Source organism: Bacteroidota bacterium (assembly GCA_023957335.1).
In the GTDB taxonomy this organism is placed as follows: domain Bacteria; phylum Bacteroidota; class Bacteroidia; order NS11-12g; family UBA955; genus JALOAG01.
This window is the reverse complement of the sequence record JAMLHC010000003.1, coordinates 57,672-115,342: the sequence shown is the minus strand read 5'-3', so window position 1 is coordinate 115,342 and position 57,671 is coordinate 57,672. Positions and strand designations below refer to the sequence as shown.

The following is a 57,671-nucleotide window of genomic DNA, read 5'->3' as shown; positions in this document are numbered from 1 at the left end:
GTGGGGAGGTGTAGGGGTGATTCCGCACAGTAATACACGTTCCAATAAAAAACCATCGGCTGTGCGAAATATAGCACCTACATTGTAAGCACTGCGGATGTTATCCAACACCACAACACATGGGATTTTGTCTGATTGCTTGAACTCATCCACCGACAATCGGTTCAGCTCTACAGTCTTGAGTTTTCTTGTCATTAAATTCGGTCTGCAAATCTACATAAACTATGGATGTAAGAGCAGTACTGCATGTATTTGGATGCCTTGTTTGGTGCGCTTGGTTTTGACAGACAGTCCTGCTATGTTGTATTCAGATAAATCTATGTTGGAATTTGTAATCAGTTGTGTCCACAGTTCTTCAATCACGGTCGATGCATCAAAGTCATCTTCGTTCATTTCAATCAAAGCGATTGTTTCGCTTATGTTTTTTAATTTTGGATGAAGAAATTTCCACCCTCCATAATTTGCCTTGGCTATGCGTTGTGCGGGAGTAGCACCATAAAAAGATTTGTTGCCCTTGATTTCAGTACTCGACAAGGAATTATTTGCTTGCAAATAAGCTATGTGTTTTTGTGCAGCTTCTTCAAAAGGTTTTGCAAGAGCAATCTGTTTATTTGTATTTTTCATCTTGGCGATAATGCCGTTCTTCAACTCTTTGTTGGACTTGCCGGGGCTGAATTTGTGTATAGGTTCAGTGATGATTGGAGTCGAATTGCTGTTGGGCGTGCTATTGGTTTGTTTATTGTCAAAATCTGATGTGGTGTTATCATCGTAAAAGCCGTATCCGAACAAGTCAGTTGCATAGATTGTGTTGTCATCAAAAGTAAATGCTGCGCCATGTTTCCTGTGATTTAATCGTAGCATATTGGCATTGTGCCCCGGTGAGCTTTTCCAAATATCCAAACATTCCAATGCATTGGCTTTGGCATATTCTTGCATACTTTTTTTGTTGACATACATGACGTATGTAGTTGCTGAAGTGTAAAGACAATTTTCACCGGACCAATCCATTCTGCCTTTATCTCCTTGTACGTAGTTTAGCCGGTCGCCCGGTTTTTCACCCGTAAAGTATGGTTTGTTCTTTTCTTCATTATGCGTAAGCTCGTCATTGGCAATCATATAGGCGTTGTGATTGCGTGATGTAAGCCACAAAATATCACTCCAAGCTAAGGTGTCGAGTTTGTTGTCTTTGCGGTATTGGTTGAGTATTTTGTGAAACTCTATTGCAATCAATCTCTCGAGTAGTTGTATTGAATCTTTGTTAGCTGTCTTGATAACATCAGGCAAATCAGCCGCTTTCACTAATTTGTATTGAGCAAATGTGCCTATGGAGCTGAGCAGCAGTGTGAGAAGTACAATCAGCTTTCTCATATTTATTTCAAAGATTATTATACCCTTAACGCAAATTTGCGAGGATAAGTACAGCTATGAATTGTCCTTCTCCAAAATCAGGATGATATATGTTTCAAGCTTACTTTTTTTGCGTTTTACTTTGACCGTAAAGCCCATAGACCGATACTCATCCAGCGATATTTCATTGCCGTTAATCAGTTGTTCGAACAAATTGTTTGCAACATCCTCGGTTTTAAAATTTGCTTCTTCCTGTGAAACAAAAACAAACATTTCCACTTGTGTCGTTTTACGCTTTTTCTTTGTGTTGATTGCAGAAAAAGATTCATGCTCCATGTTGTCGCCTCTGCCATCAATCCTCGCCTGCACGTATTCTTTGGAAGTTTCTGTTAGTTCTTTGTCTTTTTTGAGTTCAGCATTTACAGCCAGAAATTTCTTCTCAAGTATGTCGGCAATTTCTTTTCCGGCTTTGATAACATTGAGCTTTTCAGGTTCTTCTTGAGTGATGCCATAACTTGAATTCATGTTTTTTTCTTTGGTATTATTGGACTTGACTATTGTTCCAAACAAATCAGTTCCATAAAAGTTGCTCCCGCTGATGATAAACGCAACACCGTGATAACCTCTTGCATTTAACATATTGGCATTGTGTCCCGGAGACTTTTTCCATTGATTGAATCCATCTTTTGCCATCTGTTTTGCAATTTGCTCAACAGATGTGAGCGTGTAGTCTATATTGTTTTGTAAAATATTTTCATTTGTCCAAAAGCGGGTGTTTTTGTTTCCATCGACATAACTTAATCTATTGCCGGGGTCTATACCTGAGAAATAAGGTCTGTTTTTGACTTGATCATGAGAGAAGTAAGAATAGTCAGCATTCTTGGCTAAATATAGGCTGTGATTTCGGCTTGTCAACCAGAATGTTTCATCCCATGCCAATGAGTCAATATTTTGGGATTTTCTATACTGATTAATCAATTTGTGAAACTCCAATGCAGCTTGTCGCTCTATCTGCTGGTTTCGGTCAGTTTGCGCCTCTTGCAAGAGAGTCGGCAGATCTGATAACGTAACAAGCTTGTAATTTTGTCCGATTGCGGATGTGAGCGAGAATGCAAAAATGAGGGTGATGAATGTTTTCATACTAATGTGAGGTTGTAATATTCTAAATTTAATGTGCAAAACTCGGAAAAATATGCTAAATATATGCCAAATTAATGATTGATTTGTCATAGTTAAATGCACAAAGAATAAATTGCAGGAATATTTTAGTGTTGTAACCAACAATTTTCGGGTAATTATATCGAACCCAATTTGCCGAGCGAGTTACATTATCAACAAATCCGTGTCCTTCCAACTCAAAATAGTTTCATTGCTTCTTTTTTGTGTTTGGTCTTGGGTGTTTATTAAATAATGTTCAAGGTCAAATTGTGGTGCGATTTTATCCAAATAGTGGAGCGATTTCAGGTATTCAGGTTTTACTGTTTGAGATGATTTCAATTCAATACATTGAACATTTTTACCCTTTTCAATAATTAAATCAATTTCGTTGCCATTGCTATCTCGCCAGAAATAAAAATTTCTTGACGCACCTTGATTATAATGGTCTTTCAGGATATTTGTGATTATTGTATTTTCAAATAAAACTCCTTTATGAGAAGATACAATCCAGTCTTCTTTATTTTCTTTTCCCAATAAATGCGAGAGTAAACCCGAATCATAAAAATAGAGTTTAGGAGTTTTTACAACTCTTTTTGAAAAATTATTATGCCAAGGTTTTAGCTGAAAAACAATGAAACTTGTTTCCAGAATAGAAATCCAGTTTTGGACAGTTTTTACACTCAGTCCCAAAGCATTTGAAATTGCACTTGCATTAAAAAGTTGTCCGGCATGAACGGCACACAGTTGTATAAACTTTTGAAAAGTCGAAATATCTTGAACGTTCAAAATGGTTCTGACATCGCGTTCTACATAGGTTTGTATATAAGATGGGAAGAAATCTTGCGGTGCTATTTTCTTGTCATAAATACGGGGATATCCACCTTCGAAAATAACAGAATCAAGGTCGAAATTCTTTTCTGATTTTAATTCATCAAAAGACAAAGGCAAAAGATTCATTAAGTAAACTCTGCCAGCCAGACTTTGACTAATTTTTTCCATCATCAAATAGTTTTGAGAACCAGTCAGAATGTATTGCCCCGTATGATTGGATGTGTCAACAATTTGTTGCAAATAAGAAAATAGTTCAGGAACATTTTGGGCTTCGTCTATGATAACTTTTTTATCATAAAAACTCAAAAAACCTTTTGGGTCGGAGAGGGCAAAATTCAAATCGTCCGGATTTTCCAATGACACATACCTATAGTCTGGAAAGCTTTGTTTGCTTATCGTAGTTTTTCCGGATTGCCTTGGACCAGTAAGGACAATAATCGGAAATTTCTTTGCCATTTCCAGAATTTTCTTCTTTGCAATGCGATTAATCACATCGCAAAAGTAATCCATTTTAGGCAATTTTGGAATTTTCCCTATGCAAATTTGGAATTTTCTCTATGTAATTTTGGAATTTTTAGCCGTGCTTGGTGTTGTCACCGACCACACAGCAAGACAACACTTCAATTTTTATAATAGTCATGTAGCTTGCTCAAAGAGAGCTCATAAAGTCTGCCTATGGTTGCAATTATCAGCCTATCTCCCGCAATACACATAAAAACCACTTTTTCATTTAACGATGTAACGAGAGGATTAAATGAAAGCGTTTCGGTGTCTAAAACATAAAGACCGGTCTTTTCTCCTGCATGAATGCCAATAATGTGATCGTTTGCATTTTCTAAAAACGAAGCGGTAAAAGGGATAGGACTTGTTTCCCATGTTTTTCCCTGATCGGATGAATAATATGTGCCTTTTGTGTGAACCGATGCATAGATGTTGTTGGCGTGAACAGACATGGCTAATACCCCAAAACCAATTGTCTCGCCATTGTAATTGTCCGGTTTGAATAACTGTGCTATTTTAACAGTTTGTCTGTTTTGTATATTATAGCGATAGATACTGTTGCCGTTAGTTCCCATTAACAATACATTGTTGTTGCAGGCGCAACTGACTATGCCACGGACAGTACCTTCAATAGTTTCCCATTTATCTTCTTTGCTGTTCCATTCAAATAATTTACTGTCATACCCTGCTGCAAATAGTTTCCCGTTGCAAACTGACATTGAGAAAATAACAGAATCGCTTAAGCCTTTCTTGACCGGCAACCACGTTTTGTTGTCTTTCCCGAGTTTATAAATACCGTTGAATTGGAACGAAGCATACAGTGTGTTTTCAAATATAACTAAATGTGTAGCAGCTTTGTTTCCTGTTATTCCATTGCTAAAAGATTCAATTTGTGATTTTTTACTTATTTTATAAATACCTGCGCGAGTAGCAAAAATCAACTGTGAGTTGTACTCCACAAGGCTTTCAACTTGTGTGGTATTACCCATTATATTTTTTGGGAAATCGGCTATTTTCTTGAAATGCAAACTATCTGATGCTACTGTCGTAAGGCATGAGAATAACCACAATGCGGAAATAAATATGGCTCTCTTCATAGTGAGAATTAATTAAGTGAGAAATTGATTGATTTTTAACAGCAAATATACCCCCCCCTCTCTCTTATAAACAAATTTTTTACAAATAAAGTTATCACAGTTTAGTAAACGAATTCCGGTCATGCTTCGATACACTTTTGTTCGGAGCAGTCAAGCCACATAGCATACAAAGGCGCATTGTCATCCTGAGTGCTCGCGGCAGGGTATGCGCAGAGGGCGAGTGTATCGAAGGATGAGCAGGGCATGCTTCGATACACTTTTGTTCGGAGCAACAAAAGCACTCAGCATGACATCAGGAGAGGTGTATTGTTAGGAGCAGCCAAGCCACTCAGCATACAGAGGCGCATTGTCATCCTGAGTGCTCGCGGCAGGGTATGTGCAGAGGGCGAGTGTATCGAAGGATGAGCAGCGCATGCTTCGATACACTTTTGTTCGGAGCAACAAAAGCACTCAGCATGACAATAGGGGGTGTGGTGTTAGGAGTAGCCAATCCACTCAGCATGACAGCAGGGAAAGTCAGTTGTTCCGGGTAATTATTGAATGTTTGTTTTTAACTTAGAATGCTTTTAGTTGATGTTCATTGTCTATGGAAGTTTTATCTTTGCCGCACACAAACATACGACTTTTATGGCAGATGTATTAATAGTAATGGGCTCAGACAGCGATTTGCCGGTGATGCAAGGCGCGGCTGAAATTTTGCAAAAACTCAAAATCTCATTTGAGCTATCCATTGTTTCCGCACACAGAACACCCCAAAGGCTTGCCGAATATGGCACAACAGCAGCCAAAAAGGGTTTCAAAGTAATCATTGCCGGAGCCGGAGGAGCAGCTCATTTGCCCGGAATGTTGGCTTCGTTTTCGTCCTTACCCGTGGTGGGTGTGCCGGTCAAATCTTCCAATCTTTCCGGTGTGGACAGCCTGTACAGTATAGTACAAATGCCTCCCGGTGTACCGGTGGGAACTATGGCTATCAATGGGGCTGCGAATGCCGGTTTGTTTGCTGCGCAAATCATTGGAGCTTCTGATGCCAAAGTCCGTGCAAGGATAGACAAATACAAAAAAGACCTCGAAAAATCCGTGTTGGAAAAAGCGGATAAAATCGAAAAAATAGGTTTTGAAAAATATCTCAAAGGTATGAAACCATGATTCTGATTGGAGATAAACTGATTTCAGATGAATTGTTTGATGTAAAATTTGTTTGCAATTTAGATAAATGTCTGGGCGCATGTTGTGTAGAAGGGGATGCAGGCGCACCGCTGGATACAGAGGAATTAGAACCCATCCGTAAAAATATCAAAAACGTAGAATCTTATTTACCCGAAAAACAAAAAGAACTGTTAGCTCAATCAGGGTTTTATGAGAAGGATTATGTAGGAGAATTGGTTACCACTTGTTTGCCTACCGGAGAGTGTGTGTTTTCATTCAGGGACGAACGTGGCATTCTCGGTTGTGCACTTGAAAAAGCATTTCGAGACGGCAAGTCAGATTTTAAGAAACCCATATCTTGTCATCTCTATCCCATCAGAGTGTCAAAAGTAGGGGAATACACAGCCTTAAACTATCACGAATGGGATATTTGCAAACCTGCATTGAAGTTGGGAGATAAACTTGGAATACCTGTTTTTAAATTTCTGCAAGACCCCATCATCAGAGCGTTTGGCAAAGAATTTTACAATGAGATGGAGGCAGTGTATGAAGCCCGCAAAAGTTATTAATACCCTTCGTTAATGACAAAAGACCAAATCATATCAGGTTTTAAAAAGTATGTACCCCAAGAATTTGCTTCATTCTGTGCAGATTTATTGGTGCAATACAAGGTAGATTTAAAAGTAAAGCGCCCGCGCAATACGAAATCGGGTGATTACCGTCCTCCTGTGCAAGGCAGAAAAAAGCATGAAGTTACGGTTAACTCAGACCTGAATCCGTACTATTTTCTATTGGTTTATATTCACGAAATGGCACACGTCAAAACATGGGAAGACTTTGGACGCAAAGCTGAGCCGCATGGAGAGGAATGGAAAAGGATTTTTAAGGAAATGGCACAGCCTGTTTTGATGTCCGGATTGTTGCCCCCCGATATACAGTCAGCTTTGACTAAATTTTTTATCAAAACACCCGCTACTTTTCTTTCAGACACTCATTTGATATCAGTACTCAGGAAATATGACAAAGGCGATGCAATCATCACTTTGGATGCAATACCGCCCGGAGCAACATTTAAACTCAATAATGGTTTATGCTTAGTCAAAGAAACCCGTCTTCGTACATGGTATTTGTGCAAAGAAGTCAGCACCGGACGAAAGTTCAGAGTAAAAGGCAATGCAGAAGTGAGTGCAGTTTGAATTATATGGCTGAATGTGAATGATTTTGCTCATGTTTTTCTCTTTAAGCCCATGAATTTGAAAGCAGATATCATTCTTTTTTGGTTTCAAAATATGTATTTAATTTAAAAAAGAGAAGTGCAGCCTGAGGTTTGTCCTCCTTTTGATAAAATCTGACAGCATTGATGTCGTTCCAATTTAGCTGTTTAGAAGGGTCGGTTTCTAAAAAGAATTGAATAGCAGTATCAACATAGTCCTGTGTAGCAGGCCAAAACACGACTAATCCGTCTTTATCCATATTTGTCAGTTGACCAATATCCATCATAAAATGAAAGTTAGTGGGAGTGATTTTTCTATTTTTATTCTTTTCATTTGGATAACAAAGATTTGAAGTAATTGCAGTTACTTTGTTGGATTTGATCTTGCATAGCACCAAGAAAGTTTTATTGATTGTTGAATCTACTTTGGTTCTACTGAGATACTTTGGGTTAGTAAAGCCAATATCCCACAAAACTGCAAATACTGAATCTGTAGGGTCGCCAATTGCGCAAAAGTTTCTTATTCTAGATTTTGAAAACCCCCATTTATCAATGTAATTATTTCTTTCATTATTGGTGAAATATGCAGACAAGCCTTGATTAATATAATTTATTGAATCTTTTTCTAATGGAAACCAGTATGGGTGGTCTTTTAGACATTCTATTTCAAATGAATCTTTTGTTTTAAACTCAGGGTCAATCATATATAAACGTGCAGAGTATCCATCAGAATAAAAAATTTTTCCATAAAGAAGTGCAATTAAATTTTGTTGATTGAATGCAGTAAAATCGATGCCTTGAATAATGATGGGTTGAATTGGGCTAAACTTTTTTGTTTGAACATTATATTCAAACCATCCGCAAGGAATTGCTTTATTTGCAGTATCCAAATATGCTAAAAAAGAGGTATGAATAAATTGAATTAACCTGATCGTATTATTGCCGACAAACTCAGATTGATAAATGTAGTATTGTTGTTTTTCTTGAAGAATTGTTTCATGATTTTCAGAAAAACCAACGAATGCAAGTGTTGTGGGAATAGGGGTGGATGAGATACGGTTTAGGATAGAATTATGAAAATCTATTTGAAATTCAAGCACTGAAAATGAAGAAAATAAATAACATAAGTTCTGATTGAGGTTGAAAGTAATACTTCTAATCATATCAACTTTATCTCCGGAAGTTAGAGCATATATCAGTGGCTTTAATTTTTTTCTCCCATTAAACAATATAGGTTGAAAAATTAAATGAGTAATCTTTAATCCGCTCTTATCTAATTTATAACTGACTAATAATAAAGTATCTCCCTTGTATTGTTTTAGACCTATAACGCTAAACCCACTTGTGAAATTTAACTCATCTTGAGATTCTATGTTAATTTTCTCAATGTGAAATAATGTTATAGCAGACTTATTATAAATCAAAGAATCACCTTGTGCTGCATTTGTATTATTGGGACAACCTAATATTAGAGCTATAAAGAAGAACAAACCGGCAAACCAATATTGGTTTGCCGGTTTGTAGAAATATATTTTCATATATTTATTCATAATAGTTCATCATGTATGGTAATGATAACAATGTTAGGATTGGTGCTGTCTGCTTCCCAATGAAATGTAACTAATGCTGTTTCTTGGGTTTGAGGGTTATAATATGTTTTATTGATTGTCCCGTAAGATTGCCCGTTTTCAAATAGAGATTGAATATAAGTGACAGTTTGGTCTAAGCCATTTGTCCCCACATTGGGTATCCATGGTACAACATTCGCACCCTCACACCATTCCCTTAATTCGGCATTTGTATAGCACTTACTATTACCGGAATTAAGACATGTCATAGATACATACGGAGGGCTTGCTGTGTTATCACATACCCTTGTTACATACTTGTCTGTCATACCTTGGTCAATTCCAGTTTCTAATTTCAGTACGATGTCTGCATTGGCATGGTTCATGACAAAGGCGTAAAACAAGAAGAAAAGTAAAGAGAGTTTTAGATTAATTGTTTTCATTTCATTAATTATTTAAATTTTAAAATTAAAGTCTTTCCCGTACATGAAAACACTTCTCTCTTTAACTCACTACACAATTCCATGCGCGGCAGGCTCTTTTTTATCCTGTTGCTCCTTTTTTTCGTTCTGGGCTTAGCAATTCTCCCATTCAAAAGTACTTAAATTTTGGAAAGACAAAATCTTGTTTTTATTTTTTTGACACTATTGGTCAACTTTTTTGTTTTGCACTTTTCTTTCCCTAACCCTTGTTGTAATAACTCATGTAAAGGTTTTTTATTAATTACTTTCCGAAGTATTGATTAAAATTGTACAGCAAATATACCCCCCCCCTTATAAACAAATTTTTTGCAAATAAAGTTTTCCACAATTTAGTAAATTAATTCTCGTCATGCTTCGATACACCTTTGTTCGGAGCAACAAAAGCACTCAGCATGACAGCTGGGATGGTCAGTTGTTCAGAGTAAAAGGCAATGCAGAAGTGAGTGCGGTTTGAATGTTATCAAATTTTTGGTGTTAGGTATGAGCAGAGAGAGGATTCTAATCATAGCTCCCAAGGTGTTTGGAATTTGAACCTTGTAATTTCCTTCCTATTCCTAATTTTTATATTAATTTTCGCCCCTCAAATCACAGAACCAAAATGAGCAAAAAGAAACAAGCAATCAAATCATCTCCTTTGTCAAGCCCTCATATACAAGGCAGAAAGTTGGGTTTATCGGTTGTGATGCCCGGTGATTATGCAATAGCTGATTTGCCGGATACACTGAAAGCACTTGTTGATAAGGTGGATTTTGTGAGTGATTTGCACAATGCAAAAAACGAGTTGCTGTGTTTCCCAACCCAAGCAGATTTTGCCAAACAAAGCAAACTCGATTCTGTGATTGAGTTTGTGCTTAAGACTCCCGTAGTCCCCAACACAGTGCTTGTGCCAACATCGCCAAAACCTCTCGCAAAAGAAGGTTTTGGGAAAAAAGCAAATTTTTGGTTTCAGGGTGTTATCGAAAGATTGTATAGTGGTATTGAACCTCATCACGCTCTTAACTCTTGTATTTTGTTTCCGACCGAAAAAACCAAAGAATACTTAGCGCAAACACCCGCATTGGCAAAACTATCTCCGCTCGGACTGGCACGCGAATGTAGAAGGCAAGGGATGGAAATTGAAGGCGTGGCAGTGCAGGGATTGGCAGTTTCCAAGACAGTAGGCATTTTCGAGTTTTTTAAAGGATGGCGGACAGCAGGTAAATTAGTGCAAGAGGAGTTTATTTCTGTGCCACTCAAAAACGGTTTTTCGGTCAAAGAAGCTATTAACAATGGCAACTCATTGATTTATCGCTTTAAGTTTTTTATGCTGGCTCTTGTGGGCATGTTGTCCATGTTGTTTATCAGCAAGGACTATAATGTTACATGGGACGAGGAAACCAATCAAGAATCGGCAGAATTGGTTTACCAATACCTGAGCAGTTTCGGCTCTGATACAACGATGTTTAATTTTGCCGAAGGCAGAAACAGAGAAGTCAACCAACACTATGGGATGTCATTTGATGTGGTGTCGGTAGTAGCCCAAAAAATCATCCATAATTTTAGCCCCAATGCCAATGTATATGCCATTCGACACTTTTTGAATGCTTTTGTCGGATTTTTAATCATTCTGTTTACGGGATTGCTTGCGTGGCGTGTGTTTGATGTGCGGGCGGGGGTATTGGCGTTGTTCATCATGTATTTTTCACCCTCTTTCTTTGGACATAGCTTTAATAACCCTAAGGACATCCCTTTTGCACTCGGTTTTATTATGAGTGTGTATTATCTGGCAAGGACTTTATTGGAATTTCCAAAACCCACTTTGCAGAGTAGGTTGATGCTGGCTATTTCTTTAGGACTTGTGTTGAGTGTAAGAGCAGGAGGTTTGATGGCATTTGCTTTTGTGGTAATGTTCTTTGGCATTTTGTGGTTGTTGAATTTTAAGCAATCCGCTTCGCTTAAACCCTATCTGAAATTTGGGCTTCCGATTTTGATTATTGGCTATTTGCTTGGGATTTCAATCTGGCCCTACGCCTTACGCGACCCATTGCATGGTGTTTTGAATGCATTGAGCAAATTTGAAAACTTCTCGGCACTGACCTATTATGAATTGTTTGAGGGAGTAAGAATGTATATTAAGCCTTGGTATTATATCCCAAAACTGATTTTGATTACAGCTCCTCTGATGTTGTTGGTAGGGTTGCCATTGGTGTTGCTGTTGTATAAAAGCAAATTAAGCCCAAACCAAAAATTGGTACTCGGATTGGTTATTTTTTCTTCAATATTTCCGGTTGTCTATACGATTTACAAAGGCTCATATCTATACAACGGATGGAGGCACATGTTGTTTGTATATCCCGGATTAGCTGTGTTGGCGGCAGTGGGTTGGAGTAAACTTGTAGAAGTTGTAAAAAAACCTTCTTTGAAGTGGATTGCATTGCTCGCATTTATTGGCACGGGCGCACCCGCCATGATTTGGTCTTTTGCCAATCACCCTTATCAATACATGTATTTCAACGAACTAACCGGAGGGGTAAAAGGTGCCAACGGCATTTACGAACTTGATTATTGGAATCAAACTCCGCGTGCGGCTATGGAGTGGGTAGGGAAAAATATTCCTGAACTTTTTAATGGTAAGATTCCGATGAACAGCAATAACCCGGTTGAAACATTGACCACATTTGTGTCGGGTAGTGACAGCATACAATATCGTTGGACAAGGGAATACGAATGGACAAAAAATAATTGGGAATATGCCATTTGGACAAGTCGTACGTTGAACAAAAATCAAATTTTGGGAGGATATTGGACGCCCGAAGGCACTGTGCATACAGTGAATGTAGCCGGAGTGCCGGTGTGCGCAGTAGTCAAAAGAAAAGCGACAACAGGCTATGACGGTTACAGGGCTTTTGCTGAAAAGAAGTATGACAGCGCTGTAATATATTTTAAGAAAGCCATTGAAGCCGAGCCTTTGGAAGAGGAATATCATAGAGGCTTGGGCGCTACTTATAGGGTTTTGGGGCAATTTAATGATGCAATTGCAGAGTTCAAAAGAGCTTTAGAGATTAGAGATGGCAACTATGAGGCATATTTTTCATTAGGGGAAATTTACTTTACACAAGCTACTTCCAATGAGCAGAATATTGACCAAGCAATGCTGTCAACAGCAGAATCTTTGTTTAAAAAGGCAATCAGTTTTAAGAAAAATTATACGGGAGCTTATATGTATCTTGGGGTAATTTCCATGAACAAGAATGATATGACACAGGCAATGCAATCCTATAAGAGCATGATAGAAAACAACCCGAATATTGCACAAGGCTATCAAGGGGTTGCGCGAGTGTTCATCAACCTGCAACAAACAGACAGTGCTTTGTACTACTTAAATTATGCAATGCAGATTGCCCCTAACCAAGCTGATATTTATGCAGACATTTCGCGTGCTTTTGAAATACGTGGCGATAAACAAAATGCAGAGAAATACCGTCAGGAGTTCTACAGATTGCAAGGAGGTGCACAATGAGATTGAGCAAAATAACCTTTTTCGTTCTTGTGTTATTGTTAATTGCCTCATGTAACAGAGATACAGGATATGTTGAAATTACAGGCGAAACAATGGGTTCTACTTATAGTATTAAGTATCGAGGGGACAAAGGTTTGAAGCCCAAGATTGATTCGCTTTTGACAGAATTTAGCCAACTTTTTTCTACTTATGATTCAAACGCATTTTTGTATAAATTTAATCATAACACATTGACTGATGAAGATTTGAAACATCTAACCGAAAGACAATGTAAATGGATGACACAAGTTTTTAAAACCTCTCTGGTGATTTACCACAAAACCAACAAGGCGTTTAATCCCGGATTAGGTCCTTTGTTTCATTTCTGGGGCTTTGGAGATAATTCACAAAATCCCGATGTGATTGATTCACTTGTGATAGATAGCCTTTCACAGTATTGTAATTATGAGAATTTCAGCCTTAAAGGGTGTTTTCCTCAAAAACCCAACCCCAATTACGAACTCAACTATAATGCAATTGCTGCCGGCTATGCAACAGATGTAGTATCTTCACTTTTGGATTCCTTGGGTTTTGAGGATTATCTGATTAACATAACCGGAGAGTTAAAAGCCAGAGGATATAATCCCAATGGAAAAATCTGGAAAATCAGTATTGAACGACCTACGGACAACAAGTCTATGAACTCAGGGATGTTTGAACTTGAACTCAATAATAAAGCGATGGCTACCAGCGGCAACTACCGCAATTTTTTTCAAAAAGAAGGTAAAAAATATGGTCATACCATAGATCCCAAAACCGGTTATCCTACTCATAATTCACTGTTGAGCGCAACCGTGATATCAAAACTTGGCGCTAATTGCGATGCGCTGGCAACTGCATTTATGGTAATGGGGGTTGAGGATGCAAAAAGGATGATATTGAGCGATAGCACGTTGGACGGGGTTTTGATATACGAGGAAAACGGAGAAATGAAAACTTGGGTGAGTTGGGAACATCGATAATTGTTTTAGAGCAAAAGCGAACTTTGCAAGTTTAAATGAAATCAAGGCTGACAATTACTTAGCTAATTTTGCCGACACTTTAAAAAGTAGCAATGGCAGCAGAGCGTAAGTTATGGAATAAGGATTTTATCATCACCAGTGCTTCTTATTTTTTGTTTGCATTTTCTTTCAATTTACTCATGCCTACTTTGCCGATTTATTTGTCGGAAGTGCTGAAAGTTTCACCTCCCAAAATTGGGATTGTGCTGTCTTCTTATGCGATTGCATTACTTTTTGTGCGCCCATTTTGTGGATTTTTGGTTGATTCCTATGAGCGAAAACCGCTGCTGGTGATAGGGACACTCTTGTTTGTGCTTACCTATCTGGGATATTATTTTGCGGTTTCGGTTGTGTTTTTTGTAACACTTAGGTTCGTACATGGGGCATTTTGGGGTTTGTCAACAGTTGCCGCAAACACGGTTGCAATAGATATCATCCCTGCTTCCAGAAGGGCTGAAGGAATTGGGTATTTTGGAGTGAATACCAATATTGCTATGGCGATTGCTCCCTATATTGCAGTTAATATTTATGACCAATATGGTTTTGATTTTTTGGTAACAAGCGCATTGGCTATGGGCGTACTTTCAGTTTTAGTAGCCTTATTTATACAAACTCCCAAAAGAGTCAAATCAGATAATGTGGCTCCTATTTCCTTAGACAGATTTATCTTAGTCAAAGGAATTCCGATTTTGTTCAATCAGCTTTTTTTGACTTTTGGTTGGGGAACTTTGGTTGCGTTTGCTGTGCTCTATGGCAAATCCATAGGAATAGAAAACTCGGGGGTGTTTTTTCTCTTTCTGGCTGCCGGTATTATCCTCTCGAGGGTTACTTCGGGCAAATTTGTTGATAAAGGGTATTTAGAACACATGATGGTAGTGGCTTTGCTGGCTATCACTATCGGGTTTGTTGGGTTCGCGCTCTTACACAGTATTTTCTATTATTGCGCATCTGCCTTGCTTATCGGAATTGGCTATGGAACTCTTTTTCCTGCTTTACAAACTATGTATATTGACATGGCACCGGCACACAAACGCGGCACTGCCAACTCAACGTATCTGACCGGATTTGATTTGGGGATTGGAATTGGGATGCTGGTCGGTGCTTATTTAAATGGCAAATTTGGTTTTTCCAATATGTATCTTTTTACTGCGGCTCTGTGTTTTATTTCACTTGTGATTTTTTGGTTTAATTCGAGAAAGGTTTTTGAACGCAATAAGCTGGTTAAAAATCTGATATAAGCATTCAATTTAGCTTGTAATCGTGTATTACTTGCGTTTCGTAATTATATTTACTTTTGCGCTAATGCATTTTCATTCGCCCGGGTTATTGTGGTTTTTGCTGTTGGGCTTGATTCCGCTTATTATCCATCTGTTTCGTTTCAGACGCTATCGCAAGGTGGAATTCACGCGGGTGGATTTGCTCAAACAGATTACTGTCAAAACAGGCTTGGGCAACAAGTTGCGTAAACTTGTGTTGATGACTTTGCGGATTTTGGGCATACTTGCTTTGGTGTTTGCCTTTGCATTACCTTTTATTCCTGACCGCAATACACAAAGCAATAACCCCAAAAATAAGTTGATTATTTTTCTTGATAATTCTCTCAGCATGAGTGGTGACGGGGCAGAAGGACCTGTTTTTGAAGCTACCAAGAACCGTGCAAGGGCTTTGGTCAAAGATTTCTCAAACGAATTTAGTTTCTATCTCCTCAGCCATTCGCAAGAGCAAGATTTTGCAAGGGCTATGGACAAAGATGAAATCTTGCAGGAGATAGATAAACTGCCTTTGTCCAACCACAGTTTTACCGAAAAGGATATATTTTCTATCATGCGTTCACTCTCAGACAAAAACAGCATTGCGGTTTATATTTCAGATTTCAGACAAGGGTTTATAAAAAATATGCCTGAGAATATTGATACAAGCGGTGTTCACTATTGGTTGAGTGTTCCGGCTAACCAGTCTGAGAATATTGCGATTGATTCTGCTTGGTTCTTTTCGCCTCAATTGTTGCCTGAAGAAATTGCACAACTCAATGTCAAGTTAAGTAATTACGGCAAGGAAGATATGAAGGATGTTACTTTGCGTTTGGTGGAAAATGAGATAGCAAAAGGAGTCGTGAATGTGGACATAGACGCAGGTAAAAGCAAAGTGGTTATACTTCCGTTTAATACCGGTAGCGAAGGGTGGAAAAATGTTATGCTTGAACTGCCGGGAGATGACTACCATTTTGACGACCATTATTATTTGACCTATAAAGTGCAAAAAGGCTCTAAAGGCTTGGTGTTGAACGACAAAGGAGAATCGCCTTATCTGAAAGCATTATTTACCCAAAATGCAGGATTTGAAGTGGATTTTATTTCGCCTTTGCAAATTGTTTTTGACAAATTGGGAGATATGGATTTTGTGGTTTGCGATGGATTGAACAATGTTAGCACCGGTTTGGCAGATGAATTAACAAAATTTGTGGAAGCCGGAGGGAATCTTATTGTCTTTCCAAGTACTAACCCTGCTCAGAATGCAGCCAATCAAATTTTGCAAAGAATGCAGGCGGGCGGTTTTTCAGATTTGAATGTTCAAAATATTTCTGCTGAATTATGGGATTTGAAAGAACCATTGTTACATGGAATTTTTCAGAACACACCCAAAGATATTGATTTGCCGTCTGTGTATCAATATTACACGCTCTTGCCGGGCGCGAGGCAAAATGTTTTTTGGAAATTAAAAAACGGCAGTCCGTTGGCAGTCCGTACAAAGCGTGGAGCAGGTGTTATATTTTCTGCTGCTGTTGCTTTGGACAAATCTTTCAGTAACCTTGTTATGCACCCTTTCTTTGTACCGTTCATGCTCAGGGTGGCAACTTTCAAAGAGGCGGAAAGTCAACTTGCTTATGAAACCGGAACTGAGGGTATGCTGAACCTCAAAGGAATAAAAATAGCAAAAGATGAAGTGTGGAAACTGAAAAATCAGACCTTGGAATTGATACCGGAGATAGTGATGCGCGACAATCACTCGTATTTGATTACACATGGCAGTATTGTAGAACCGGGAATTTATTCTTTGGTGGATGCACAAAACACCGAAAAATACCGTTTCGCCTTCAACCTGCCGCGAGGTGAATCTGTGGAAGCTATTGAAACTGCGGATAATTTGAAACAGGTTGCTGCTAAGATGGGTGTGAAACTGCTGTTCGACAAACCTGAGTTTGTGTCCAATGAGGTCAAAAGGGCAGGAGAGGGCACTCCGCTTTGGAAATATTTTGTGTCTGCGGCTCTTTTGTTTTTGATTGCAGAAATGATTTTGTTGCGAATTTGGAAAGTTTAATATTGCAAATGTAAAATGAGTAAAGCTAAATTACTGCAAGGTTTAATCGTAACTAACTCAAAATCAAGTATTGATGGCGCAACTGTTGATATTTTGCTTTCGGGTTCAGAGGCTCGTATTGTAAAACACAACAGCCAAAAGGGAGATTTTGAAATCATCAATTATGCAGGATGTATGCTCACACCTGCTTTTACTGATTTGAGTTTTAGTCTGCCCGACCCCGGATTTGAATACAGAGAAAATTTTGAAAGTGCTGAAAAATTGGCACTTGCCTCCGGTTTTCAACGTTTGTGCTGCTTGCCCAATACCGACCCTGTGATTGATGGAAAGTCAGAAGTAAATTATTATATCAAAAACAGCCGTCAGTCCAAAATAGATTTTTTGCCATTGGGAGCTATAAGCAAAGAGCTCAAAGGCGAAGAAATGGCAGAATTGTATGACATGCACTTAGCAGGTGCAGTGGCTTTCAGCAATGCAGACAAAGCCATTAAGCAATCAGGATTGCTCAAAAGAGCTTTGCAATATGTACAATCATTCAATGGTTTGATTTTCAGTTTTCCATTTGACGAGACGGTCTCTGTGGGAGGCGTGATGCACGAAGGCGAAATTTCTGTTAGTTTAGGTTTGAAAGGATTGCCTGAACTGTCCGAATTTCTGATGGTTAAAAGAGATTTAGAAATTTTGAGATATGCCGGAGGTCGCTTGCATTTTTCGGGTATTAGTTGTGCGGAATCTGTGGCAATGATCAAGGAAGCAAAAAAGGAAGGACTACAAGTAACTTGCGATGTGCGTGCTATGAATCTTCTGTTTACGGATGAAAACCTAAAAGGATTTGATTCTGTCTTCAAAGTAATGCCTCCACTCCGAACAGAAAAACATCGCAAGGCGTTGATAGCAGGACTTAAAGACGGAACGATTGATGCCATCAGCAGCGGTCACAGACCTTTGGACACCGAAGTAACCGATGTGGAATTTATGTATGCTAAATATGGAGCAAGTACACTGCAATCTATTTGGTCAAAATTGTTGGAAGAGTTAGCCGGCAAAATAGGCGCATCCAAACTTGCTGCACTCTTGTCATCAGGTCCCGAAACGGTTTTGGGAATAAAGGCTGACACATTTGCATACGGTGTGATTGACAATTTTGTGATTACACGCGACAATGCCAAACAAATCCTAAACAAAACCAACAACCTATCTTTGTCTGCCAATTCCCCTTTCATGGGCGCAAGCCACCAATACCTTGTTGCAGCCGTTTTTATTAAAAATAAATTAACCATACACAAATAAGAAAACAATGGAATACAATGAAAACCATACAGACTATCCAAGTTTGCTGAAAACGCACAAACCATATAAAGTCGCACTCAAATACGGCATATTGCTCGCTCTCCTTACAATCATTATAGACCTGACATTTTTCATTATTACCAACAACCCTACTGCTACAAGTAGTGGCGGGCTTTCAATATTGCAAATGGTAATTCTGGGTGCGCTCACCATTTATTTAGCTGCCAAAGAACATTCATTTAAAGATTTACAGGGTTTTATTCCTTATAAAAGAATCATGGGTATTGGGGCTTTGGTAGGTTTGTTCAGCGGTTTGCTCACAGGTATATACGCGATTTTGAAAGCACAATATATGTATGATGCCAATCTGGACATTGAGTTGCGCATTACTGAAGAACTTGAAAAAACTGCTTCTACTATGTCAACAGAGGATTATGAAAATGCAAAAGCAATGGCAATTAAATTTGCTAAGTTTTTTCTTTCACCTCCCATTTTGCTAATCATGTCTGTTTTGTTTTCATGTTTTTGGTCTTTTATTCTCAGTCTGTTGGTAGGTCTTGGATTTAAGAAAGAATTTCCACAGGAATAAACACTATCTATGAAAAATATCTCTGTTGTCATACCGCTTCTGAACGAAGATGAATCCATTCCCGAACTGATTGAATGGATAGAATCCGTGATGGAAAAAAACAATTTTTCTTATGAAGTTATTATGGTTGATGACGGAAGTACTGACAATAGTTGGAAAATCATTAGTGCTCTCAACGCACGCAACCCGGATATCAAAGGCATTCGTTTTAGGAGAAATTACGGGAAGTCTGCTGCATTGAATGAAGGGTTCGCCAAATCTAAAGGAGAAGTTGTGATTACAATGGATGCCGACCTGCAAGACAGTCCCGATGAAATACCCGAACTCTATCGCATGATTAAAGAGGAGGGATTTGACTTGGTCAGCGGTTGGAAGAAAGTGCGTCATGACAATACATTTACCAAAAATATTCCGTCAAAACTTTATAACGGAGTGAACAGAAAGCTTTCGGGGCTGAAACTGCACGACATGAACTGCGGTCTGAAAGCTTATACACACGAAGTGGTAAACAATATTGAACTATATGGTGATATGCACCGCTACATCCCGGTTTTAGCAAAGAATGCAGGATTTAGAAAAATTGGTGAGAAGGTTGTGCAGCACAGGGCACGCAAATACGGGAAAACAAAGTTTGGATTAAACCGATTCGTCAATGGATTCTTGGACTTGTTGACGCTGACTTTTGTAGGAAGATTTGCAAAAAAACCCATGCACTTTTTTGGCGTATGGGGCGTGTTGTTTTTCTTCTTGGGGTTTTGCACTTCGCTCGGTATTGGAATTCATAAAATGTGGGCTTTGTATAATGGTCATCAAGCACCTTTAGTAACTTCTACCCCTTATTTTTATATTGCATTGCTCTGTATGATTTTGGGTGTGCAACTCTTTCTGGCAGGTTTTCTTGGAGAACTGATTACGCGAGACAGCAGAGACAGAAATGCTTATTCAGTAAAAGAAACATTAGGTTTGACACCATTATCGTAATCAATTTATGATAATACTGAAAATGGATATTTACTCTCTAAGAATGACTTTGTAAATTAGTTTTTAATAAAGTTTTTTCTTTATCAGATAAACTGCTAATTCTTTATTCGGCTTTTTGAATCTTGGGTTTATTGAAGTAATTCATATACTTCATACCTTTTGTTATGTAGTTAGGGTCGTAAGTGCTGGGCATTCCTGCCGGGTGCGGTCTGCCGGTGTTGTGAATATGGAAAGCATCTTTGTATTTGCCTTTGCGAAGCAAATTGCCATAGGTTTCATTAATCCATTTTACGCCCCAATAAACTGCATCATCGCTCCTGATATCCGCGATTTTGATATTCAACAACAGACATTTGTACCCCATCAACTGAAACGGTCCCCAAGAACTTGCTAAATTGCGCAGTGCATCATCGCTTGCATCGCGCAACATTTCGGGGGTAACATGCTCGTAATTAGAAAGTGTGCCTTCTTTCACTTTCTTAAGTTTCTTATAAACATGGGATTCAAAGCGAGGTTTAACCACCTTTCTGCCCGAACATTCAAGCATACATAAGGCTTTTAGAAAATGAGGAGGAAGGTTAAAAGTCTTCGCAGCTAATTCTATGTTCTTGCCATAATTAATTTCTACTTGCTCTAAACCTGAGGGATTAAATTGAGTTTCAAAATATTTGAGCGATTGAATGCGGTGCTTGTAAATGTATATTGAAGTAGCTGCGAGCAGTGCTAACAGAAACAACCAAAATATCTTTTTACCTTTCTTTTTCTTGCGCACCATGATATCTACTTATTATGAATAAAAAGACTATTTACTGCCAATTCTCCGTCTGCAAATATCTGATAATAAATGGCAACATAGATAGCCAAATAACTCACCTGCATTGTGTGGAAATTATTAAACTCAAAGCTTCTGTTTTTGTGGTATCATCAGGTTCAAAATAAAACTCAAACCCACCACCAGCACACATCCTATCATATTCAGCCAGAGGAAAGCAACTACATCTTTGAAATACAGGGAGATGACTAAAATTTCACTCAATACAGTTGCCCACAGCACAGCCGTTGAATTCAATTTTTTGCTGACAAAAGCAGTAACAAACACTCCTAAAATAGTTCCGTAGAATAAAGACCCCAGCAGGTTTACGGCTTCAATAAGGCTGTCGAGTCGGGTTGCCAAAAACGCAAACATAACAGCTATAATGCCCCATATTGCGGTAGCAATTTTAGATACATTCACATAGTGCCTGTCGCTGGCTTGGGTCTTAAAAAGCCTTTTGTAGAAATCAATTACCACCGTGCCCGACAACGCATTCAACTCGGATGAAGTAGAACTCCATGAAGCAGAAAAAATAACGGCAATCAGCAGTCCGATTAAGCCGACCGGCAAATGATGCAATACAAAATAGAGAAAAATATAATTGGTGTCGTTGGTGTCTGCTGTGGGTACTGCTTTATTTATCAGGGTTTTTGCATCTTTTCGCAAGACTTGTTTGTCATGCTCAATTTCTTTGAGTTGAATGCTTGTTTGTTCTATACCGGCTTCATTTTTTGTTTTGTAATAATTAAGAAAATCGCGGGCTGTCTTCTTGTGTTCTTCTTCCAAAACAGTAAACTTTTGTTCATAGCTGCGGTACTCTGCTGCATAAGGCGTTGCCTGAACCTGTTCCATCAGTTTATTGTTAAAAACCAATGGTTGTGGAGCAAAAATATAAAACACATAGAGAGCCACACCAATAAACAATATCCCGAACTGCATCGGAATTTTAACCACTGCATTCATGAGCAAACCCTGTGTGCTTTCCTTTATGGATTTGCCTGCCAAATAACGTCCTACTTGCGACTGGTCTGTTCCGAAATAACTCAAAGCCAGAAAAAAACCACCCAGCAACCCGCTCCACACATTGTATTTATCCGACAAGTCAAAATCAGTAACCAGTGCATTGAGTTTTCCTGCTTTTCCGCTCAGGTGCAGGCTGTTCATAAAGCTGACATCGGGAGGCATGAGTGTGAAAATCATATAGCCCGCAAAGAACATACCCGCCAGAATCACTATCATCTGTTGCAGTTGTGTATGTGCAACCGCCTTAGCCCCGCCCGTGAGAGTGTATATGACCACCAGCAACCCCATTGCCACACAAGTTACATAGATGTTCCAGCCCAAAAGGGATGACAACACCAAAGCCGGAGCATAGATAGTCAGTCCCGTTGCCAGTCCGCGCTGCAACAAAAACAGAAAAGCCGTCAGTACGCGCACGCGCACATCAAAGCGTTGCTCCAGAAACTCATAAGCCGTTACCACCTTCAAGCGATGATAAGCCGGCACCAAAACCGCAGACACCACAATCATGGCAAGAGGCAAGCCGAAATAGTATTGCACAAAACGCATTCCGTCTGTAAACGCCTGACCCGGTGCTGACAGAAAAGTAATAGCACTTGCCTGCGTTGCCATCACAGAAAACATGACCTTGTACCACGAAAGAGAATTGTCGCCCAAAAAATAGCCTTTCAAATCCTTCTGTCCTCGACCTTTGTAGATGCCCGCTACCACAATCAGAACAAGGGTAAAAATCAATACAGACCAATCAATCCACGACATAGTTTATGAAAAATAACGGGTCAATAAGCCAAACAAAACAATGAGCAGCAACAGCCACATCAGCACAAATACAAACCACCTGAATGCTCCGTCAAAAGGTTCTTGGATTTTCATGAGAGGCAACAAATAAAAGCCTTATTTGCCAATCCTGCAACACGGGCGCAAATAAAAACGCGAACAGGAACTGCTGTGTTGCAATTTATTTTTATCTCCCCAAAATTTGCATTTATTTTTTATATTGTTTTTACTTTGCAGTACAACTTGCCTTCCAAGCCATGTTAACATTAATGGATATATTGTCAGCAGACAGCGGCAAAGTAACGTTTCAGTCCTCTCAGGAGATACGGCTGCGTTCGGGTTTTGTGGCAGAAGCGGGGAGCGAGTTCAGGGCGTATATAGACGATATACCGTTTTGTTCGCTTACCAAGTGGGAGATGGATTCTGTTATCCCTCACGCCATGGTGTTTCCGCTTGGGGTTGAAAATATTGCGGTTACAAACTCCGAACATAAAATTGTAGTATATCCCAATCCGAGCACAGGGAGTGTAAGTATTGTTTTCCCGCAAGCAGGGACTTATTATCTTTTTAACTCGTTGGGTGCTGTTTTGCATACTTTTGTAACAGAAGCCCCCCAAGCGGAGATTACGACTATGGAGCTTCATGCTTCGGGGCTTTATTTTTTGGTTGCAGACAGCCCTGACATCAGTCCGTTTAAATTTATCATCACTCAATAATAAAAAGCCATGAAAACACAAAATGTAATTTGGATTGCTCTGCTGTTTACAATAACAGGGAGCATTGTTTGTCTTGCTTCTTGCAAGAAACAACAACAGACCTATACGGTAAAAGGGTATATGTACATAGGGGAGAGTAAAACCCCGTATGGGAATCAGTCTTTTGATGTAGGGGTTTACGACAAGGATAAGGGCTGGCTTAACACGAAAGACGGGTATGTGTGGCAATCTACTATCGGAACAGCCAAATCAAACAATGACGGGTATATTGAGTTTAGCTATTCGCACCAAAGAAAAGGGAAGTTTTTAAAATTCACACAGGACTTGACGGGCTTATACAAGGATGCAGAATTTCTAATCCCTATCAACACAGATGTAACTGTGGAGTTTTACAAGCCTCCTCACGGCTGGGCGGCTATATTTCTTAATACCAATGGGAAGCTTAGTGGGAAGGATACTTTCTTTATTTATCATAGAAAATTTTTTACTAGTATAACAGAACCATTCCCTGATGGCTATGAAATTGATACTGTATTAGGTAACTTTAATGGTTTGATAAAAACCATTAAAGTACCTAATACAGAGTTTAGTATTCATGCAGGAAAAGTTAACAATGGCAAGCCAAAACCAGAAGTTTACTTGTCCCCTGAAATTACAGGCCATCCCCACATAGACAGTATCTATATAGAATATTGAGCAATGGATGTTGTATCAGCAGACAGCGGCAAAGTAACGTTTCAGTCCTCTCAGGAGATACGGCTGCGTCCGGGTTTTGTGGCAGAAGCTGGGAGCGAGTTCAGGGCGCATATAGACGATATTCCGTTTTGTTCGCTGGCAGACGAAGCAATACTGCTCCGTGTGCCTGAGCGGCACTCTGCGTGATATGGCAGGGGATTAAAAAAAAATATTTTTGAAAATTGCATTGTAAGAAAAAATACATACTTTTGCACCTCTAAATTTTAGGACGATGGCAATTACAATAATAAGAAGAAAGGCTAGAAAGAATATCAGCAGGGCAAAGCAGAGAACGATAGATATTACCAATCTGAAGAAGATTGTTTACATCAAATCTCCCTACAAAGGAGAGTCCGGAATTATATTGGAAGATAAGTAACCCTTATCTTCGCATTAGTGCGTTCACACAAATAACAGATTAAGCGAGAATAGCTCAGTTGGTAGAGCGCAACCTTGCCAAGGTTGAGGTCGCGAGTTCGAACCTCGTTTCTCGCTCAAAATCCCGCACAGACGGGATTTTTTGTTCATATACATCACAAACTGCCCGAGTGGTGGAATGGTAGACACGCAGGACTTAAAATCCTGTGACCTTTATCGGTTGTGCGGGTTCAAGTCCCGCCTCGGGTACCAAGCAGTTCTTTTTGTCGCTTCGCACACCCGTGCGGGGAGGAAAGTCCGGGCAGTACAGAACAGTATGCTTCCTAACAGGAAGGGTTTTGCTCTCGCAGAATACAGACAGTATTACAGAAAATAACCGCCCTGAGATTGTCGAAGGGTAAGGGTGAAAATGCAGGGTAAGAGCCTGCGAGTTTGTGTGGCAACATACAGACTGAATAAACCTCATACACTGAAAAGCCAAATAAGCTGACCTTGGAGGGCTGTTCGCCCAAGCTTAACATAGTTAGCAGGTCAGTGGGTGGGCTGATAGAGTTTGGTTGCGAAACCATTCCCAGATAAATGACAAAATTCGGCTTGCCGAAAACAGAACCCGGCTTACAGAACTGCTTTTTTTTCATATACTATTTAAAATTTATCGTTTATTGCATGGGCATTTGTGCCATATCATTTTCGACATTAAAATAATTATAAAAACGTTGAGCTAGTCGATAAGAAGTATATGTATGTATATTGCATATATTATACATATTTTAATTGTCTATCTTCGTCATGTTCTTTAATTTGTTTAGGCTCTAGACCAGAAGATTTTTAAAAAATGACTTGTTCTTTTGAAAAAGAACAACTATTTAGCTGTTCCTTTTCGCAAGATTTTTTTGTTTTTCCTGTTTCAAATTTAGTAAAAGTTCCCACAACTCTTTTTCCATTTCTTGATTTGTTTTTCGCCAGCGCCACTTGCATTCTTTTAGATGTAATCCAAAGGTGCTTTTTACGCCATTAAACTTCGCCAATCTACGTTTTGTAAAACTCCAAAAACTTTTAATACCATTTATGTGAACGCCATTTCTGTTGGAAAAACTTTTGCTTTTATCTATCCGAAAATGTTTGTCATATCCAATATCTAACAAACCACTATATCCTCGCCAACCATCAGTAAACACAATACTGTCAGGACTTACCTTTCCTTTGATTACTTTGCGTAAAGTTTCTCTTTTTGCATCAGGAATTAGCTCTGTATAAACTCGTCCATCTCTTTCAAAAATTCCAAACACAGCTTGTTTCCAAGTTCCTCGCCCACGTTTCTGTGGCATATTTATTCCGCGTAATCTTTTTGCTCCAAAATAACTTTCGTCTAATTCAATTTCGCCAAAAAACAGCCGCTTATCGTTCTGTTGTTTGGTGAAAAAGGCATCTCTAAATATTCGATAATAATGATTGATAGTTTTGCGAATCAAATTCAAAATTTCGGCTGTTTTAGTCGCTTCAATATCTGAACAAAAACACCCTATGAGTTTTTTAATTTTGTAATCGCTCAATTTACTATATTTTACAAGCATTTCAGAACAAATTTATACTTTTGTTCTGGTCTTAAGCCTATACGATTGATATGAGACTGATGGAAGAGTTTGAAATCAAGGGAAGTGGAGAATATGAGTTTGGCAGTTCCATGCCTGCAGGCGTTTATTGTGTGCAGACCCTTGATTTGCACGGGGTGAGCACAACCCAAAAAGTAATTAAGTATTGATTTGTAGAAGTCATTCAGTCCCAAGAGTGGCTTACATGCGCTGACATATTGTTATAGTTTTGAATTTCATTCAAACTATTTATACTTATTTTAAAATAGCCTGTTTAATCGAATATGCTATGGTGGTCTTGCAATTTGATTAATTTTGTGCCGGCAAAAAACACAGAATAATGGCTATTATTATAACAGACGAGTGTATAAATTGTGGTGCCTGCGAGCCGGAGTGCCCAAACAATGCAATATATGAATCCGGTGCTGAATGGAGTATTTCAGATGGTACATCAGTTACCGGCTCTTTTACTCTGGAGAATGGAGAAATAACAGATGTAGATACCAGACATTCCGCACTTTCCAATGAAGTATATTATATAGTTCCTGATAAATGTACTGAGTGCAAGGGGTTTCATGATGAGCCACAATGCGCTGCTGTATGTCCTGTGGATTGTTGTATTCCTGACATTGGAAGGGTTGAAACAGAGGAGCAGCTATTGGCTAAGAAAGATAAACTTCACCCAAACGGATAAAAAATGCAGGGTATCTGCCGCCTGTCGTGGATGCCTCTAAGGGCAAAACCGGAATCTTCTTCTGAAATGGTGAGCAGTTTGCTGTTTGGCGAAACCTATCAGGTTGTAAAACAGCTTGTTGATTGGCTTGAGGTTGTTACTGATTTTGATGATTACCGTGGTTTTATCTCATCTGACTTGTTTCATGACAATCCTTTTGCTCAGATTCATTCAAAAAAACGCATTATTACGAATAGTTTTTTAGTTACCGAATTGCCCGGTTTTCCTCCTATTATGCCGGGTGGCGGTGTTTTGCATGATGATGAAATCCCATTATTTGATGCAAAACTTAGTGAATTAAATCCTCAACAAAACCTTGCTGAGGCAATTTGCAAGACGGCTTTGACTTTTTTAGGAACCCCATATCTCTGGGGAGGACGCTCTTTTTCTGGAATTGATTGTTCTGGGTTTACTCAGGTTGTGTATAAAATGAATGGTATTGCAATTCCACGAGATTCACGTCCTCAGGCTGCTTTTTGCAAGAATATTTCTTTTGGAGACAGAGCTAAAGGAGATTTATTGTTTTTCGGCAAAACAACAGAAAAAATAACCCATGTAGGCATCTATTTAGGCGGGGATAAAGTCATTCATGCAAGCGGACAGGTAAGAATTGACCACGTTACCCAACAGGGAATTTTTACGGAATCAGGGAAGCAAAGCCACGCTTTTATTTGTGCGGGGAGGGTTTTTGAAGAGCAACTTTAAATTGATACTTGCTGTTACGATTTAAGTTTACAGAAACCCATACGCAGCCCAATAGTTGCAAGCGGAAGAGGGAAGTAAAATCCATCATAGATGTTAAAAGGTATAGGGTAAGACAATCCTAAGTGTGGCTCAATTACCAAGTTTGAAGATATAACGCTTTTACGGCTGAGTTTAAACCCCGGAATTAGTGCAAAATCATTTATAAACTCGGATTCTCTTCTCGTGTATTCAACTCCCAAATAGCCGCTGATAAAAAAACCTTGATAATCTTTCGGTTTGAAATACCTCCTTTTTTCCATTAAAAATTCAACGCCAAAAACAGGTTCGTAAATAGCAAAAAACGGACTAACAATTCCAACACCACCCGAAAATAACAAACTGGTTTTCTCTTTTTTAGCTACTTCGTAACTGTAAATCCCTTTTATGGAATAATTGAGTAAGGTATATTGGTAGGCAGGTTGAACTACATCGCTTTTTGCCTTTTGAATTAGCAACAGAACTATTATCAGGGTCAGGTATTTTTTCATTTTTGTGTTTTTATTTTCACAATCATTTTTCTCCCCACAAGTACACCGCAATATTAGAAGTTTCAAGAACAACTTAAAACTAAAAATTCACAACTAAAAACTTGTCCCCCCTACACATTAAACCGAAAGTGCATACAATCTCCGTCTTGCACTATGTATTCTTTGCCTTCAACAGCCAGCTTTCCGGCTTCTTTGATGGAAGTTTCTGATTTATAGTGAATGTAGTCGTTGTATTTAATTACTTCTGCACGAATAAATCCTTTCTCGAAATCGGTATGGATAACTCCGGCAGCTTGCGGAGCTTTGAATCCCTTAGTGATTGTCCATGCGCGTACTTCTTTCTCGCCTACGGTGAAATAAGTAATATAATCCAACAGTTTGTACGCAGCTCTGATGAGTTTAGCCAATCCGCTTTCGCTCAATCCATAATCCTTTAGGAACATAGCTCTTTCTTCGGGGTCTTCCAATTCGGCAATCTCGGCTTCCAAGGCAGCAGAAATGATAATGACCTCTGCGTTTTCCTCTTTGGCTATTGCTTTGACAGCCTCTACCCATTGGTTGCCGTTCAGTCCTGATTCGTCCACGTTGCAGACGTAAAGAATGGGTTTAACAGTCAGTAAGTTCAAGTCGTCTATTAATTCCAGTTCTTCTTTTTCAAGTCCTAAAGAGCGTGCAGATTTGCCTTGTTCAAGATGTGCTTTTACTTTGAGTAGAACTTCGTGTGTGCGAGCTGCGTCTTTATCCCCTCCGGCTTTTGCGGCTTTAGCAACTTTATTGATGCGTGCATCCACAGATTCAAGGTCTTTAAACTGTAATTCGGTATCAATAATATCCTTGTCTCGGATGGGGTCTATACCGCCTTCAACGTGGATGATATTGTCGTTCTCAAAACATCTGAGCACATGCAAAATGGCATGTGTGCTTCTGATATTGCCCAAAAATTGATTGCCAAGACCTTCGCCTTTGCTTGCACCTTTTACAAGTCCTGCTATGTCCACAATCTCAATGGTAGCGGGTACCACATTCTGTGGTTTTGCCACTTTGGTTAATTCTTCCAATCGAGGATCGGGGACTGTAATGATACCGATATTAGGTTCAATTGTACAAAAAGGAAAGTTTGCTGCCTGTGCTTTTGCATTGGTCAGACAGTTGAAAAGAGTTGATTTGCCAACGTTGGGCAAACCCACTATACCACATTTTAGAGCCATTTATTTTCCGTTACTTTTTAAGAGTTCGCCTATGTCTTTCATTATTCTTTCAGCCAAGTTGTCTGCCAAGGTTGCAGACTTACTTTCTGCATAAATTCGGATGATGGGTTCGGTGTTTGATTTTCTCAAATGTACCCATTCATCATCAAATTCTATTTTAACCCCATCAATGGTATTGATTGGATTTCGTTTGTATTTTGCTTGTATCTTTTCGAGAATCAAATCAGGTGCAAAGTTGTCGTCTATACTGATTTTGTTTTTGGAAATCACATAATGAGGGAGAGTTGACCTATACGTAGAGGCCTTTTTCCCGATTTTTGCCAAGTGTGACAAAAATAGTGCTATTCCAACCAAGGCATCTCTTCCGTAGTGAACTTCGGGATAAATAACACCGCCATTTCCTTCTCCGCCAATAATGGCATTAGTGGCTTTCATCTGTTTGACTACATTCACTTCTCCTACAGCCGCAGCGGAATAGCTCATGCCTACTTTTTCGGTAATGTCGCGCAAAGCCCTTGTTGAGCTTAGGTTTGAGACGGTGTTGCCGGGTGTATGTTGGAGTACGTACTGTGCAACCGCAACCAAGGTATATTCTTCGCCAAACATTTCTCCGTTTTCGCACACAAGTGCAAGTCTGTCCACATCGGGGTCAACGCTGATGCCAAGGTCTGCTTTATGAGACTTGACTGTTTGAGATAATTCGGAAAGATTTTCAGGGAGTGGTTCGGGGTTATGAGCAAAGTGTCCGCTTGGTTCACAATTAATTTCTATTACTTCACTAACACCCAAAGCTTTTAATAACTTGGGGACAGCAATACCACCGGTTGAGTTTACGGCATCTACCGCTATTCTAAATTGCTTCTTTTTGATTGCCTCCACATCTACTAATGGCATTTCTAAAATTCGTTCAATATGGCGGTCTATATATCCTCCGTGTTGATGCTGGATAGCACCCAATTGGGTAACTTCGGCATATTTAAAATCAGCTTTTTCTGCTAAGTCCAATACCTTTCCTGCTTGTATTTCATCTAAGAACTCTCCATCGTTATTGAGTAATTTCAGCGCGTTCCATTGTTTGGGGTTATGGCTGGCAGTAATAATAATCCCGCCTGCGGCTTTCATTTCGCTCACGGCTAATTCTACGGAAGGAGTGGTGCTTAATCCTAAGTCCACTACATTAAAGCCCTTAGAAATGAGTGTTGAGTTTACAATTCCGGCAACCATTTGTCCTGAGAGCCGAGCATCCCTGCCGACTACGATGGTTTTGCCCCATTTTTCTTGGGAAATAAACTCGGCAAAAGCGGAAGTGAATTTAACAATATCTAATGGTGTAAGATTATTGCCGGGCAAGCCTCCAATGGTGCCTCTGATTCCTGAAATTGATTTAATTAAAGACATCTTTATACCTCGTAATTAATGGGAGTGCGAAAATAACATTCTTTGTCGTTCTTTTACCCAAATTTTAAGCCAAAACTACACAGTTAATTTTTAATTTCCTTTTTCTGTACCTATTCTCCACAATTTTCCTTGATTTATTTGTGTTGCAGGAGCAAAATTGGTAGAATAAAGTTGTCCTGTACCCAATCCTTGGTGTAAAGGGGTGTTTTTGGCAGAAACCCATTGAGCAATAGCGTTTAAGCCAATATTGCTTTCCAATGCAGAGGTTGCCCACCAGCCTATTTGCATTTTTTCTGCCAGTGTTATCCACTGGTCTGAAACCGCCAACCCTCCAATAAGAGAGGGTTTGAGAACAATCCATTGAGGACGAACCTTTTTGAGTAATGTCGCCCCTTCTTTGGCTATATTAATTCCGATAAGCTCTTCGTCAAGTGCAATACTGACAGGCGATTTGGAACAGATTTCTTCCAGATTATCCCATTGTCCTTTGGCAATAGGTTGCTCTATGCTGTGTATGTCAAAGCGTTTAAGCTCTTTGAGCATCAACAGGGCATCGGCAATAGGAAATGCACCGTTGGCATCTACCCTGATTTGTAATCGTGAACTGTCTGCAAGTGATCTGATTTGTGCAATCATGCTACATTCTTTGTCAAAATCGCTAGCGCCAATTTTAAACTTAAGGCAATCAAAACCGTCCAACAACTTGGATTTTGCTTCTGTCAGCATTTCTTCCAAATTCGACATCCATACGAGTCCGTTAATTTTAATTCCGGCTTGACCTCGACTGTAAGGGGTGTCAAACAGTATTTGTCTGCCACCACTTTTCAAATCTAACAATGCAGTCTCATGTGCAAATTTGAAAGCCGGATATTGTTGCATAATTTCAGGCGCAAGCTCCGTTCCGCTGTTCAGTATTGCAAAGAGGTGCTCTAATTCAATGTCAAATCCATCAAAATCTTCGGGGCTGAGACCCGGGATGATGCCACATTCTCCGTACCCCGCTATGTTTGGGTTATGTGTGTCAAACACTTTGATAATCCATAATTTTCGCTCACTGAGTGCACCTCGACTTGTGGTAGCCGGTTTTTTATATTCTAAGGTATGGGGTGTTATTTCAAATCTTAAAGCCATGACAACAAAGGAAGAATCAATACGGAAATGGAAAAATATTTGAGTTCGCGCATGTAATAAGGAAATGGCGTTTGATTATTTGCTACTGCTATCTTCATTACCCTGAACCCGAATACCAAAAATGCCACTATCAAAACAAAAAGTTTAACTCCCACAGTTTTATCTGTCAGCGAGATAAAAATGGCATAACTGCTGAGCATTACAAGCGTTAATGTATAATAATAAAATTTGGCTTTGTTGTAGCCCAGTAATACAGGCACCGTAATCTTACCGGATTTTCTGTCTTTATCAATATCTCGAATGTTATTTATGGTAAGTACCGCTGCCGAAGCAAAACCCATACAGCATGATGAAGATATACAAGCAATTATTGCGTTGTTATTTAGAGCAAAGAAATCGTTTGAATTTTGTAAATAGATACAACCCAATACAGCAACAGGTCCAAAGAAAATAAATACATACAAATCACCTAAGGCTTTGTATCCATATGCATTTTTCCCAACTGTATAGGTAATGGATGCTAAAATCGCCAGTAATCCGACAGCTAACATGAATATAAATCCGTTGGTGAAATCTCCATCAAAAGCCGTCCATAATAAATTAAATCCCGCAATCAACGAAAACAAAGAAAGAAGTACTATGGCAAGTTTCATTTTGCCCTCTGTCATTGCACCGGATGACATAGCTCTGTCTTTTCTTTGGGCATGCAAGTCTGTCCCTTTTTTGAAGTCCCCATAATCATTGGCATAATTTGATAAAATCTGCAACAACATAGCTGTGATGAAACTCCAAAGACTGATTGTAAAATTGTAATTGTCGGGGCTGAATAACCTTGTACAAATATCGCCCATTGCCACTACTGCTGTTGCCAACGGGAGCGTGCGCAAACGTGCAGCACTTAGGTATGCTTTCACAAAAACCTCCTCTTGACGAGATATAAGAATTCTGAAACCAGTTTTTCTTTCTTTTTCCAATCAAAGTTAGGTGCAATTTCATTACCCAAATATTTGAGTGTTGCTTGTAGATTTCCTATATCCTCGATTCTTTGGAGTGTGTTGCGATAAGCATCTTGTTTTCCCTCAAAGAGTTCGTCTATGTATTGATGCTTTTGGCTGATAGACACCGTGTTGTAGAAGTTAGTGATGGGCGCACTTTGCAATTTGTGAGAAATGTCATTAGATAGTGTCTTTTTGGCGGTAATCTCTTGTAAAACCTGGACTAACCAATCTTGAAGGTTCCCTGCTTGGGCATTTGGATTGTCTGCAAATGACACTTTGTTTTGTTCTACTTTTTGTGTAGTAGGTTGATTTGATTCGTTCTCAGCTATTGATTCTTCTATTGTGCTTTCCGGTTCTGTTATATCTTCTTTTGTTTCTTCAATCACTTCCTCGATTTTTTCATCCTCAATTACTTCTTTCTCAATGTCTTCAGTCATCACAAACTCTTCTCCCGGCTCATTATTCACAGGCGATGGCGCATTCACTGTATCTTCTTTCTCAAGCTCTTGTGCGGGCTTGTCAATTGCGGGAGTTGTATCTTGGATTTGGATTTCATTTTGGATTGCATTTTCCTTTTCTACCGGCTTTTCGGTTGGAGTCATGTCAAAAAGCTCTTGAACCGGTTTCTTTTCCTCTGCTTTCTCAGTTTTGAAATTGCTGCTGGGCAGGTGTGGTTTAAGAAAGTGGCGTTCTTTTGACTCTTCTATTTTCTTGTCTTTTTCTTTACATTCTTCATATAAATCTTGAGCAATGTCATATAAGTCAAATACTCTTTGTTTGATTAAATCTGAGTAGAATTGACGTCTTGAACTGTTGTGCTCAATATCTCGGGTCAGACCGGAAATTTCCTGAGCAATTTTTTTGATTTTTTGAGTAAGCAGGTCAATGTTCATGGACAGCAAAGTTAGTGTATCTGCACGATGATAAAAGAAAGTTAAAAACACTTAATTGTGAAGATGTGTATTTCTTTGGATTATCGTGTATTGAGCGAGAAATGATATTGCCGGATATAGGTTTGATTTATGTTCTTGGATGTAGCCAATTTATAATAGCTCTTTGAATACACTTTTATATACTTTTGCCGGTCATCTCATAATAGACATTGTGAAAGTTCGATTTTCAATCAAAAGTATTTTCACTTCTTTTTTCAATCGCTGGTCTTTGCTTTCGCTTGCTTTGACAGGGTTGAGTTTGGTGATATATGCATGGAAACCTTCCATTTTGCCGTTCTCGTTTATAACTTTTACACTCAGCGCACTGTGGTCTTTATGCTTTTGGAATTTTGCAGGTGATATTGTTCAGCTTTTGTCCCGCATTCCCTCGCTTGTAATACGCGCATTAATGGCTTTGTTCTTGCCCATTATTTTTATTGTTGGAATCAAGGTTTACTTGGAGTTCAAAGTGTTTTTGGATGACAATCTGATTGTATTTGTGATGGACGACCCTGAATACTTAGTCAATCTGCTTCATGTTTTTTTTAGTAATATCTGGATAGTATTATCCTATCTTTTGCTATCCATATTAACATTTTGGTATTTCTCTCATAGTGCAGTTTATAAACAAAAGGGCTATGTGAGAATCATTATCTTACTTTTGTTGGTTGCCATTGGTCAAAACCAGTTTGGCAAATACGGAGATACAAAATTTGCCACGATTGATACAACTTATCTTTTTACAAGCAAAAAGTACCTCCGAGAGAAAGACCAAAGGGGCAAACGCAAATACCTCAAACCTTCGGAATCGCGCATAGAGCCTGCGCACGGGACTTCTTCCCAATATAATATTGTGATTATTTTGCAAGAATCAATGAGTGCAGAGCCCCTTTCGCTTTATGGATACAACAATCCTTATACGCCTTTTATGCAATCATGGTACGAAAACGAAAAGTCGCAATTTGTGGTGTTTACGGATGCTATGTCTATTTCCGGATGCACCAATGTCAGTGTTCCTTCATTGTTTACGGGTGTAGGTCCCGAAGAGCCTTATGATAAGCTAATGCAGATGCCTTTTATGTGGGATTATGCAAAAGCCAACGGATATTCAACAGCAATCATTTCATCTCAACGATTTACTTGGGATAATTTCAGGTATTTTGTAAAAAACAAAAACTTAGATATTCTTTATACCCATGAGGATTCTGATTTAAAAACCATCAACGACCTTGGGGTAGATGATATTGCCATGACTTTGCGGGCAAAGCAACAGATTGAATCCCTGCCCAAAAACAAACCGATATTTTTTATTTATAACACAAACGCACTGCACAAACCTTTTCAGGATGCTTCTTCGTTGCTTACTATACCGGTAGAAATCAAGGATAGGTATGGCAAAGCATTGTATATCATAGACAAAAGTGTTGAAAATATTTACAAAGCCTTTCAAGCACGCGGAGAACTTGATAAGACAATCTTTGTCTTTACTGCAGACCATGGAGAATATGCTATCAAACGAGAGTCTCGATTAGGGTCTTTCCTTAAAGAAGCTTTGCAAATCCCTGTTTATATCAGGTTGCCCAAATCGTGGATAGACCAAAATCCATTGCAATATAAGGCTTTGATTGCCAATGCAGACAAGCGTGTAACCAATTTAGATTTGATGCCTACATTGGTTGATTTTTTAGGCGCTCAACAATCCAATTTGCAGACTTATGAACGTTATAGCGGAACTTCGCTTTTTGATAGCATCAGCAACAGCCGTACAATTATTGCACTTAGCACGAACGAAGTACGAATTTGGTCAAATGAAGGACTGGGTATTTATCAGGATTCTTTTAGTTATATAATCGATAATCTGCATCATTCGCAATTGTACAATCTAAACCAAGATCCCAACCAATACCACAATATTATCAATGATTTTCCACAGCCATATTTCGATGATTTTCATACGCTCATCAGGAATAATCAAGAACTTTCACGCATTTATACTAATTATGCAAAGTAATAATTTGTTTAAATGTGATTTGTGAGATGGGTTCAAACATATAAGCACCTGAGTATTGCAGACACGAATATCCTCAAGGGATTCGCCATTCTGCTTATTGGTTTTCATAATTTCTTTAACAATATTGAATTCTTTTCGGGCTTTGGTATCAATGAATTTTATTTTGCCAAAGGTCAACTGCATGCGTGGTTGGCTTATCTGTCATATAACCCATTTGAGTGGTTTGTGGGATTGTTGACATTCATGGGGCATTATGGCGTTTCGGCTTTTGTATTAATTAGTGGATATGGTCTCGCCATGGGGTTCAAAAACAAGACAATTCGCTTGTCCCAATTCTACCTTTCCAGACTCAAAAAGATTTATCCTACTTTTTTCTTAGGGGTTGTGATTGCTGTTATTATTGCGCTGTTGTTTCATAGATATACAACACAAAGCGAACTTTGGGAGAGCGTGTTTTGGAAACTGAGTTTGCTTTCACCATTCAATTCCAAAATGTTATTTGCTTTGTATGGACCTTGGTGGTTTTTTGGACTTATTTTTCAATTATATGCTCTGTTTCCTCTACTTTTATTTTTACTGAAAAAGAATTTGAATGTTTTGTTTTGGTCGCTGTTGGGGGTGTTGTTTGTTCTGCCTCATACGGGGATTTTTCTTACAAATGAAAACTACTATGCAAGCGCTCTATATCAGCTTCCAATATTTGGTTTGGGAGTTTTTCTGGGTTCTAAAAATGAGTTAAAACTGCCCCGGTTTTTGTTCATTCCGGCTTTGTTTTGTCTGCTATATGGGCAAGGGAATTTTGTGATTTGGAAATTTACACATCTCTCAGCTGCTGTTTTAATTTTTCTATTTGTAATTTTTATAAGGAACAAACAATGGAAAGTCAATAAAATATTAACAATATGCGGTGTTCTGTCCTTTCATTTCTTTGTCATTCATCCCATTATTAGATCTTCTTTTGTAGCATTAGCCGAAAGAATACATTCTATTTACTTTACTACTGCTTTAAGTTTTGTATATGTGGCAGTCGGATTTGGACTTGCTTGGGTGTTTATGTTGCTTGACAATCGGTTCAAAAAATGGGTATTCAAGGAGCAGGTATAATCGGTCAGTTTGATTTTGCTTAATTTCTAAAACAGAATAGCAGCCACAATTCTAAGCTATTAATCTCTTATATTTGCGCACGCTAAATAAAGGATATAGCATTTATATATCTGATTATTAATAAGATAGAATTGAATAAAAATATGAAAGTCGGAATCCCAAAGGAGTTAAACCTTGACGAATCAAGGGTCGCAGCCACTCCCAAAACGGTCAAAAGGTTGATGAAGCAAGGCTTTGATGTGTACATTGAAAAAGGTGCCGGTTTAAAATCCAATTTTTCAGATCAAGAATTTGAAGAATCAGGTGCACACATTGTGAACACGGCAAAGGAAATATATGCAGAAAGTGATATTGTCCTCAAAGTGCTTGAACCTACCGCAACAGAAGTGAGCCAAATGAAAGAAGGCTTGGTATTACTTAGTTATTTGTGGCCTGCACGCAATCAAGATTTGCTGCAAAAACTTGCTGACCAGAAAGTGAATGCAGTGGCTATGGATGCTATTCCGCGTATTTCGAGAGCGCAAAAAATGGATGTATTGTCTTCTATGGCAAACATCGCAGGATACAGGGCTGTAATTGAAGGTGCATATCACTTTGGGCGATTTCTAAACGGACAAATAACCGCAGCCGGCAAAGTCGAGCCCGCCAAAGTATTGGTAGTGGGGGCAGGTGTTGCAGGTCTTGCTGCTATTGGTGCTGCTAATTCTTTGGGTGCAATCGTCAGGGCATTTGATACAAGAAAGGAAGTAGCTGAGCAAATTGAGTCAATGGGTGCACAGTTTTTGACTGTCGAAATTGATGAAGACGGTGCAACCTCCTCAGGATATTCCAAAGTAATGAGTAAGGAGTTTATTGAAGCAGAAATGAAACTCTTTCTTGAACAAGCCAAACAGGTTGATATTATTATTACCACCGCCCAAATACCGGGCAAAGAAGCTCCTAAATTAATTTTGGATTATCACGTTGCTGCCATGAAGCCCGGCTCTGTCATTGTTGACCTTGCGGCTTCTACTGGCGGAAACTGTGTTTTTACAAAAAACGGAGAGGTATTTACCACAGACAATGGGGTTATTATCGTTGGTAAATTAGATCAACTACCTGCCCAAGCATCACAGCTATATGGAAACAACCTTTGTCACCTGCTTGATGATATGGGTAAGGCTGAAAAATTCAAGATTGATTTTGAAGATGCCGTTGTATCAAGAGCGATGGTTACGCATGACGGGATGATTAACTGGCCTCCTGCGCCATTGCCCGTAAGTCCACAAAAACCCAAAGTGGAAATCAAAGAAAAATCGGTGGATGAAATCAGAGCAGAGGAAGCCCAAAAGGTTAAAAAGAAAACAACCAATTTATTTATTCAGTTAGGGGTTGTAGGTGCTTTGTTGTTTTTTGTGGGACAATTTGCCGAAGCACAGTTTATGCAGCATTTCACAGTGTTTGTGTTGGCTGTTTTTGTAGGTTGGAATTTGATTTGGAATGTTACCCATGCCTTACACACACCTTTAATGGCGATTACCAATGCTATCAGTGGTATTATTGTAATTGGTGGCTTGCTTCAGGTAACGGATGATTTTTCTAACCCCGTTACCATTGTAGCCTTCTTTGCTATTTTGGTTGCAAGTATCAATATTGTCGGAGGTTTCTTCGTAACCCAACGTATGTTAAAAATGTTTAAAAAATAAAATTAGAGAGAGTTTATGGAGAATTTTGCAAATATTCAAACCGCTGCCTACTTGTTCGCAAGTATCTTGTTTATCCTAAGTCTGGGAGGGTTGTCTTCACAGGAGTCAGCCAAAAGAGGAATTATGTTCGGAATTGTCGGGATGATTATAGCCGTTTTGGCTACCGTATTGGATACCCGGGTTCAAGGGCATGTTTATATACTTATTTCTGTAGCAATAGCAAGTGTTATTGGAGTTATGCTGGCACGTAAGGTGGAAATGACCGCAATGCCTCAGCTTGTGGCAATCCTACATAGTTTTGTTGGTCTTGCTGCGGTTTTGGTGGGTTTTGGGTCTTATCACGAAGGTGCTGATACAGTACATTTGATAGAAGTGTTTGTGGGGGTATTTATTGGTGCTATTACTTTTACAGGTTCTATTATCGCTTGGGGTAAATTAGATGGTAAAATCCGAAGCAAGCCCCTATTATATCCCGGCAGACATGCAGTCAATATCATTCTTGTACTTATTTCGGTTGTTTTAGGTGTATTGTTTGTTCAAGCACCCGGAACCTCAGGTTTGATTTATCTCCTTGTTATGACCGCTATTGCTTTCTTTATTGGTGTAATGCTGGTTATGGCAATCGGAGGAGCAGATATGCCGGTGGTGGTTTCTATGCTCAACTCTTATTCAGGCTGGGCGGCAGCCGCAGCAGGGTTTATGTTGAGTAATGATTTGTTGATTGTAACCGGTGCTTTGGTTGGAAGTTCAGGTGCCATTCTCTCTATCATTATGTGCGAAGCTATGAACCGTTCTTTTTTATCCGTAATTTTCGGTGGTTTTGGCGATACACCTGTCAAGGGTTCTGACCAAGTGATAGAAGGTGAAGTTACTTCGATCACGCATGAAGAAACTGCGGAACTGTTGAAAGAGGCTAAATCTGTAGTCATTGTTCCTGGATATGGTATGGCTGTAGCTAAAGCACAGTATCCAATCCGCGAAATGGTTGATATTCTTAGAAAGGAAGGTAAGGAAGTGCGCTTTGCTATTCACCCTGTGGCAGGACGTTTGCCCGGTCACATGAATGTGTTGTTGGCGGAAGCCAGTGTGCCTTATGACATTGTGCTCGAAATGGACGAAATTAATGAAGATTTGCCGGATACTGATGTGGTGATGGTCATTGGAGCAAATGATGTTGTCAATCCAGGTGCACAGGATGACCCTTCAAGTCCGATTTTTGGAATGCCGGTGATTGAAGCTTGGAAAGCAGAGAAAGTGATTGTGATGAAGCGCTCGATGTCTGTGGGATATGCAGGTGTCGAAAATCCGTTGTTCTACAAGAATAACACCGATATGCTGTATGGAGACGCCAAAGAAAGTGTTGAGAAAATACTGAGCTTTTTGAGGTAGTAAAGAATATACCCTAAGTGGCGGAAACGTCATATAAACATAGTATAAAGGTCTATGAAACAAGCACCTTTTAATCAGCATTTTGGTTTTCTGTACGATTTGCCAAGGTTCAAGTGGGCTGTATTGGCACTTGTGCTCTATGCAACTGCTTATCTGACTTATACTTTTCCTCTTTTACAAGATTTTGCAGGATCATTTATAAGTCCTCCCAAAGATGGAGATTCGCCCGCTTTCGTTTGGAATGTTTATAATTTTCATGAAGCTTTCAAAAAAGGAGAGCCTTTGTTTTATACACAAAGACAACTTTTCCCGCTGGGTGGAAATACCATCATGAATTCCAATATTACCATTGTTTCTATTTTCAATCTGATTATTGACAACCCCATCCTCTCTATCAATATCGCATTGTTACTGAGTTTTGCGCTATCAGGATTGGGTGCTTTTTTTCTTACATACAGATTTACAGAATCATTTTGGGGCAGTCTGTTGGGAGGGTTTATTTTTGCTTTTGCACCCTACAAAATTTCACATTTAGTTTCGCATTATAATTTGATGCTGACTGCGGTAATTCCATTCTTTGTTTTGAATTTCAACAAAGCATTTGAGTTTGAACAAGGAAAGTTCCTGCCCAAAAAGACTCATGTTCAATGGGTGCTTGTTTGTTTTTTGCTGGGAGTGATTGGGTTGCTGAGTGATTATTATACTACCTTTTTTATGTTGTATTACGTTGGCATAGTGTGGGCTTACAACGCATGGATTGCCGGCAAAACATTTAGCATGACATGGAAAAATCTGCTGAAACTATTAGCTCTTTTTGTCATTTTTCATATTCTGATTCAACAAGCTAAACTATTTCTTGACGATAATGGAGCATTTTGGTTGGGTGGTAATTTGATTGATTTCTTTGTGCCTTCGCTCAACAGTCTTTGGTTTGGAGGAGAATGGTTGCAAAATTTCAAAGACAGTTTTCATCCTGAGAAGGGGAGTGTTGAATATGAAATGTTTTTAGGTTGGTCACTGATTTTGCTGCTCTTTTATGTGTGGTATAAATCAGGACAAAAGGAGTTTCGATTTTCTATGAGTACTTTTATGACTTTAGTATTCATGGCTATTTGTTTGCCTGCCGTAAAGATTTTTAATATTTTTCTATTCAATATGCCCACCGCAGCTTTGCATTTTATTCCCTTTGTCAACCATATTCACGTCCCGCCAAGATTTGTGCTGATGGTATGTTTGTTTTTGCCGCTTATCATTGTGAATTTTTTCAAAAATATGCCCAAGTCTGATTATTTCTTTGCCATCCTGCTCTCAGTATTGTTTATAGAATATTATCCCAAAACCTATGCAACGATGTCTGCCAAAGACGTTCCTGCGTGGGTATATGAGGTGAAGAATTCAGATGCTAAACTTGTGATTCCCGTTCCCACAGGGTTAAGAGACGGGATAAAAGGATGGGGCTATTTCAACAGTAATCAGTTGTATTATCAAACCATACACGGCAAAACCCTGATGGGAGGTTACTTGAGTCGCTTACCGGAACATACTTTTGAGTTTTATCGAGATTCGCTGGGCTTGGATGAAAGGGGCTTTCCGACTGAAAAGACTTATCAAATGTTTCCCGATGCTGTCTATATCAGAGAGTAATTGTAGAATGTTTGATGTGATGCCTATTATTCTCCGGCTCTATCAGAATCTTACTTAGTCCACGTAACTTCTTTTACTGAAGGATTATTTTCAAGTTCTTTTATTAAATCTTCGATTTTGCTAAACTCATTATTTTCCAATTCAATTAAATAGGTGTAAGCAGTATCTGCTTTTTCAAAGGCAAAAGAATGGATGGAATTGTGCTCTGAATTCAAAAGCTTTTTTAGCATTTCTGTGTCTGTGGGATCAGGGAGTGTAATAATGCTTAAATTAATGCGCTTAGCTTTCTTAAAATACAGTTGTTCAAATCTTTGCATACCCCATAAAACTATCAATGCAATAAAGGTAGTAGCACCGGCAGCAAAATACATTCCTCCTCCGGTTGCCAATCCAATAGCAGCCACGGTCCAAAGTCCGGCTGCGGTAGTGAGCCCTCTGATGATGCCCTGTTTCAAAAATAAAATTGTTCCGGCACCGATGAACCCAATACCACTGATAACTTGTGAGGCTACACGTGAGGGGTCTAATACGACATTCGGAGTGCCCAATACATCCGAAAATCCAAATGCGGATACAACCATCACCAAACATGAGCCTAATGCTACCATTGTGTGTGTGCGCAATCCGGCAGACCAGTTTTTGCGTTCACGTTCCAGCCCTACCAACGCCCCCAACAAAGAAGCTAAAAGTAATCGTAACAATATTTCTGACCAAGCTAATGTCATCTTTTTTGCTCTGCAAAGTTACTGAATTGTGTTTATCTCGGTTTGAGTTGTGTACTTTATTCCTACGGATACATCTTCTTGTAGATTAGAATTTTTTCTCTGAGTCTGCCTTAAATTTGCGACTCTGTTACGGAATGATTAAACGAATTGAAATTGGTAACTTTATAAATCAAAAAAATACACTTCCTGTTTTTGATGTGAGAACCCCTTCGGAATTTAATCATGCACATATTCCGCAAGCAATCAACCTGCCCATTTTCTCTGATGAAGAACGAGTACAGGTGGGCACAACATACAAACAAAAGGGCAGAGAAGCAGCTATTCTGCTGGGTTTTGATTTTACTGGTCCCAAATGGAGTTCTTTTATTGAAAAGGCACTGCAATATGCACCCGAAAAAATAATATTTGTTCATTGCTGGAGAGGCGGAATGAGAAGTGGGGCAATGGCTTGGGCACTTGATTTTTATGGTTTTGATGTAACCGTGTTAGAAGGAGGATATAAAAGTTACAGAAATTGGGTTTTACAACAGTTTGAAAAGGAGTATTCGGTGTGTGTTTTAGGCGGAAAAACAGGTTCTCACAAAACTGATATCCTCAATGCAATGGCTTCTCAAGGTGAGCAAATAGTGGATTTGGAAGGTATTGCCCAACATTTAGGCTCTGCATACGGAAGTCTGAATAAATTTGTGCAACCTTCGCAAGAAATGTTTGAAAATATTTTGGCAACACAATTGTTTGCCATGGATAATAAGCGCAAAATTTGGATGGAAAATGAAAGTTCTCTCATAGGCAGGATTGCCATTCCGCCTAATATTTTCAGACAAATTAGAACTTCAACACTGGTAGAAGTCATGATTGACAAAGAACAGAGAATACAATTTCTAACAGAAGAATATGGAATCCTTGATAAAGATTTTTTGATTCAATCCACGCAAAAAATCCAAAAAAGGCTGGGACCGGAACAAACCCAAGACGCCATTACAGCAATACAGGACAACAGAATGGAAGATTTCATCAGGATTGTATTAAATTACTATGATAAGACTTATGCCAACGGGCTTGCGAAGCGTGAAGCAAGTAACTGTTTTTCGTTAAAAATGGATTTTGATAATGCGCAAAATGTTGCCCAAAAAATAATTGCTTTTGCAAATGTTAATTCCTTACATGTACCCCACTAACCTTATATGAAAGAAATAATTAAACTAACACAATATTCGCATGGTGCAGGCTGCGGTTGCAAGATTAGCCCTGCCATACTTGACACCATCTTGCATACTAAAAATAAACTTTTTGATTCGCGCTTGTTGGTGGGCAATACTGAGCGGGATGATGCTGCTGTAATTGATATGGGCGATGGAACGGCACTTATTTCCACTACGGATTTCTTTATGCCCATTGTGGATGATGCCTATGATTTCGGTAGAGTTGCCGCAACAAACGCTATCAGTGATGTCTATGCAATGGGCGGAAAGCCTTTGGTAGCAATCGCTATACTGGGTTGGCCTCTTGATAAATTGGCTCCCGAAGTGGCTCAAGAGGTGTTGGAAGGAGCGCGTAACATTTGTGCTCAAGCAGGAATCTCCATTGCCGGTGGACACAGCATTGATAGTCCCGAACCTATTTTTGGATTAGCAGTCAATGGAATTGGTAAGATTGAGCACCTAAAACGGAATTCAACCGCAATACAAGGTTGTCGTTTATATCTTACCAAACCCTTGGGGATTGGTGTTTTGTCAACGGCTCAAAAGAAAGGCTTACTTGCACCCGAAGACGCGCAAATGATGCTGCAAAGTATGACGACTTTGAATGTGTTGGGAGAAGAATTTGGCAAAATGAAAGCGATAAAAGCCATGACTGATGTTACCGGTTTCGGGCTGCTTGGACACCTTGTTGAGATGTGTGAAGGCAGCGGTGTGTCTGCTGAGATTGAATTTGACAAAGTGCCTGTCATTCATTCACTACAAAAATATCTTGAACTTGGCTGTATTCCCGGAGGTACAAACAGGAATTGGAAAAGCTATGGACACAAAGTCTCAGAAATTTCGGAAAGAGAGAAATATATTTTAGCAGATCCGCAAACCAGCGGAGGACTAATGGTAGCAGTCGAAGAAAGTGCTGTGGATGAGTTTGAATTGTTTCTGCATGGCAAAGGGATTGCGGCTACTTCATTTGGAGTGCTCAAAGCCCCAAATGGAATACTTGTCAAAGTTAAATAAATCTGATTTAGAAAAGATACCCTAAACCTATGCCCAGACTCCATCCGGGTTTGTCAATAAAATAACGAAAACGGTCAAGATAATCGCGATAACTACGATTTGTAAGATTTGAGCCGCGAACAAAATAACTCAATTCTTGCTTTTCAAACTTGTATTTGCCGGTGATTTCTGCCCCAAGTAAAAAGTAGGCATCCGGTGCAGGCATAATATCACTTGCAGGGTCAAACCTGAATTGATGTGCTACATATTTTCCATTGAGTTTAAATTTCAGTTTTTTGTATGTGTATTCGGGTTCAATCGTGAACTGAAAAGGAGGAATTAAAGGGAGAAAAGTGTGCTGAGTTATGTCCGTAGCCCAAAGCATAGAACTCTTTTGTTCAATAGAGAAAAAAGGCGTGGGTTTCCAATAAAATTGCAGATTCAATCCTTTGAATACTGCACGGGTCTGTTCATAGTGGAAAGAGAGAAGATTGCCGTGTGGTGTAATCTTGGGTTCATGGTCAGGTATCAGTGTAATATATCCGCTGATATCTTGAACAAAGAAATTTGTTACCGCTTGCCACTTGTTACTTACAACCCATGTAATTTCACATTCTGCTTTATGAGAAATTTCAGAATTCAAATTCGGATTACCTTCCTCGTAAGAGGCTAATCCGTGGTGCATGCCTTTGCTGTAAAGCTCGTTGGGTGCGGGTGGTCGCCAATTTTGAAGCAGGTTCAATGAAATGTTGAGGTTTTTTATAGGCTGATATATGCTTGATAGTGCAAAAGCAGAATGAAAGAAATTGCGCTGAACACTTGTAAAAGAATCATCTGCTATCATATACTGTGCTGCTAAATCTTTGTAATCAAACCGTGCGGAACCGCTTAAACTAAGATTATTCCATTCTTTTTCTATACAATAAAATGCACCCACACCTTGATTCAAATAATCAGGGATGAAATATTCTCCGCCATAATGGTTTTGCTGATAGATTACGTTTAAACCAAGCCTGTGGTTAATATTGCGCTTGTTCTCTTTTTCCCACAATAAATCTCCGCTATGTGTCAGAATCTGATACTCTGTTTCCGGTTCATTTGGGTTCAAGGAATGTTCATCAAACTCCTTGCGTTGATTGTATTGTGCAGCCCATATAAATTTGAGGTATTCATGTTCACGTATTTTGAAAAATATTCTTGCTTTCAACATGTCATGAATGGATTCTTGTCGGGGTTGGGTTATTTTGTAAGTAAATCCATTGTCAATTGGTTGCACACGCCCGTTAATCACATCCTGATACGATGCAGAGTCTTCCATTTCAGCACCCGAATACACTCCAAAATTATTGTTAAATCGACTGTAAAATAAGTCAGTTGTTAACCTTCCTATATGTGTACCTATGCTGGCTGACATATTTTGTTCGCTATATCCGGTATTGTCAATAAAATACTTGGGCGTTTGCAAGTTTCCCTGATTTTTCAGACTGCCTTGAAGCCTCCAATAAAGCGGAACTTTTGAAAAAAATCTGCCGCCCACATTTGTCGATAAATAGCCTCCTCGTCCATTGGTTTCCAGCCCTGTATTGACTGAGCCGGAGATGATATTTTGTCTATAATTAAAAATGGAGGAGGGGTTTACTGTAATAACTCCGCCAATAGCATCATGCCCATATTGGAGTGTGGATGCGCCCCTTATGAGTTCTATATCTTTTGTCAAAAAAGGATCTATCTCCGGAGCATGTTCCTGACCCCAATTCTGCCCTTCTTGACGGATACCGTTGTTTATAATCAGTATTCTATAGCCATACATGCCATTAATCATGGGCTTAGATATCGTGCCACCGGTGTTTAGAATATTGACACCGGACAAACCTCCCATGATATCTCCAATAGAATTTCCTTGCTGAGTTTGCAATTGCGCAGGGCTTAGCTTTGATACGGGACTTAACTGTAAATTTCTGTTGCCACTAATAAAGACTGTCGATAGATTGTGCTGAGAGTGAGGCAGTGTAACTGTAACAAAGGTATCTTGTGTAATCCTCAATTCAATGTCGAGATGCTCGCAAACAAGATGCTCAAAGTGGAGGATATAGGTGCCGGCACAGATTCCCAAAATTGAAAATTTGCCTTCTTTGTCTGTGGTGGTTTTAAATAAATTGTTTTTTTCTTTTACAACCGTAAACTCTAATGGGTTCCCGTCCGAACCATCTAAAACGATGCCTGTCAATGTGATTCGACATTCTTGTGCATTTAGGATTAGGGGGAAAAAGATTACAGCAAACAATATAAACTTTTTATATTGCATGCAGATTGACATAAAGTTGTTTTAAATAAAATTTGGAAAAGGATTAACCGATTTTTAGAAATCGTTCAATTCATTAGCAACAACACGTAGTTCGTCTCTGTTGTATTTGTTGTCAGATTTTTCCAGCATAGACATTAAAGTCTCAAAGTGTTCCTCGGCAGTATATCCTTCATCTTCTATAGGATTTTCATTTTCGTCTTCTTCGGGTTTAATTACGGGATATTCCCAAGCACCATTGTTTTCCAAGTGCTCATAAGCCATGCGAATACCACGAATGACAACAGGGTCGTGTTCCAATTTAGCAAGTTCCCGAAGTTCGTGTAGTTGAGGTACAAGCGATTCAGCATCAATGCCATTCTTTTTTACTTCCGATATTATCTTTTGGATAAGTTTGTTTGCTTTAGGGCTATTCATGATTCGTGATTCAAGAGTGCAAAAGTAAGTATATAAGTCAAATTTTGAAAGTGCAATTTGATGAAAGATAATTACCTCTTTTCAATATGCAACATTTGATAAACTTGGTATAGCATAGCAGCAAAAATCAAAAACGCCATTGCTTGATGCGTTACGCCCAGCCATACAGGCACTCTAAACAATAGCGTAAAAATGCCTAATAATACTTGAATTAAAATAAATAGCGTGGAAATGTTGATTGCACCTATTTGTGTTGGGTTGAGTTTCCAAGATTGTTTTTTTCTCATACTCCAAATATAAATTATCAAACCAAATAAAATTAATGCAACCGTTCTGTGAATAAACTGTACAGATAAAGGGTTGTCAACCAAGCTAATGAGTCCGTTGTTTGCCAATGTTTCGCCAATATTAGGCGCTATCCAAACATCTCCCATCTTGGGCCAAGTGTTATACATGAATCCTGCATGTGTACCTGCCACAAATGCTCCATAAATAATCTGTATGATTAATACTGCGAATGTAATATAACTGAGCCTTTTGATACTTGTTGAGGCTTGATTTTGGGTGGGTTCATACTCTGACTTTAAACCCAATGTTACCCAATAGATATACCCAAAAGTGATAAAGGCATTGGTAAGATGTATGGCAAGTCGATAATGGCTTACATGCGTATTGTTTACCAAGCCACTTTTTACCATATACCAACCTAAGAAACCTTGCCAAGCGCCCAATGCCAAGATGAACAAAAGTTTGGGTAGAAGCTTGCGGCTAATTTGTTTTTTAAAGAAAAAATATAAAAATGGAACAATAAAGGCAAAACCCATGAGCCTGCCTATGAGACGGTGTAGGTATTCCCACCAATAAATACTTTTGAAATCACTAAGTGTAAAATCTGAGTTTAAGAGTTTAAACTGGGGAATTTGTTGGTATTTCAAAAATTCTTCCTGCCATTTTGCTTCGTTCATGGGGGGAAGTGTTCCGGTTACTACATTCCATTCGGTTATAGAAAGTCCCGAACCCGTTAAACGTGTAATTCCGCCAATAATCACCATTGCAAAAACTAAAAAACATCCGGAGTAGAGCCACAGAATTAAAGGGCGATTGTTGTTGCGTGGGTTTGTCGCTGAAATATACATTTTGGATTAAAATAGATAAAAATCAGGGCTCAAATATAAAGTAAATCTATGGTGCAGGGAAAGCCGGTTTTACTGTGAAAATGCTTATCTCAATAATGTCAACGTTCCTTTATACACATAGTCTTTACCGTCAAAACCTGTTACTTTGACCAAGTAAGTATAGACATCCTGTTTGCAATCCACGCCATTGAACTTACCATCCCAACCTTCGTTCAGGTCGTTAGATTCATAGAGTTTTTCACCCCATCTGTTATAGAGTTTCACGTCAAAGGCGATAATACCCTGTGCAATAACGAAGAATCTGTTGTTGAGGTGTGGTCCTGAACCATTGGGACTGAACGCGTTGGGGATATATACAGTAACGTCCGGTCCAATTTTCACCCATTGCTCGGTAGAATCCTTACAGCCTTTGTCGGAAGTAACCCATAGTTTGATTAGATAGCTTGCAGTATCTTGTGGATAGAAGAATTCCGGATTTGTTTTGGTAGAAGTATCCTCGTTATTGCCCACTCCGAAGTCCCAGACATAATTCATAGAGCCAAACTCAATAGCACTAAGGTTTTTCATTCTGAAACGAGGGATAGCGACCGTAGTAAAATAAGAAGGAGTGGTTTTGAAAGCAGCCTTTGGATTAGGATATACATTTACATAATCCAATCTGATAGAATCAGATTCACAGCCTGCTTTATTATTTTTCACTACTAATTTTACATTATAATCACCGGCATCCTTATAGACAATTCCGCTAGGGTTGGGGTCTGTAGAAGTTCTGATTTGCGAATCCAGTTCCCAGAAATAAGTAACATCGCCATCTTTAGGTTTGAGCAGTGTAGATTGAAAATCCACGGTCAGCGGTTGACAACCTTGCAGAGGCGTACCGGAGAAATCGAACTGCGGGTAAGGTCTAATCAGGAGCAATATGCTGTCTCTGACCTGTGGACACACCCCAACCGCATCGGTTTCGACCCTTACAAATACTTGCCCGGTTGTTGTGTCTGTAGTTCCGTGCGTATAAATAGGTTCAAGCGCTTTGTTATCATTGAAAGATCCATCCCCGTCATGTGTCCAAGTGATAGAGTTGGCAAATTTCATGACACTCTTCAACTCAAACGGGATGAATTCGCACTGTTCGAATGGTTTAGGATTTGAGATATTGAGTTCCGGTTGCGATTGCACTCTAACCTTAAAGGTATCAGCATTAGCACATCCGGTAATAGGGTGTGTATATTTGAAAGAGAGTTCATAAGGACCTTCATACTGCTTTGTAGCAGGTGATTCAGCCGGGTCAAAATAATAGTCATTTCCGGAATTTTTCACGCCAAACCCAAACCACTTGCCATCAGCACCGGGGTTAGCCGGGATGATGCTCTTGAGCGGTCTATTACCGGCAGTATTACAAATTAAACTGAATGTATCCAATCTTACCACAGGCAATGAGCTTACGTTGATGGTAGTGCTGTCAGCCACATAACAACCGCTTGCAGTGTGAACGAATTTGAGGTCAAAGAAGCCGGGACCTTTAAAAGGCAAGAACTTAGAGGAGTCAGCGACCCATTGCTGATAGTTAGGCGGTCCTGATTTTGTAAACCATCGTCCGTTTTTCAGGTTTACATAGTTGTTCAGGTTAAGTGTGTCAAAGTTAACGCACTGATTAGGAATAGTAGTAAACTCGATATGAGGTAATTCCACGATTTCGATAAAAGTGGTGTCACAAGATTGGCAGTTTGTGAGCATGTTTGTAGCACATAACTCTACTTTATACCATCCGAGTTTGTTTTTATTTCCAACAGGACCTGCATCCAAAGCTCTGTTGTCCGGATTTGACCCGAAAGGCACGAGCAGGTTGTCATAATTTGCAGGGGAAATCAGAGGGGGAGCATCCAGTATTCTCCAAACGGGCTTAGCTCCTGAGGATAATTGTTTAATGACCCCGTTTTCTCTCATCAAAGGAATAATAGAAACCAAACTTCCTTTGGGCGCAGAGGGTACCCAATCACCAAAGTCAGCATTCTGACAGAACATTCCGCTGTCGAGAGCAATCTTAGGGTTGGGGTTAATTACCACCTTGAATGAGTCGATATTATAGCAGCCGAAGACATCTTGTCCGTCCGCTCTTACCCATTCAAAAGGTTTTGTACCGTCAGGGAAGCTGTCTGTTTCAAAGAAGAGACCACTGTTTACAATTCCCGGTTTTTTATGTGAGAATTTCACCCAATCCGGTTTGGCATCAGGACCTGCAGGGCTTTTTAGATTAATTCTGCCATAATCAAAACATTTGGGGTCCATAGGTTTAAAGGTAATGATAGGCAGTGGCAATATTCTGATATTAATTGTATCAGCATTGACACAAGTTACATCGGATTGAGTAACAGTAACATACAGTTCGTAGAAGATACTATCCACACTTGGATAAGATTGCGAAAAGACGCTGTCGGATGATATGGTAGCATTTCCTAAATCGGAGAGTTTGCTCCAGCGGAAACTACCGGGATATTTAGTAGGTGTTCTTCCGGCAACAAACTTGAGTGTGTCGTTGTTGATAGGATAATTGCTTCTGATACAGATAAACTTATCGCCACCGGCATCAGCAATGACTTTTTCATTGACAAAAAGCTCCATAGTGTCAGTGCCCCAACATCCCAAGGTGTCAATCACATTATGCACGATTTTTCCGGGCGTATTCAGCCAAATATCATGCAGCGAATCCCCATTAATCTGCGACCTGCTCCAATAGAATTTATAGTTTCCGTCATCTTTATAGTTAGAGCTTAAAAACAATGTATCGTAACTGCATATCCGTTGGTCAGGACCCAAGTCAGGTCGTGGGTTAGGTACGGCAAGAATAAAAGTAGTATCAGAAGATAAGCAACCCTTTGCATCCGTAACATTGGCAGAAACATTTCTGTCCGTATTCGTGCCCACCCGCAAGAACATCAGACTGTCTTTAGGGTTTTTAGTTTTGAGCGGATTGTCCCATTGCACTTTAAAGGGACCTGTTCCATACATTATTTTCAAAGGAATCTGAACTGTATCGCCTTCACAAACAAAGGTGTCAGCGGGTACAATAGCCCGTAATAGTTCAGGCACAATAATGGTGTCAGAATATTCGGACGGGCAATTCAAAGGCGGGTTGTTGATGGTGTATGTGATAATATATTTTCCGCCCTGCACAAATTGCAGACTGTCTTTTTGTTTTAAAGATCTGAATATTGGCACCCCGGAGTTTGTAGAGTCTCTGATCTCCCATTGGTGTTGATAAACGCCTTTGTACCAGAATGTGTCTTCGGGAACACTTTCTAATTGCCATTTTCCGCAATCACCTTCCGTTAATTTTCTCTCAGCATAAGCACGCCTTTTGACTCTTAGTGAGTAGCCTCTGGAAGCTACGGCATTGCGAGGGCAAGCCTTATCTCTTCCTGTAACAGAAAACAGGTAGGGTGCCTCCCTGCCGTCACCAACCTTAGTTTGCCAACAGATTTCAACATCCCGTACAGCTGTGGTAACCCCATTTTTAAATGTAAAATATGGACTCCCGACATTGAAAGTAGCACCGGGTAATCCATTATTCCATGATAAATCAATGGTGTCTTTCCAAGGCTGATTGCCGCTGCTGCCGGAAAACTCTTCGTCCTCGGCTGTTATGGTCATACAGATTTTATCTCCTTCACAAACTGCTGTATTCGCAAGGTTGCTTAAATATGGCGCATTATTTTCGCTGCAAGTGACAACCCTTATTTGCATGTCCCTCTTAGTGTATCCAATGTAGAGCCATTTGGAAGCAGTTGAATCTAATCTGAATTGTTCCATTTTGATACAAAGTATTCCTGACTCATCGCAATTAACGGGGAGAAAAGATAAATCTCCGGTTTCAGGGTCAAAACAGATTCCTTCGGTAGGTCTGGTTTTGGTTCCGGTTCTGCAATTGCAAGGGACTGTTTTTTTACAAAATCCGGTCATGGGCCATGTAGTAGGGTTAAATGGAGCATCGTATTTAACACTGACACCCACTTGTTGTTGGCACATTACTAAAGAGAATGATAAAGAATCACCGTCTGCGTCAATGACTCCGTTGTTAAAGTAAAACTCTTGGTTACAACAAATAAAACTAATCGGAGGGTTTCTTAAACTGGGGCTGTCATCGCAATATTTTTTGATGGATTTGTCAATGTTGCAGATATCAATCTCAGCGTCAGTAGTAAAGTCGTTCCAAGAACCACCGGTCGTGATATAATCGCTGCGACAACATTCATTAAAAACAAATCTGAAACGGCAGCATCCCGCATCTCGCAATCTTTTTAATTCGCCTGCATTAAAATCTATTGTACCGGTAAAAATATGTTCTTCAGTTCCTTTACCGGTATAGGCAGTATTTGTTGGAGTACAAGGTCCTTTTACATCTGCACAACTCGGTGTAACATCTCTGATTGAAACATTGCTTAGACTAAATGTTGTTGAGCCACTGCCGCCCATGGAACATTCGATTTTTATTGCCTTAGAACCATAAACTGCAATCCCCATACAGTCTCTGTAAAAGATTAAGGAAACATCATATTTATAATTGCCTTTACATTTCCATACAATGTCTGAACCCATCACATGGTCTGCTTTTGCTTGATGAAATAAAATAAGTGCAAACAAGCATATAATCAGTGACAACGGTTGAAACGTGCGGCTCTTATTTGAAGATTTTCTATATCTCATGAGATAATTGCTTAACATTACCTATGACAACTTCAAGGTTAAAAATGTTGCATGCGAAAGTATTTTATTTTTATAACCATTGTATATAGTGTCTCAAATTTTCGCTTAAAGTACTATACATAGAGAGAAAAACCGGTATTAGTCAAATCTATGTTCAGACTTGTATAAATCTTCCTTACTCAGGGATTTAAAATAATCAAGTGTGTATTTAAGACCTTCTGCTCTTTGCACTTTGGGTGTCCAGCCAAGTAGTTTGTTTGCTAAAGAAATATCAGGTCTGCGTTGTTTTGGGTCGTTTTCGGGAAGCGGTTTATATATGATTTTATTTTTCGAACCGGTCAAAGCTAATATTTCTTGTGCAAAATCATTGATGGTAATTTCGTCAGGGTTGCCAATATTGACAGGGTTTGCATAATCGCTTAAAAGGAGCCTGTAGATACCCTCGACCAAGTCGCTCACATAGCAGAAAGAGCGTGTTTGGCTTCCGTCACCAAATGCGGTCAAATCTTCACCTCGCAAGGCTTGTCCAATAAAAGCAGGGAGTACTCTGCCATCATTTAGCCTCATGCGAGGTCCGTAGGTGTTAAATATTCGCACAATACGGGTTTCAAGTCCGTGATAGGTGTGATATGCCATTGTGATGGCTTCTTGAAAACGTTTGGCTTCATCATAAACTCCGCGAGGTCCCACAGGATTTACATTGCCAAAATAATCTTCGGTTTGGGGATGAACCATGGGGTCGCCATATACCTCAGAAGTAGAAGCAATCAATAATCGCGAACCCTTTGATTTTGCTAATCCCAATAGATTATGAGTTCCCAATGACCCCACTTTTAATGTTTGAATGGGGATTTTTAAATAATCTATAGGGCTGGCAGGTGATGCAAAATGGAGGATATAATCCAATCTGCCGGGAACATATACAAACTTGGAAACATCATGGTGGTAAAATTCAAAGTGCTCCAGTTTAAATAAGTGCTCAATATTGCGTAAGTCTCCTGTAATCAGATTGTCCATGCCGATTACATGATACCCTTCGGTAATAAATCTATCGCAAAGGTGAGAGCCGAGAAATCCTGCTGCACCCGTGATTAAAACTCTTTTTTGTTCAGTCATTTTGAAGGTTGATTTTGTGAAATTACATCGCGTCTGCCAATTGAGTAATAGTTGAATCCGAGTTCTTCCATTTTGTCAATGTCAAAAACATTTCTGCCATCAAATACAATCGGGTTTTTCAAAGATGATTTGATGCGGTCAAAGTCAGGATTTCTGAATTCTGACCATTCTGTGGCTATTACTAATACGTCAGCATTTTGGATAGCTTCATACATGTTGTGCGCGAATGTGATATTATTTCCAACAATTCTTTTTACATTTTCCATTGCTTCGGGGTCGTATGCAGTAACGCTTGCATTGAGTTTCAGAAAGCGGTCAATCAAAACCAGAGCGGGAGCTTCTCTGATGTCGTCAGTATTGGGTTTAAATGCAAGTCCCCATAATGCAATTTTTTTTCCCGACCAATCTTTGCCAAATATCTGCTCCATTTTGGGCAGAATTACTTCTTTCTGATCTTCATTTACTTCCTCTACTGCATTCAGAATTTTGAACTCATAATGCACGTCTTTGGCTGATTTAATTAATGCCTTCACATCTTTTGGGAAACAACTTCCTCCATATCCGATACCGGGAAATAGGAATCGCTTGCCAATTCTGCTATCGGTTCCAATACCAATTCTAACCATATCTACATCTGCACCCAGCAAATCGCACAAGCGAGAGATTTCATTCATAAAAGAAATTTTTGTTGCCAAAAACGAGTTGGCGGCATATTTGGTTAATTCAGCAGATTTTTCATCCATATAAATAACCGGATTTCCCTGACGGACAAAGGGGGCATACAAATTACCCATGATTTTTTTAGCCCTCTCACTGCTTGTTCCTATTACTACTCTATCGGGCTTCATGAAATCGTCCACTGCTACACCCTCGCGCAAAAATTCGGGATTGCTCACAACATCAAAATCAACACTTGCATTTTTAGCTATCGCGGAAGTTACTTTATCGGCAGTACCTACCGGAACTGTACTTTTGTCCACAATTACTTTGTAGTTTTTTATGATTTTGCCAAGTTGCTCAGCAACTCCCAAAACATAAGACAAGTCGGCAGAGCCGTCTTCGCCCGGAGGGGTAGGTAGAGCCAGAAATATGACTTCTGCTTTTTCTATGGCTGATGCTAAATCCGTAGTGAATGAAAGTCTGTTCTCTTTCAGATTTCGTTGAAACAAAATTTCTAAACCGGGTTCATAAATGGTGATTTTACCATTGCGTAAACTTTCCACTTTCCTTTCGTCTATATCAACACAGATAACATTGTTGCCTGATTCAGCAAAACATGTTCCTGATACCAGCCCAACATAACCTGTGCCTACTACTGCTATTTCCATTTATGATTTTTATTTGAGGATGCAAAAGTAACTTTGGATGAATGATTATGCAAATAGGGCAGAAAATTACTTAGATATGAGGGGGATGTTTATGTATATTGCTTAGTCGTGGTTGGTGACAACACCAACCACGGCTGAAATGGCGTGTATCCATATTTTATTGAATGAATGTGGCATATCCTGTTTTTATTTACAAACCGTTAAAACGGTTTTTCATGGGATTCCGTGTTTTTATAGCCTACGGTTTAAACCGTGGGCTATGGATGTGCGCGAATGTATTTACAATGGTTTTAACCATTTTTTTCTGATTGTTTTCATGTTTAATTCAAACCGTTGAAATGGTTTTGTGTTATTCCTCGTATTTTCATAGCTCACGAATTAATTAGTGGGCTATGAAATGTATTCAATATTTCATCAATGGATTTATCCATTTTCAACAATTTTTATTTCTTCTTCCGTCAACTCGTAAAGCTGGTAAACTAATTGGTCTATTTTGTTTTCTAAGTCCGTTGTGTCGGTTGATGGATTTTGTTTTTTTATAGCTAAAATTTGGTTTACTAAAATCTCAATTTCTTTTTCTTGTTCAGATGAAGTAATTTTTATTGGCAACAATTCAATTTTGTATTTCTTCCATCTGTTTGTTCCCATTCCTGTTGTTGTTCCAATTAGGTTGAAATACCACTCTGAAACTTTTGAATTTAATATAGCCAAAAGAAATTTCAGTTTTTCACCTGTCATCAAGAAAGTAGTTGCTTCCGCAAAATACTTTTCATCGTCAAAAGCAAATTTTGGTTTATCAGAAATTTCTCCCCATATTATTTTATCTTTTTCAAAATCTTCTAAATAGGCACAGTTTCTAAGATTTGACCAATGATCTCCCATATCTGAACGATTTTCAACTTTAGGAGAAAAACTTTTTAAGTGTTCGTATATTGTTGGGTATTCGGTTTCGGTTTCAATCCTTTTTAAGCCAATTGATTTTATTCCATTATGTGAATTTATCAAGTAAATATTTTCAAAGGTGTAACTGTATTTTTTTAAATCTCTGCCACGTATTATTGGTTTAATTATTTCAGCATTTTTTTCATCTGTCTTTATTAATTCGCTCTTTTTGTTTTCATCTATTATGAATGCTTCATTATAACCTGTTTTTAGTCCAAAGTTTATTCGAATATTAAAATCTTTCAATAGTCTTGCACCATTTTTGATTTTACTTTTTAAAGTTCCAACTGACTGATTCCCGATAAACCATTCAGATGTTGAAGGTGGAATAAATTCAAAACTGTATTTATGTAAATATTCATTTAAAGAATCACCTAGAATATAGTCTTTTGATAAATTGACTACTTGAAACGGATTTGAATTGACAGATTTTTGCAGGGTAATAATATTTGATTCAACGGTAGCTTCTTCAAATATTTGAACATCTTCAATATTTATTAATGCAATTGGCTGTAATTTTTCAATGAAATATTTTTTGAGAAGCTCTCCATAAATTGCCCTTAACCAAGAATTAGAAGTAATGTAAATTAAAAAACCAAATGGCTTTAAAATATTGCCGCCTAATTCCTAGAATAAGCAATAGATGTCTGCACCTTTCGAATACGTTTCATAATTTGCTTTTGAAAAATACTCTGATTGTTCTTTTACTTTGGATAATGAAAAATAAGGCGGATTTCCAATAACCACGTCAAAACCCACAAAATCGCCATCATCATTCAGCACTTCGGGAAATTCAAAACGCCATTCAAAAGCGTTTTCAAAAATCTTGTTGGCTTTTATTTCTTCAATTTCGGTTTCAAGTTTTTTGGTTTCTTCGGTTAGTTGTTGCACTTTTTTGTTCCAAGCTGCTTTTTCCTTTTTACTCATTTCAAAAAGTTGCCCTTGGTTGGTCATTTGATACAAGTCGCCTGAAAGTTTTTGTAGCTTCTTTACTTTGGGGTCGTTCATAGAAATTTCACTTCTGAAATTCGATTTAATGTCGGCAATCAACCGTTCCATTTCTCTTTTCTGCACCTTGCTTTCAGCGTTTCGGTAGGTATCAACGGCTATTCGGTAGCTGTCAATTGTCCACTTACTTTTTTTCAAGGCTTGTTTCAGGTCTGCATCAATGGCAAAACGGCTCACCAAAGAGTTTCCGCATTTGATGTTGATGTCAATGTTAGGAAGTGTTTGCAACTCCTTAAGCTCCCCT

Annotated in this window: 49 protein-coding genes, 2 tRNA genes and 1 other RNA gene (2 of these 52 cut by a window edge); 27 read left to right on the top strand and 25 right to left on the bottom strand. The window is 39.1% G+C overall.

Annotated features, from left to right (window positions below; genetic code table 11):
• The 5 genes from M9892_06475 to M9892_06455 all read right to left on the bottom strand — a co-directional run.
• On the bottom strand, nucleotides 1-195 hold the 5' portion of the coding sequence (locus M9892_06475) for an RNA methyltransferase (protein MCO5253986.1). 339 nt of this gene lie to the left of the window's left edge; the window shows 195 of its 534 coding nt (coding positions 1-195); the start codon lies at nucleotides 193-195; its stop codon lies beyond the left edge, outside the window.
• 27 nt (nucleotides 196-222) lie between these two features.
• Entirely contained in the window at nucleotides 223-1,368 is a 1,146-nt protein-coding gene (locus tag M9892_06470; GenBank protein ID MCO5253985.1) for a CAP domain-containing protein, read from the bottom strand.
• Between the two features lie 54 nt (nucleotides 1,369-1,422).
• Nucleotides 1,423-2,487 (bottom strand): CAP domain-containing protein, encoded by a 1,065-nt coding sequence (locus M9892_06465; GenBank protein ID MCO5253984.1) that lies wholly within the window; start codon nucleotides 2,485-2,487, stop codon nucleotides 1,423-1,425.
• 183 nt (nucleotides 2,488-2,670) lie between these two features.
• Entirely contained in the window at nucleotides 2,671-3,846 is a 1,176-nt protein-coding gene (locus tag M9892_06460; GenBank protein ID MCO5253983.1) for an ATP-binding protein, read from the bottom strand.
• Nucleotides 3,847-3,956: 110 nt separating this feature from the next.
• Complete coding sequence (locus M9892_06455) at nucleotides 3,957-4,934, bottom strand: hypothetical protein (protein ID MCO5253982.1); 978 nt, start codon at nucleotides 4,932-4,934, stop codon at nucleotides 3,957-3,959.
• Nucleotides 4,935-5,123: 189 nt separating this feature from the next.
• Between M9892_06455 and M9892_06450 the strand changes: the two genes are divergently transcribed.
• The 4 genes from M9892_06450 to M9892_06435 all read left to right on the top strand — a co-directional run bounded on the left by M9892_06450 (nucleotide 5,124) and on the right by M9892_06435 (nucleotide 7,276).
• Nucleotides 5,124-5,339: a hypothetical protein gene (locus M9892_06450; GenBank protein MCO5253981.1), complete on the top strand. Its 216-nt coding sequence runs from the start codon at nucleotides 5,124-5,126 to the stop codon at nucleotides 5,337-5,339.
• A gap of 222 nt (nucleotides 5,340-5,561) precedes the next feature.
• Nucleotides 5,562-6,080, top strand: coding sequence for a 5-(carboxyamino)imidazole ribonucleotide mutase (gene purE / locus M9892_06445; GenBank protein MCO5253980.1), 519 nt, complete (start codon nucleotides 5,562-5,564; stop codon nucleotides 6,078-6,080).
• A complete protein-coding gene (locus M9892_06440; GenBank protein MCO5253979.1) occupies nucleotides 6,077-6,649 on the top strand; it encodes a DUF3109 family protein in 573 nt (190 codons plus the stop codon). Before purE ends, M9892_06440 begins: the two co-directional genes overlap by 4 nt.
• Before the next feature lie 12 nt (nucleotides 6,650-6,661).
• On the top strand, nucleotides 6,662-7,276 hold the full coding sequence (locus M9892_06435) for a SprT family zinc-dependent metalloprotease (protein MCO5253978.1): 615 nt from the start codon (nucleotides 6,662-6,664) through the stop codon (nucleotides 7,274-7,276).
• A gap of 70 nt (nucleotides 7,277-7,346) precedes the next feature.
• On the opposite strand, the gene M9892_06430 is transcribed toward M9892_06435, so the two are convergent.
• Together M9892_06430 and M9892_06425 are read right to left on the bottom strand one after the other, a co-directional pair.
• Nucleotides 7,347-8,831, bottom strand: coding sequence for a hypothetical protein (locus tag M9892_06430; GenBank protein ID MCO5253977.1), 1,485 nt, complete (start codon nucleotides 8,829-8,831; stop codon nucleotides 7,347-7,349).
• An 8-nt stretch (nucleotides 8,832-8,839) separates the two neighbouring features.
• On the bottom strand, nucleotides 8,840-9,304 hold the full coding sequence (locus tag M9892_06425) for a hypothetical protein (GenBank protein ID MCO5253976.1): 465 nt from the start codon (nucleotides 9,302-9,304) through the stop codon (nucleotides 8,840-8,842).
• 637 nt (nucleotides 9,305-9,941) lie between these two features.
• Between M9892_06425 and M9892_06420 the strand changes: the two genes are divergently transcribed.
• The 7 genes from M9892_06420 to M9892_06390 all read left to right on the top strand — a co-directional run bounded on the left by M9892_06420 (nucleotide 9,942) and on the right by M9892_06390 (nucleotide 20,060).
• Entirely contained in the window at nucleotides 9,942-12,842 is a 2,901-nt protein-coding gene (locus tag M9892_06420; protein MCO5253975.1) for a tetratricopeptide repeat protein, read from the top strand.
• Nucleotides 12,839-13,843: an FAD:protein FMN transferase gene (locus M9892_06415; GenBank protein MCO5253974.1), complete on the top strand. Its 1,005-nt coding sequence runs from the start codon at nucleotides 12,839-12,841 to the stop codon at nucleotides 13,841-13,843. The genes M9892_06420 and M9892_06415 overlap by 4 nt, the downstream gene beginning before the upstream one ends.
• A 92-nt stretch (nucleotides 13,844-13,935) precedes the next feature.
• On the top strand, nucleotides 13,936-15,120 hold the full coding sequence (locus tag M9892_06410) for an MFS transporter (GenBank protein MCO5253973.1): 1,185 nt from the start codon (nucleotides 13,936-13,938) through the stop codon (nucleotides 15,118-15,120).
• Between the two features lie 64 nt (nucleotides 15,121-15,184).
• Entirely contained in the window at nucleotides 15,185-17,200 is a 2,016-nt protein-coding gene (locus M9892_06405) for a BatA domain-containing protein (GenBank protein MCO5253972.1), read from the top strand.
• Between the two features lie 15 nt (nucleotides 17,201-17,215).
• Entirely contained in the window at nucleotides 17,216-18,490 is a 1,275-nt protein-coding gene (locus M9892_06400) for a dihydroorotase (GenBank protein MCO5253971.1), read from the top strand.
• 7 nt (nucleotides 18,491-18,497) lie between these two features.
• A complete protein-coding gene (locus tag M9892_06395) occupies nucleotides 18,498-19,079 on the top strand; it encodes a DUF4199 domain-containing protein (protein MCO5253970.1) in 582 nt (193 codons plus the stop codon).
• A gap of 9 nt (nucleotides 19,080-19,088) precedes the next feature.
• Nucleotides 19,089-20,060 carry a glycosyltransferase gene (locus M9892_06390; GenBank protein ID MCO5253969.1) on the top strand — a complete coding sequence of 324 codons (972 nt, stop codon included), beginning with the start codon at nucleotides 19,089-19,091 and terminating at the stop codon, nucleotides 20,058-20,060.
• A gap of 103 nt (nucleotides 20,061-20,163) precedes the next feature.
• Here M9892_06390 and M9892_06385 read toward each other — a convergent pair whose 3' ends face one another.
• Nucleotides 20,164-20,835: a hypothetical protein gene (locus tag M9892_06385; protein ID MCO5253968.1), complete on the bottom strand. Its 672-nt coding sequence runs from the start codon at nucleotides 20,833-20,835 to the stop codon at nucleotides 20,164-20,166.
• Nucleotides 20,836-20,958: 123 nt separating this feature from the next.
• The gene (locus M9892_06380; GenBank protein ID MCO5253967.1) at nucleotides 20,959-22,653 is read right to left on the bottom strand and encodes a sodium:solute symporter; all 1,695 of its coding nucleotides are present in this window, start codon (nucleotides 22,651-22,653) and stop codon (nucleotides 20,959-20,961) included.
• A 287-nt stretch (nucleotides 22,654-22,940) separates the two neighbouring features.
• Here M9892_06380 and M9892_06375 point away from each other — a divergent pair, with 287 nt between their 5' ends.
• The 6 genes from M9892_06375 (at nucleotide 22,941) to rnpB (ending at nucleotide 25,134) form a co-directional block, all read left to right on the top strand.
• Nucleotides 22,941-23,387: a T9SS type A sorting domain-containing protein gene (locus tag M9892_06375; protein ID MCO5253966.1), complete on the top strand. Its 447-nt coding sequence runs from the start codon at nucleotides 22,941-22,943 to the stop codon at nucleotides 23,385-23,387.
• Between the two features lie 9 nt (nucleotides 23,388-23,396).
• Nucleotides 23,397-24,083 carry a hypothetical protein gene (locus M9892_06370; protein MCO5253965.1) on the top strand — a complete coding sequence of 229 codons (687 nt, stop codon included), beginning with the start codon at nucleotides 23,397-23,399 and terminating at the stop codon, nucleotides 24,081-24,083.
• 271 nt (nucleotides 24,084-24,354) lie between these two features.
• A complete protein-coding gene (locus tag M9892_06365; GenBank protein MCO5253964.1) occupies nucleotides 24,355-24,501 on the top strand; it encodes a hypothetical protein in 147 nt (48 codons plus the stop codon).
• A 43-nt stretch (nucleotides 24,502-24,544) separates the two neighbouring features.
• A tRNA-Gly gene (locus M9892_06360) sits at nucleotides 24,545-24,617 on the top strand.
• A gap of 47 nt (nucleotides 24,618-24,664) precedes the next feature.
• A tRNA-Leu gene (locus M9892_06355) sits at nucleotides 24,665-24,752 on the top strand.
• Nucleotides 24,751-25,134: RNase P RNA component class A (rnpB, locus tag M9892_06350), an RNA gene on the top strand. The genes M9892_06355 and rnpB overlap by 2 nt, the downstream gene beginning before the upstream one ends.
• A gap of 232 nt (nucleotides 25,135-25,366) precedes the next feature.
• Here the strand turns inward: rnpB and M9892_06345 are convergent.
• A complete protein-coding gene (locus M9892_06345; protein MCO5253963.1) occupies nucleotides 25,367-26,074 on the bottom strand; it encodes an IS1595 family transposase in 708 nt (235 codons plus the stop codon).
• A 50-nt stretch (nucleotides 26,075-26,124) separates the two neighbouring features.
• Here M9892_06345 and M9892_06340 point away from each other — a divergent pair, with 50 nt between their 5' ends.
• The 3 genes from M9892_06340 (at nucleotide 26,125) to M9892_06330 (ending at nucleotide 27,530) form a co-directional block, all read left to right on the top strand.
• Nucleotides 26,125-26,262, top strand: a complete 138-nt coding sequence (locus M9892_06340) for a hypothetical protein (protein ID MCO5253962.1) — start codon at nucleotides 26,125-26,127, stop codon at nucleotides 26,260-26,262.
• A gap of 170 nt (nucleotides 26,263-26,432) precedes the next feature.
• On the top strand, nucleotides 26,433-26,786 hold the full coding sequence (locus tag M9892_06335; GenBank protein MCO5253961.1) for a 4Fe-4S dicluster domain-containing protein: 354 nt from the start codon (nucleotides 26,433-26,435) through the stop codon (nucleotides 26,784-26,786).
• A gap of 3 nt (nucleotides 26,787-26,789) precedes the next feature.
• Nucleotides 26,790-27,530 (top strand): C40 family peptidase, encoded by a 741-nt coding sequence (locus M9892_06330; GenBank protein ID MCO5253960.1) that lies wholly within the window; start codon nucleotides 26,790-26,792, stop codon nucleotides 27,528-27,530.
• Between the two features lie 14 nt (nucleotides 27,531-27,544).
• Here M9892_06330 and M9892_06325 read toward each other — a convergent pair whose 3' ends face one another.
• From M9892_06325 to M9892_06300, 6 genes are all read right to left on the bottom strand, one after another.
• Nucleotides 27,545-28,057 (bottom strand): hypothetical protein, encoded by a 513-nt coding sequence (locus M9892_06325; GenBank protein ID MCO5253959.1) that lies wholly within the window; start codon nucleotides 28,055-28,057, stop codon nucleotides 27,545-27,547.
• A 110-nt stretch (nucleotides 28,058-28,167) separates the two neighbouring features.
• Nucleotides 28,168-29,265 (bottom strand): redox-regulated ATPase YchF, encoded by a 1,098-nt coding sequence (gene ychF, locus M9892_06320; GenBank protein MCO5253958.1) that lies wholly within the window; start codon nucleotides 29,263-29,265, stop codon nucleotides 28,168-28,170.
• Complete coding sequence (gene glmM / locus M9892_06315) at nucleotides 29,266-30,663, bottom strand: phosphoglucosamine mutase (protein ID MCO5253957.1); 1,398 nt, start codon at nucleotides 30,661-30,663, stop codon at nucleotides 29,266-29,268.
• A 90-nt stretch (nucleotides 30,664-30,753) separates the two neighbouring features.
• Nucleotides 30,754-31,794 (bottom strand): o-succinylbenzoate synthase, encoded by a 1,041-nt coding sequence (locus M9892_06310; GenBank protein MCO5253956.1) that lies wholly within the window; start codon nucleotides 31,792-31,794, stop codon nucleotides 30,754-30,756.
• Nucleotides 31,785-32,768, bottom strand: coding sequence for a 1,4-dihydroxy-2-naphthoate octaprenyltransferase (gene menA / locus M9892_06305; protein ID MCO5253955.1), 984 nt, complete (start codon nucleotides 32,766-32,768; stop codon nucleotides 31,785-31,787). Before menA ends, M9892_06310 begins: the two co-directional genes overlap by 10 nt.
• Entirely contained in the window at nucleotides 32,705-33,685 is a 981-nt protein-coding gene (locus tag M9892_06300; protein ID MCO5253954.1) for a hypothetical protein, read from the bottom strand. The genes menA and M9892_06300 overlap by 64 nt, the downstream gene beginning before the upstream one ends.
• Nucleotides 33,686-33,848: 163 nt before the next feature.
• Here M9892_06300 and M9892_06295 point away from each other — a divergent pair, with 163 nt between their 5' ends.
• The 5 genes from M9892_06295 (at nucleotide 33,849) to M9892_06275 (ending at nucleotide 41,557) form a co-directional block, all read left to right on the top strand.
• The gene (locus M9892_06295; GenBank protein ID MCO5253953.1) at nucleotides 33,849-35,735 is read left to right on the top strand and encodes a sulfatase-like hydrolase/transferase; all 1,887 of its coding nucleotides are present in this window, start codon (nucleotides 33,849-33,851) and stop codon (nucleotides 35,733-35,735) included.
• A gap of 21 nt (nucleotides 35,736-35,756) precedes the next feature.
• Entirely contained in the window at nucleotides 35,757-36,839 is a 1,083-nt protein-coding gene (locus M9892_06290; protein MCO5253952.1) for an acyltransferase, read from the top strand.
• A gap of 143 nt (nucleotides 36,840-36,982) precedes the next feature.
• Nucleotides 36,983-38,524, top strand: a complete 1,542-nt coding sequence (locus M9892_06285; protein ID MCO5253951.1) for a Re/Si-specific NAD(P)(+) transhydrogenase subunit alpha — start codon at nucleotides 36,983-36,985, stop codon at nucleotides 38,522-38,524.
• A 15-nt stretch (nucleotides 38,525-38,539) separates the two neighbouring features.
• On the top strand, nucleotides 38,540-39,913 hold the full coding sequence (gene pntB / locus M9892_06280; protein MCO5253950.1) for a Re/Si-specific NAD(P)(+) transhydrogenase subunit beta: 1,374 nt from the start codon (nucleotides 38,540-38,542) through the stop codon (nucleotides 39,911-39,913).
• 54 nt (nucleotides 39,914-39,967) lie between these two features.
• On the top strand, nucleotides 39,968-41,557 hold the full coding sequence (locus M9892_06275; GenBank protein ID MCO5253949.1) for a hypothetical protein: 1,590 nt from the start codon (nucleotides 39,968-39,970) through the stop codon (nucleotides 41,555-41,557).
• 50 nt (nucleotides 41,558-41,607) lie between these two features.
• Here M9892_06275 and M9892_06270 read toward each other — a convergent pair whose 3' ends face one another.
• Nucleotides 41,608-42,282 (bottom strand): MgtC/SapB family protein, encoded by a 675-nt coding sequence (locus M9892_06270; GenBank protein MCO5253948.1) that lies wholly within the window; start codon nucleotides 42,280-42,282, stop codon nucleotides 41,608-41,610.
• A 134-nt stretch (nucleotides 42,283-42,416) separates the two neighbouring features.
• On the opposite strand from M9892_06270, the gene mnmH reads away from it, so the two are divergent.
• Nucleotides 42,417-43,460, top strand: a complete 1,044-nt coding sequence (gene mnmH, locus M9892_06265; protein ID MCO5253947.1) for a tRNA 2-selenouridine(34) synthase MnmH — start codon at nucleotides 42,417-42,419, stop codon at nucleotides 43,458-43,460.
• Nucleotides 43,461-43,466: 6 nt separating this feature from the next.
• Complete coding sequence (selD, locus tag M9892_06260) at nucleotides 43,467-44,498, top strand: selenide, water dikinase SelD (protein ID MCO5253946.1); 1,032 nt, start codon at nucleotides 43,467-43,469, stop codon at nucleotides 44,496-44,498.
• 7 nt (nucleotides 44,499-44,505) lie between these two features.
• Here the strand turns inward: selD and M9892_06255 are convergent, their stop codons facing one another.
• The 8 genes from M9892_06255 to M9892_06220 form a co-directional block, all read right to left on the bottom strand.
• Nucleotides 44,506-46,782, bottom strand: coding sequence for a TonB-dependent receptor (locus tag M9892_06255; protein ID MCO5253945.1), 2,277 nt, complete (start codon nucleotides 46,780-46,782; stop codon nucleotides 44,506-44,508).
• A 54-nt stretch (nucleotides 46,783-46,836) separates the two neighbouring features.
• A complete protein-coding gene (locus M9892_06250) occupies nucleotides 46,837-47,196 on the bottom strand; it encodes a hypothetical protein (protein ID MCO5253944.1) in 360 nt (119 codons plus the stop codon).
• Between the two features lie 71 nt (nucleotides 47,197-47,267).
• Nucleotides 47,268-48,332 (bottom strand): COX15/CtaA family protein, encoded by a 1,065-nt coding sequence (locus tag M9892_06245; protein MCO5253943.1) that lies wholly within the window; start codon nucleotides 48,330-48,332, stop codon nucleotides 47,268-47,270.
• Between the two features lie 84 nt (nucleotides 48,333-48,416).
• A complete protein-coding gene (locus M9892_06240) occupies nucleotides 48,417-52,988 on the bottom strand; it encodes a gliding motility-associated C-terminal domain-containing protein (protein ID MCO5253942.1) in 4,572 nt (1,523 codons plus the stop codon).
• 183 nt (nucleotides 52,989-53,171) lie between these two features.
• Nucleotides 53,172-54,149, bottom strand: a complete 978-nt coding sequence (locus M9892_06235) for an SDR family oxidoreductase (GenBank protein ID MCO5253941.1) — start codon at nucleotides 54,147-54,149, stop codon at nucleotides 53,172-53,174.
• On the bottom strand, nucleotides 54,146-55,477 hold the full coding sequence (locus M9892_06230; protein MCO5253940.1) for a UDP-glucose/GDP-mannose dehydrogenase family protein: 1,332 nt from the start codon (nucleotides 55,475-55,477) through the stop codon (nucleotides 54,146-54,148). The genes M9892_06235 and M9892_06230 overlap by 4 nt, the downstream gene beginning before the upstream one ends.
• Nucleotides 55,478-55,900: 423 nt before the next feature.
• Nucleotides 55,901-56,665: a class I SAM-dependent DNA methyltransferase gene (locus M9892_06225; protein ID MCO5253939.1), complete on the bottom strand. Its 765-nt coding sequence runs from the start codon at nucleotides 56,663-56,665 to the stop codon at nucleotides 55,901-55,903.
• Nucleotides 56,666-57,046: 381 nt separating this feature from the next.
• On the bottom strand, nucleotides 57,047-57,671 hold the 3' end of the coding sequence (locus M9892_06220) for a DUF559 domain-containing protein (GenBank protein ID MCO5253938.1). The gene runs 2,480 nt beyond the window's last position; only the last 625 of its 3,105 coding nucleotides appear in the window; its start codon lies beyond the right edge, outside the window — the gene reads right to left on this strand; the stop codon is at nucleotides 57,047-57,049.

What these genes read in the sequence shown, in the direction of transcription:
- M9892_06340 (MCO5253962.1), top strand. Translation starts at nt 26,125, where the DNA reads ATGAGACTGATGGAAGAGTTTGAAATCAAGGGAAGTGGAGAATATGAG.
- M9892_06430 (MCO5253977.1), bottom strand. Translation starts at nt 8,831, where the DNA reads ATGAAAATATATTTCTACAAACCGGCAAACCAATATTGGTTTGCCGGT.
- M9892_06375 (MCO5253966.1), top strand. Translation starts at nt 22,941, where the DNA reads ATGGATATATTGTCAGCAGACAGCGGCAAAGTAACGTTTCAGTCCTCT.
- mnmH (MCO5253947.1), top strand. Translation starts at nt 42,417, where the DNA reads ATGATTAAACGAATTGAAATTGGTAACTTTATAAATCAAAAAAATACA.
- M9892_06470 (MCO5253985.1), bottom strand. Translation starts at nt 1,368, where the DNA reads ATGAGAAAGCTGATTGTACTTCTCACACTGCTGCTCAGCTCCATAGGC.
- M9892_06250 (MCO5253944.1), bottom strand. Translation starts at nt 47,196, where the DNA reads ATGAATAGCCCTAAAGCAAACAAACTTATCCAAAAGATAATATCGGAA.
- M9892_06460 (MCO5253983.1), bottom strand. Translation starts at nt 3,846, where the DNA reads ATGGATTACTTTTGCGATGTGATTAATCGCATTGCAAAGAAGAAAATT.
- M9892_06425 (MCO5253976.1), bottom strand. Translation starts at nt 9,304, where the DNA reads ATGAAAACAATTAATCTAAAACTCTCTTTACTTTTCTTCTTGTTTTAC.
- pntB (MCO5253950.1), top strand. Translation starts at nt 38,540, where the DNA reads ATGGAGAATTTTGCAAATATTCAAACCGCTGCCTACTTGTTCGCAAGT.
- M9892_06415 (MCO5253974.1), top strand. Translation starts at nt 12,839, where the DNA reads ATGAGATTGAGCAAAATAACCTTTTTCGTTCTTGTGTTATTGTTAATT.
- M9892_06255 (MCO5253945.1), bottom strand. Translation starts at nt 46,782, where the DNA reads ATGCAATATAAAAAGTTTATATTGTTTGCTGTAATCTTTTTCCCCCTA.
- M9892_06275 (MCO5253949.1), top strand. Translation starts at nt 39,968, where the DNA reads ATGAAACAAGCACCTTTTAATCAGCATTTTGGTTTTCTGTACGATTTG.
- M9892_06405 (MCO5253972.1), top strand. Translation starts at nt 15,185, where the DNA reads ATGCATTTTCATTCGCCCGGGTTATTGTGGTTTTTGCTGTTGGGCTTG.
- glmM (MCO5253957.1), bottom strand. Translation starts at nt 30,663, where the DNA reads ATGTCTTTAATTAAATCAATTTCAGGAATCAGAGGCACCATTGGAGGC.
- purE (MCO5253980.1), top strand. Translation starts at nt 5,562, where the DNA reads ATGGCAGATGTATTAATAGTAATGGGCTCAGACAGCGATTTGCCGGTG.
- M9892_06230 (MCO5253940.1), bottom strand. Translation starts at nt 55,477, where the DNA reads ATGGAAATAGCAGTAGTAGGCACAGGTTATGTTGGGCTGGTATCAGGA.
- M9892_06395 (MCO5253970.1), top strand. Translation starts at nt 18,498, where the DNA reads ATGGAATACAATGAAAACCATACAGACTATCCAAGTTTGCTGAAAACG.
- M9892_06420 (MCO5253975.1), top strand. Translation starts at nt 9,942, where the DNA reads ATGAGCAAAAAGAAACAAGCAATCAAATCATCTCCTTTGTCAAGCCCT.
- M9892_06270 (MCO5253948.1), bottom strand. Translation starts at nt 42,282, where the DNA reads ATGACATTAGCTTGGTCAGAAATATTGTTACGATTACTTTTAGCTTCT.
- M9892_06285 (MCO5253951.1), top strand. Translation starts at nt 36,983, where the DNA reads ATGAAAGTCGGAATCCCAAAGGAGTTAAACCTTGACGAATCAAGGGTC.
- M9892_06365 (MCO5253964.1), top strand. Translation starts at nt 24,355, where the DNA reads ATGGCAATTACAATAATAAGAAGAAAGGCTAGAAAGAATATCAGCAGG.
- M9892_06370 (MCO5253965.1), top strand. Translation starts at nt 23,397, where the DNA reads ATGAAAACACAAAATGTAATTTGGATTGCTCTGCTGTTTACAATAACA.
- M9892_06440 (MCO5253979.1), top strand. Translation starts at nt 6,077, where the DNA reads ATGATTCTGATTGGAGATAAACTGATTTCAGATGAATTGTTTGATGTA.
- selD (MCO5253946.1), top strand. Translation starts at nt 43,467, where the DNA reads ATGAAAGAAATAATTAAACTAACACAATATTCGCATGGTGCAGGCTGC.
- M9892_06455 (MCO5253982.1), bottom strand. Translation starts at nt 4,934, where the DNA reads ATGAAGAGAGCCATATTTATTTCCGCATTGTGGTTATTCTCATGCCTT.
- M9892_06410 (MCO5253973.1), top strand. Translation starts at nt 13,936, where the DNA reads ATGGCAGCAGAGCGTAAGTTATGGAATAAGGATTTTATCATCACCAGT.
- M9892_06345 (MCO5253963.1), bottom strand. Translation starts at nt 26,074, where the DNA reads ATGCTTGTAAAATATAGTAAATTGAGCGATTACAAAATTAAAAAACTC.
- M9892_06335 (MCO5253961.1), top strand. Translation starts at nt 26,433, where the DNA reads ATGGCTATTATTATAACAGACGAGTGTATAAATTGTGGTGCCTGCGAG.
- M9892_06300 (MCO5253954.1), bottom strand. Translation starts at nt 33,685, where the DNA reads ATGAACATTGACCTGCTTACTCAAAAAATCAAAAAAATTGCTCAGGAA.
- M9892_06435 (MCO5253978.1), top strand. Translation starts at nt 6,662, where the DNA reads ATGACAAAAGACCAAATCATATCAGGTTTTAAAAAGTATGTACCCCAA.
- M9892_06465 (MCO5253984.1), bottom strand. Translation starts at nt 2,487, where the DNA reads ATGAAAACATTCATCACCCTCATTTTTGCATTCTCGCTCACATCCGCA.
- M9892_06385 (MCO5253968.1), bottom strand. Translation starts at nt 20,835, where the DNA reads ATGGTGCGCAAGAAAAAGAAAGGTAAAAAGATATTTTGGTTGTTTCTG.
- ychF (MCO5253958.1), bottom strand. Translation starts at nt 29,265, where the DNA reads ATGGCTCTAAAATGTGGTATAGTGGGTTTGCCCAACGTTGGCAAATCA.
- M9892_06235 (MCO5253941.1), bottom strand. Translation starts at nt 54,149, where the DNA reads ATGACTGAACAAAAAAGAGTTTTAATCACGGGTGCAGCAGGATTTCTC.
- M9892_06380 (MCO5253967.1), bottom strand. Translation starts at nt 22,653, where the DNA reads ATGTCGTGGATTGATTGGTCTGTATTGATTTTTACCCTTGTTCTGATT.
- M9892_06245 (MCO5253943.1), bottom strand. Translation starts at nt 48,332, where the DNA reads ATGTATATTTCAGCGACAAACCCACGCAACAACAATCGCCCTTTAATT.
- M9892_06310 (MCO5253956.1), bottom strand. Translation starts at nt 31,794, where the DNA reads ATGGCTTTAAGATTTGAAATAACACCCCATACCTTAGAATATAAAAAA.
- M9892_06325 (MCO5253959.1), bottom strand. Translation starts at nt 28,057, where the DNA reads ATGAAAAAATACCTGACCCTGATAATAGTTCTGTTGCTAATTCAAAAG.
- M9892_06400 (MCO5253971.1), top strand. Translation starts at nt 17,216, where the DNA reads ATGAGTAAAGCTAAATTACTGCAAGGTTTAATCGTAACTAACTCAAAA.
- M9892_06330 (MCO5253960.1), top strand. Translation starts at nt 26,790, where the DNA reads ATGCAGGGTATCTGCCGCCTGTCGTGGATGCCTCTAAGGGCAAAACCG.
- M9892_06390 (MCO5253969.1), top strand. Translation starts at nt 19,089, where the DNA reads ATGAAAAATATCTCTGTTGTCATACCGCTTCTGAACGAAGATGAATCC.